Source organism: Variovorax soli NBRC 106424 (assembly GCF_001591385.1).
Lineage (GTDB): Bacteria > Pseudomonadota > Gammaproteobacteria > Burkholderiales > Burkholderiaceae_C > Variovorax > Variovorax soli.
Map to the genome: position 1 here is coordinate 53,315 of NZ_BCUU01000006.1, position 41,579 is coordinate 94,893.

The following is a 41,579-nucleotide window of genomic DNA, read 5'->3' on the forward strand; positions in this document are numbered from 1 at the left end:
CTGCTGGCCGTGGGCTGCGCGCTGGTGCTGTCGGCCGGCATGCTGCTGCTGCGCCGCCAGCTGGGCGGCATCTACTCCGACAACCCGCAGGTGATCGCCGTGGCCTCGGTGCTGCTGGTGGCCACCGCGCTCTATCACCTGTCGGACGCGGTGCAGACGCTGTGCGTCTTCGTGCTGCGCTGCTACCGCATCACGGTGGCGCCGCTCGTCATCTATTGCACGCTGCTCTGGGGCGTGGGCCTGGGCTGCAGCTACGCGCTGGCCTACCACGGCCTCGGGCCCTGGGCGCCCATGCAGTCGCCGCTGGCCTTCTGGCTCATGTCGGCGCTGGCCTTGCTGCTGACCGCCGTGCTGTTTTCCGCCTTGCTGTGGCGCACGCTGCGGCGCTACGGCCAGCAGCCGCTGCTCAGGCCCGCGCTTTGACGGCGGCTGCCTGGCGCACGCGCGTCACCGGCAGCATCAGCGCAAATCGCGACCCCTTGCCCACCGTGCTCTCGATGCGCAGTTCGCCGCCATGCCGCTGGGCAATGTGCTTGACGATGGCCAGGCCCAGGCCCGTGCCGCCCGTTTCGCGCGAACGGCTGCGGTCGACACGGTAGAAGCGCTCGGTCAGGCGCGGAATGTGTTCGGCCGCCACGCCCGGTCCGGTGTCGCGCACCGAATACTCGCCCCGGCCGTCGGGCAGCAGGCGCCAGGTCACCGCGATCTCGCCACCGCCCGGCGTGTAGCGCACGGCATTGCTCAGCAGGTTGGACATGGCGCTTTGCAGTTCCACCGGCGCGCCGGAAAGCTCCGAATCCGCCTCCTGTGAAAAAGACAGCTTGTGGCCTTGCTGCGAAAGCTGCTTGGACAAGGCGCGCGCCTCCTCCTCGCAGTGCGCCAGCAGCGCCCGCACCGGCGTCCACTGGCTGGTGGGCGGCGCGGCATTGCCTTCCAGCCGCGACAGGGTCAGCAGGTCGTTGACCAGCGTTTCCATGCGCTGCGACTGCTGCGCCATCAGGCGCAGGTAGCGGGCGCGCTCCTCGGCATCGAGCGGCAGGCTCTGCAGCGTTTCCACGAAGCCCGCCAGCACGGTCAGCGGCGTGCGGATCTCGTGCGAGACGTTGGCCACGAAATCGCGGCGCATGGTCTCGGCCTGTTCCAGGGCCGTGATGTCACGCGTGAGCAGCATGCGCCGGTTGCCGGCATAGGGATGCACCTGCATCGACAGCCGGATGGGGTGGCCGCGGTGCCCGGCCGGCTGCGCGGGCGCATCGATGACGACGTCGCGGCTGTAGTTCCACGAGGCCAGGTACGCGACGAAGGCCGGGTCGCGCACCAAGTTGGCCAGGTGCTGCAGCAGGTCGCGCTGGGCGTCGATGCCGAACTGCGCCGCCGCCGTCTGGTTGCACCACTCGATGCGGCCCTGCTCGTCGATCAGCACCACGCCGTTGGGCGAGGCCTGGATGGCCGCCAGGAATTCCTGCAGCCGGTCGTCCGATTGGCGGATCTGCCTGTCGCGCTCGCGCAGCACCTTGCGGATGCGCTCGGCCAGCTCGCCCCACACGCCGTGGCCGCGCGAAGGCAGTGCCGACACGTCGCGCCGCATCACATCGAGCAGGCGCTTGGCCCGGATGGCGTCTAGCACCAGCCAAAGGGCCGCGCCCGCCCAGGCCCCCGCCCAGACGAGAGACTGGCCAAGGACGGCATAGGCCAGCACGGCGCCGGCCAGGGAGAAGGCAAGGAAGGTGGCAACGCGGAAAGGCATTGCAGGAATTATCAGAGCGGCGGTCGGCCCGCACACGCGCCGGGCATGCGTGCGGGGAAAAAGGAAGGCAGTCGCCTCAGACGGTGGCCTGTGCGGTCAGCCGGTAGCCGGCGCCGCGCACCGTCTCGATCATGGACGAGGCGGCGCCCAGCGATTCGCGCAGGCGCTTGACGTGCACGTCCACCGTGCGCTCCTCGATGTAGACGTGGTCGCCCCACACCTTGTCGAGCAACTGGGCGCGGCTGTGCACCCGCTCGGCATGGCGCATGAGGTGCGCCAGCAGCTTGAATTCGGTGGGGCCGACCTTCAGCGGCGTCCCTTGCCATGTCACGCGGTGCGTGGCGGCGTCGAGCGCCAGCTCGCCGATTTCCACCCGCTCGGTGGTGGTCTCGGGCGCACGGCGGCGCAGCACCGCGCGGATGCGCGCCAGCATCTCCTGCGTCGAGAAGGGCTTGGTGATGTAGTCGTCGGCGCCGGCATCCAGTCCGGCGATCTTGTCCGGCTCGTCGCCGCGCGCGGTGAGCATCAGGATCGGGATGGCCTTGGTGCGCGCCTCCTTGCGCCACTGGCGCGCCAGCACCAGGCCGCTCTGGCCGGGCAGCATCCAGTCCAGCAGGATGAGGTCGGGCACCAGCGTTTCGATCTCGCGCTGGGCGGCCTCGCCGTCCTCGGCCCAGATCGGGTCGAAGCCGTTGTGGCGCAGGTTGACCGCGATCAGCTCGGCGATCGAGGATTCGTCTTCGACGATCAGGACTCTGGGCTTTTTCATCGCGGAGCGTGGGGGATATTTTTCATTGCACTGCCGATTCCACTTCTGTGATGGAAGTGTGCCGCACGTCGGCGCCCTTGACGATATAGATGATGAATTCGGCGATGTTCTTCGCGTGGTCGCCGATGCGCTCGATGGCCTTGGCCAGGAACAGCAGGTCCAGGCTGGCCGAGATGGTGCGCGGGTCTTCCATCATGTAGGTGACCAGCTTGCGCACGAAGCCGTCGAACTCGGCATCGATCAGGTCGTCGTCCTTCAGGATCGACACGGCGGCCGCCACGTCGAGCCGGGCAAAGGCATCCAGCGCCTTGCGCAGCAGGCCCGAGGCCAGATCGGCCGCCACGCGCAGCTCGGTGGAAGGCAGCGCGCGCGCCGCGCCGCTCTCGATGATCGACTTGACCATGCGCGCCATCTTGTTGGCCTCGTCGCCCACGCGCTCGAGGTTGGCGGTGGTCTTGGAGATCGCGATGAGCAGGCGCAGGTCGCGCGCGGTGGGCTGGCGCCGGGCGATGATGGACGACAGCTCGCGGTCGATCTCGATCTCCAGCGCGTTCACCCGGTTCTCGGTCTCGATCACGCGGTCGGCCGCGTCGGAGTCGAACTGCGCCAGCGAATAGATGGCCTGATGGATCTGCGACTCGACCATGCCGCCGAGCTCCATCACGCGCGAGGACACGCCGTTGAGCTCGCTGTCGAACTGGCTGGAAAGGTGCTTTTCAGTCATTGGACCTCCTTGATTCAACCGAAGCGACCGGTGATGTAGTCTTCAGTCTCTTTTCGCTTGGGCTTGAAGAACATCTGCTCGGTGGCGCCGAACTCGATCAGGTCGCCCAGGTACATGTAGGCGGTGTAGTCGCTACAGCGGGCCGCCTGCTGCATGTTGTGCGTGACGATGACCACGGTGTATTCGTTCTTCAGCTCGGCGATCAGTTCCTCGATCTTCGCGGTGGAGATCGGGTCCAGCGCCGAGCAGGGCTCGTCCAGCAGCAGCACTTCGGGCTTGATGGCGATGCCGCGCGCAATGCACAGGCGCTGCTGCTGGCCGCCCGAGAGGCCCGAGCCGCTTTGCTGCAGCTTGTCGCGCACTTCGGTCCACAGGGCCGCCTTCTTCAGCGCCCACTCCACACGGTCGTCCATCTCGGAGGCCGAGAGGTTCTCGAACAGCTTCACGCCGAAGGCGATGTTGTCGTAGATCGACATCGGGAACGGCGTGGGCTTCTGGAACACCATGCCGACCTTGGCGCGGATCAGCGCCACGTCCTGCTTGGAGGTGAGCAGGTCCTCGCCGTCCAGCGCGATCGTGCCCTCGGCACGCTGCTCCGGGTACAGCTCGAACATGCGGTTGAAGGTGCGCAGCAGCGTCGACTTGCCGCAGCCCGACGGGCCGATGAAGGCCGTGACCTTGTGCTCGGGAATTTCCAGGTTGATGTTCTTCAGCGCATGGAACTTGCCGTAGTAGAAGTTCAGGTCCTTGACCGAAATCTTGGCGCGCTCGGGCGCTTGCACTTGGGTGGCAGGCATGGTCTTTTCTCTTTGTCAGTGTTTGGAGCGCGTCACCACGCGCGCCAGGATGTTCAGGGCCAGCACCGCGACCGTGATCAGGAACACGCCGGCCCAGGCCAGCTGCTGCCAGTTCTCGTACGGGCTCATGGCGAACTTGAAGATGGTCACCGGCAGGCTCGCCATCGGCTGCGTCACGTCGGACGTCCAGAACTGGTTGTTCAGCGCGGTGAAGAGCAGCGGCGCGGTTTCGCCCGAGATGCGGGCCACGGCCAGCAGCACGCCGGTCACGACGCCGGCGCGGGCCGCGCGCAGCGTGATGCTGCTGATGACCTTCCACTTGGGCGTGCCCAGCGCATAGGCCGCTTCGCGCAGGCCCGGCGGAATCAGCTGCAGCATGTTCTCGGTGGTGCGGATCACCACCGGGATCACGATCAGCGCCAGCGCCACCGCGCCGGCAATGCCCGAGAAGCTCTTGAAGCGCGCCACGATCACCGCGTAGACGAACAGGCCGATCACGATGGACGGCGCCGACAGCAGGATGTCGTTGACGAAGCGCGTCACCCGCGAGAGCCAGCCCTTGGGGTTGTACTCGGCCAGGTAGATGCCGGCCATCACGCCGATGGGCGTGCCCACGAAAGTGGCGATGGCCACCATCACCAGCGAGCCGAAGATGGCATTGAGGATGCCGCCCGCCTCGTTGGGCGGCGGCGTCATCTGCGTGAAGGTGGCGATGGCCAGGCCGCCCAGGCCCAGGCGCAGCGTTTCCCACAGGATCCAGATCAGCCAGAACACGCCGAAGGCCATGGCCGCCAGCGACAGGGTCAGGGCCACCTGGTTCACCCGCTTGCGGCTCGCAAAGCGCGCCGCGCGGACTTCGGCCAGTTGCTTCTGGGCCAGCAGGCGTTGTGCGGTGGACATCGTCATGCCTTGGCCCCTTCGCTTTTCTGCATGCGCTGCAGCAGCAGCTTGGACAGCGACAGCACGACAAAGGTGATGAAGAACAGCACCAGGCCCAGGTACATCAGCGCCGCCTGGTGCAGGCCGGCGCCCGCTTCGGCGAACTCGTTGGCCAGGGCCGAGGTAATGCTGTTGGCCGCCTCGAACACCGAGAGCGAGTTGAGCTGGTTCATGTTGCCGATCACGAAGGTGACGGCCATCGTTTCGCCCAGTGCGCGGCCCAGGCCCAGCATGATGCCGCCGATGACGCCGGCCTTGGTGTAGGGCAGCACCACCTTGCTGACCACCTCCCAGGTGGTGGAGCCCAGACCGTAGGCCGACTCCTTCAAGAGCGCGGGCGTCACCTCGAACACGTCGCGCATCACCGAGGCGATGAAGGGAATGATCATGATGGCCAGGATGATCCCGGCCGAGAGAATGCCGATGCCCACCGGCGGGCCCGACACCAGCGCGCCCAGGTAGGGCACGCCCGCCAGCAGCTTCTGCAGGGGCTGCTGCACGTAGGTCGACAGGATCGGGCCGAACACCAGCAGGCCCCACATGCCGTACACGATGGACGGCACCGCGGCCAGCAGCTCGATGGCCGTGCCCAGCGGGCGCTTGAGCCAGGCGGGCGAGAGTTCGGTCAGGAACAGCGCAATGCCGAAGCTCACCGGCACCGCAATGACCAGCGCGATGGCCGAGGTGGCCAGCGTGCCGTAGATCATCACCAGGCCGCCGAAGTCCTCCTGCACCGGGTCCCACACGCTGCGCGTGAGAAAGCCCAGGCCGTATTTCTCGATGGCGGGCCAGGCGCCCATGACGAGCGAGACCAGGATGCCGATCAAAAGCGCCAGGGTCAGCAAGGCCGCCGACTTGGCCGCCAGGCCGAACAGGCGGTCCGCCAGCGGGCCGGACCGGGGCACCTTGGCCGGCGGCGGTTCGGCTCTGGAAACACGAGCGCGCTCGGCCGCGAGATCGAGCGCACCCGCCGGTGCGGGGAATGTGGATGACACGTCGTGCTCCCTGGCCGGCGCGCCTTCAAGCGTGGTGCTCATGAGCGGCCGGCCTGGTGGTTGGGCTTACTTGTACGAAACGGCCTTGCCGGCGGTGTCCTTCACCTCGAGCCATTCTTCGGTGATGGCGGTCTTCACCGAGGCGGGCATGGGCACGTAGTCCAGTTCGTCGGCCGTCTTGTCGCCGTTCTTGTAGGCCCAGTCGAAGAACTTGAGCACGCTGGCGGCCTGGGCCGGCTTGTCCTGCGCCTTCTGCATCAGGATGAAGGTGGCGCCGGTGATGGGCCACGAATCCTTGCCCGGCTGGTTGGTCAGCACCTGGTAGAAGGTCTTGCTCCACTCGGCACCGGCGGCTGCCGCCTTGAAGGCCGAGTCGTCGGGCGAGACGAAGTTGCCCGCGGCGTTCTGCATCTGGGCGTAGGTCATCTTGTTCTGCTTGACGTAGGCGTACTCGACGTAGCCGATGGAGTTGGGCAGGCGGTTCACGAAAGCGGCCACGCCTTCGTTGCCCTTGCCGCCCGCGCCGGTCGGCCAGTTCACGGCCGTGCCCTCGCCCACCTTGGTCTTCCACTCGGCATTGACCTTGGACAGGTAGTTGGTGAACAGGAAGCTGGTGCCCGAGCCGTCGGCGCGGCGAACCGGGGCAATGGCGGCGTCCGGCAGATTCAGCGAACCGTTCAGGGCCTTGATGGCCGGGTCGTTCCACTTGGTGATCTTGCCCAGGTAGATGTCGCCCAGCACGGCGCCGCTGAGCTTGAGCTCGCCGGCCTTGATACCCTGGATGTTGACCACCGGGATCACGCCACCGATCACGGTCGGGAACTGCACCAGGCCCTTGGCCTTGAGGTCCTCGTCCTTCAGGGGCATGTCGGAGGCGCCGAAGTCCACCGTCTTGGCTTCGATCTGCTTGAGGCCGGCACCCGAGCCGACCGACTGGTAGTTGATCTTCACGCCGGTGGCCTTGTTGTAGTCGGCCGCCCACTTGGCGTACAGCGGCGCCGGGAAGCTGGCGCCGGCGCCAGTCACGTCCTGGGCGAAGACAGGCATCTGGGCAAAAGCCACGGCGAACAGGCCAGTGGCGGCGAAGGCGGAGATCTTTTTCATGAAAGGCTTCCTTGTAGGGAGGTAAGTCGAACCCTCTTTCCGAGGGTTGGACCGGACTCTAGGAAGCTTGTGTGACACTCATATGACACCCCCTGCCAGAGGGGAAATCGTGTGGCCGTCACGTCTGGTTTCATGACGTGTCACGCAGCCGTCACAAGGCGGCCAGGACCCAGCGGCTACCATCGGATCCCGCTTTTTCTTCTTCCTCGAACGTCCCGGCGCTCACACCCCATGCAAAACGGCACCCGCCTGGCTGCGGTCGATCTCGGCTCCAACAGCTTCCGCCTCGAAATCGGCCAGGTCGACCACGGCCAGATCCACCGCACCGAATACCTCAAGGAAACGGTGCGCCAGGGCAACGGCCTGGACAGCGCCCGCAACCTCACCCCCGAGGCCATGCAGCGCGGATGGGACGCCCTGGCCCGCTTCGGCGAGCGCCTGTCCGGTTTCAAGGGCTCGCAGGTGCGCGCTGTCGCCACCCAGACACTGCGCGAGGCCCGCAACCGCGACGAATTCCTGCTGCGGGCCCGCACCGTGCTGGGTTTCGGCATCGACGTGATCTCCGGCCACGAAGAGGCGCGGCTGATCTACCAGGGCGTGTCGCACATGCTGCCGCACACCGACGAGTCCGACCGCGAGCGCCGGCTGGTGATCGACATCGGCGGGCGCTCCACCGAAATGATCCTGGGCCGCGCCCTGGAGGCCGACACCATGGAGTCGTACCGGGTGGGCAGCGTGGCCTGGTCGATGAAGCACTTCGAGGGCGGCCAGTTCACGCACCAGGCCTTCCGCGCCGCCGAAATCGCGGCCAAGGCGGTGCTGGACGACGCCCTCACCCGCTACGCGCGCCACAGCTGGGACGTGGCCTACGGCGCCTCCGGCACCATCGGCGCGGTGGGCGACATGCTGGAGCTGGCGGGCGGCGCGCCCGGCCTGGTCACCCGCGAGGGCCTGGACTGGCTGGTCGAGAAGCTGGTGAAGGCCGGCAGCACCGACAAGATCAAGCTCGACGGCCTGCGCGAAGACCGCAAGCCCGTCATCGGCGGCGGCCTCGCGGTGCTGCGCGCCGTGTTCGACCTGCTGGACATCCACGAGATGCGCATCGCCCAGGGTGCGCTGCGCCACGGCGTGCTGTACGAGCTGCTGCAGCGCGACAACACCGTGGCCGACATGCGCTCGGCCACCGTGGTGCGGCTGTCGGCCCGCTTCAATGCCGATGCGGCCCAGGCGGCGCGCGTGGCCGAATGCGCATCGGAGCTGTTCGTGCAGATGGTGCCCGCCGCACGCGGCGGCAACACCACCACCCGCGAAGGCCGTGCCCTGCGCAAGCTGGGCTGGGCCGCACAGCTGCACGAGGTGGGCACGCAGATCTCGCACAGCGAATACCACAAGCACGGCGCCTACATCCTGGACAACGCCGATGCGCCAGGCTTCGACGTGGAGGAAATGCACATCCTCAGCCAGCTGGTGCTGGGCCACCACGGCAAGCTGCGCAAGGTGGAGGCCGCGCTGGCCGAGCCCGTGTTCGCCACCCAGCTGCTGGCCCTGCGCCTGGCCGTGCTGCTGTGCCACGCCCGGCGCGACCCCGACACGCAGCCGCTGCGCGTTGCCATCGCCGGGCCGCGCGAGTTCAGCGTGAATTGCAAGCCGAGCTGGGCCGAGCTGTACCCGCAGTCGGCGCACCTGCTGCGCGAGGAGGTTCTCGCGTGGCAGAAGGCGGGGTGGCGGGTAAGGCTGTCGGGGTGCTAGACCATCTCAGGCGACTGCACCGTCACCACGACGGTCTGCGTGTCGCCGTCACGCTCGCGGGTGCGGATCCACCACACCGCGCCCTTGCGCACCACGCAGCTGTCCTGCTGCATGCCCAGCAGCAGCGAGATCGACTGGCCCAGCGATGGCTGGTGCCCCACCAGCAGCACCACCGACTTGCCCTGCGGCCAGCCGGCCGCCGACAGCAGCGCGTCGGGCGTGGTGTCGGGCGCCAGCTCGGGGCGCATCTTGTACTTGCGGCCCAGCGCCAGCACCGTCTGCTCGCAGCGCCGCGCCGGGCTGCAGATGATGCGTGTGCCCTCGGGCAGCTGGCGGTCCAGCCAGTTGGCCATGCGCTTGGCCTGCTTCTCGCCGCGCGGGGTGAGCGAGCGGGCCATGTCGTCGCAGCCTTCGGTCCAGTCCTCGGCCTCGGCGTGGCGCCAGAAAATCAGGTCCATGGCTTCTTGTCTACTTTCAGTCTCTGGAAGCCACGCGGCGCAGGCCGCGTGACGCGTAGCGGCCCATCAGCGCCGTCTGGGCGCCGTGGGCTTCGATGGTTCTCGACGGTCCTTCGTTGTCGGCATGCGTGTCGCGCAGCACCCGCTGGTAGCGGCCGTCGGCCTCCAGCTCCCAGGCGTCGCGCCCGTCGTGCAGGTAGGCCACCAGGCATTCGTCGATCAGCCGCTGGCGCAGGATCGGGTCCGTCACCGGCCAGGCCACCTCCACCCGCCGCAGCATGTTGCGGTTCATCCAGTCGGCACTCGACAGGTAGAGCGTCTCGTCCTCGCCGTTTCGGAAATAGAACACGCGCGAGTGCTCCAGAAAGCGCCCGATGACCGAGCGCACCCGGATGTTGTCGGTGTGCCCCGGCACCTGCGCCGACAGGGTGCAGGCACCGCGCACGATCAGGTCGATGCGCACGCCCTTCTGCCCCGCGCGGATCAGCGCCGCGATGAGCTGCTCGTCGGTCAGCGCGTTCATCTTGGCGACGATGCGGGTCGACGCGCCGCCGGCCGCGGCCGCGCCGAGCGCATCGATCTGCGCGATCAGGTTGCGATGCAGGTCGAAGGGTGCCACCCACATGCGGTTGAGCTTGGGCAGCTTCACCTGGCTGGCCAGGTGCACGAACACCGCCTCCATGTCGGCCGTGAGCAGCGGGTCGGCCGTGAGGTGGCTGATGTCGGTGTACAGGCGCGCCGTCTTCGGGTTGTAGTTGCCGGTAGAGAGGTGGCCGTAGCGCACCAGGCGCTTGCCCTCGCGCCGCGTCACCAGCAGCATTTTGGCGTGCGTCTTCAGCCCCACCACGCCGTAGAGCACCTGGGCGCCGATGGACTCGAGCATCTCGGCCCAGTTGATGTTGGCCTCTTCGTCGAAGCGGGCCTTGAGCTCCACCACCGCCGTCACTTCCTTGCCACGGCGCACGGCTTCGCGCAGCAGCTCCATCAGCTCGGAATCGGTGCCGGTGCGGTAGATGGTCTGCTTGATGGCCAGCACCTGCGGGTCGTGCACCGCCTCGCGCAGGAAGGCCAGCACGCCGTCGAAGCTCTCGAAGGGCTGGTGGATGAGCACGTCGCCGCGCTGCAGCCGCTCGAAGAAGGACTGGCCCGTGGACAGCGTGATCGGGTAGGACGGCTGGTAGGGCGGAAAGAACAGCTTGGGCTCGCTCAGCAGGTCCACCATCTGCGTCAGGCGCGCCAGGTTCACCGGCCCGTGCACGCGGTACAGCGCCTGCGGCGGCAGGTTGAACTGGGCGAGCAGGAAGCTCGACAGGCTCTCCGCGCAGCTGGCCGACACCTCCAGCCGCACGGCCTGGCCGTAGTGGCGGTGCTCCAGCCCCTGGCGCAGCGCGGTGCGCAGGTTCTTCACGTCTTCCTCGTCGACCGCCAGGTCGGAGTGGCGCGTGACGCGGAACTGCGAGAACTCGCCCACCTCGCGCCCCGGGAACATGCTCTGCAGGTGCGCCCGCACGATGGACGAGAGCGCCACGAACAGCGTCTTGCCGCCCGACACCTTGGCCGGCAGCCGCACGATGCGCGGCACCACCCGCGGCAGCTTGACGATGGCGATGGGGTTGTCGCGCCCGAAGGCATCCACCCCGCCCAGTCGCACGATGAAGTTGAGCGACTTGTTGGCCACCGCCGGGAAGGGGTGGGCCGGGTCCAGCCCCACCGGGATCAGCAGCGGGCGCACCTCGCGCTCGAAATAGTCGTGCACCCATTTGCGCTGGGCCGGGTTGCGCTCGCCGTGCGAAATGATCTGGATGCCTTCGGCGGCGAAGGCCGGCATCAGCGCATTGTTGTAAAGCGCGTACTGCCGCCCCACCAGGTCATGGACGGCGGCGGCCAGCCTCTCGAAGGATTCGACGCTGTAGTTGCCCTTCTGGTCGCCCGCGCCGAAGGCAATCAGATGGGGCGCGGCCCGCACCTCGAAGAACTCGTCGAGGTTGGACGACACGATGCACAGGTAGCGCAGGCGTTCGGCCAGCGGCACGTCGGGCCGCTGCGCCCAGTCGAGCACTCGCTCGTTGAACGCAAGGATGCTGTGGTCCCGGTCGAGGAGCACGGAAACGGGCTCGGCCGCGGTGGCCGGCCCGATCGAGGAGTCGGTGGGGATGAGCATGGATTCTTGGACTTGAAGCCTCTCCTGGGCTCCAGGCAGCATGGACATGACAGTTTCCCGGCTCAATATGACAGTTCCGTGACTATCGCGTGTCCATTGTGACGCTAACCCAGGAAGTGCCGCCGATAGCGCGAAGGCAGGTCTTCCAGGCGCATCAGCATGGGCAGGTCGGCCGTGTTGAAGTCCGGGTCCCAGGCCGGCGCGCCCAGCACCTTGGCCCCCAGGCGCAGGTAGCCGCGGATGAGCGCCGGCGGCTCGACCGCCAGGCTGCCGTCCAGCCGCTCCACCGGCAGCGGCAGGCGCGGCTGCACCTGGTAGCGGATCGGCGCCAGGTGCGTTGCCGACAATTGGCGCCAGATGCTGGCGGCCGCGTCGCCGCTGGTCACGCCCTGGTGCCACATGGGAATGCTGGCGCAGCCGATCATGGTGTCCAGCCGGTTGCGGTGCATGAAGCCCGCCAGCGCGCCCCACAGCGCCAGGATGACACCCCCGTGACGATGCCCCGGATGCACGCAGCTGCGGCCCAGTTCGACCATGCGCTCGCGCAAATCGCGCAGGCGGGTCAGGTCGAACTCCGTATCGCTGTAGGTGCTGCCCACGCGGCGTGCCTGGGCCGGCGTGAGCACCCGGTAGGTGCCGATGACTTCACGCGTGGCTTCGTCGCGCACCAGCAGGTGCTCGCAGAAGTCGTCGAACAGGTCGATGTCGTGGCCGGCCACGGGCGTGGAAAGGCGTGCACCCATTTCGCCGGCAAAGACCTCGTAGCGCAGTCGCTGGGCGGCGCGGACCTCGTCCTGGTGGCGCGCCCAGCCGACCTGGATGCCGGCGGCATCCACCGCGGGCCGCGCCGGTGAAGGGCCGCGCAGGGCCGGGGTCGACAAAGGCAGTGTCGGTGTGGGCAGGTCTCTCATGTTGAGGCCGCAGTCTCGGGGCGCGAGATGTACCCCGCATGTCAGTGGCGTGGCATTTGCATGACGCGCACGGCCGGCCCGGCTTGGGCGTTTAATGCGCACTTCCCTTCCCGTCCGCATTCCTATTTGCTGGAGAGCCCATGGCCAATGAGCCGATCGACATGGAAACGCGCCGCCACCAGATGTTCCCGGCGCTCACGCCGCAGGAGGTGGACCGCATCCGCCGCTTCGGCGGCACCCGGCGCTATGCGCGCGGCGAGTGCCTGTTCACCGCCGGCGAGCCGGGGCCCGGCATGTTCGTGGTGCTCTCGGGCCATGTGTCCGTGACCCAGCGCGACGGCCTGGGCCATGTGGTGCCGGTGGTGCGGCAAGGCCCGGGCGAATTCATGGCCGAGGTGGGCCAGCTCTCCGGCCGCCCTGCCCTGGTCGACGGCCATGCCGACGAGGACGTGGAGGTGCTGCTGATTCCGCCCGACCAGCTGCGCGCCATGATCATTGCCGAGGCCGACCTGGGCGAGCGCGTGGTGCGCGCGCTCATCCTGCGGCGGGTGGCGCTGATCGAATCCGGCGCCAGCGGCCCGGTGCTGATCGGCCCGCCCGGCGACGCCGACATCCTGCGCCTGCAGACCTTCCTCAGCCGCAACGGCCACCCCTACCACCTGGTCGATGCGCACACCGACGCCGATGCCGCCGCGCTGCTGGAGCAGTACGGCCAGTGCCAGGTGCTGGCGGTGTGCCCCAACGGCTCGGTGCTCATCAACCCGTCGGAAGACGCGCTGGCGCGCTGCCTGGGCATGCTCGACAGCGGCGAGCGCGACGACCTGTTCGACGTGCTGGTGGTGGGCGCCGGGCCGGCGGGCCTGTCGACCGCCGTGTATGCCGCCTCCGAAGGGCTGCGCGTCATCGTGGTGGACTGCCGCTCCTTCGGCGGCCAGGCCGGCGCCAGCGCGCGCATCGAGAACTACCTGGGCTTTCCCACCGGCATCTCGGGCGGGGCGCTGGCCGGCCGGGCTTTCGTGCAGGCGCGGAAGTTCGGCGCCGAGATGCTCATTCCGGCCGAGGTGACCTGCATGGACTGCGCGGGCGCGCACGACGGCGAACCGCTGACGGTGACGCTGGCCGACGGCCGGCGCCTGCGCTCGCGCACCGTGGTCATCGCCACCGGCGCGCGCTACAAGCGACCGGCCGTGCCGCGCCTGCCCGAGTTCGAAGGGCGCGGCATCTGGTTCTGGGCGTCGGCGCTGGAGGCGCGCTTTTGCGCCAACCAGGAAATCGCGCTGGTGGGCGGCGGCAATTCGGCCGGCCAGGCCGCCGTCTTCCTGTCGCAGCACGCGGCCAAGGTCAATGTGCTGGTGCGGGGGCCCTCGCTGGCGGCCAGCATGTCGCGCTATCTCATCGACCGGCTGGACGCCACGCCCAACATCGAGCTGCATCCGCACACCGAGCTGGTGCGCCTGCACGGCGAGCCGGACCGCGGGCTGGAGGGCGCCACCTGGTTCAACCGCCAGCTGGCGGCGGAGCACGACTGCTCGGCGCACAACATCTTCCTGTTCGTGGGCGCGGAGCCCGAGACCCGGTGGCTGGCCGGCTGCGGCGTGGCGGTGGATTCGCACGGCTTCGTGCTGACCGGAACCGCCGCCGCGGCAGCGCCTGCCATGCACACGCCCACCACGCTGGAGACCAGCATACCGGGCGTGTTCGCCGTGGGCGATGTCCGCTCCGGCTCAGTCAAGCGGGTGGGCGGCGCCATTGGCGAAGGGGCGGCAGCGGTGGCTTCCATCCACCAGCGGCTGGCCGGAAGGCAGGCGGTCGCGTAGCGTATTTCCAATGGGGCCGGCGGCGCCAGGGTCTTGCCGGCCGTGGCTATGCTGCGCAGCCCGGCAACATCAACCCACTCTGTTGGAAGAACGACCCATGCCCGACTCCAAGACCATCGACGTCTATTCCTGGCCCACGCCCAACGGCCACAAGGTTCACATCATGCTGGAGGAATGCGGCCTGCCGTACCGCGTCCATCCGGTCAACATCGGCAAGGGCGACCAGTTCGCGCCGGAGTTCCTGGCCATCAGCCCCAACAACAAGATCCCGGCCATCGTCGACCCAGAGGGGCCGGACGGCAAGCCGATCTCGCTGTTCGAGTCGGGCGCCATCCTGGTGTACCTGGCTGGCAAGACAGGCCAGTTCTTGCCCAAAGGCGATCGCGAGCGCTACGACGTGCTGCAGTGGCTCATGTTCCAGATGGGCGGCGTGGGCCCCATGCTGGGCCAGGCGCACCACTTCCGCATGTACGCGCCCGAGAAGATTCCCTACGCCGTCGACCGCTACACCAACGAAGCAAAGCGCCTGTACGGCGTGATCGACAAGCAGCTGGCCAAGCAGCGCTACATCGCCGGCAAGGACTACAGCATTGCCGACATCGCCATCTTCCCGTGGCTGCGCAGCTGGCAGAACCAGGGCATCGTGCTGGAGGACTATCCGCACCTGAAGAAGTGGTTCGACGCCATTGCCGAGCGCCCGGCCGTGCAGCGCGGCGTGAAGGTGCTGGCCGAGCTGCGCAAGCCCATCACCGACGACAAGTCGCGCGAGATCCTGTTCGGCAAGACGCAGTACGAGCGGCGCTGACGCCCGCGGAAAAACCGGGTGCGCGCTGCGGCTACAATGCACGCCTTGTCGGAACGTAGCGCAGCCTGGTAGCGCATCTGCTTTGGGAGCAGAGGGTCGCGAGTTCGAATCCCGCCGTTCCGACCATCAAAAAACGCAGCAAGCCCGCCTGGGAAACCAGGCGGGCTTTTCTGTTGCCGGCCCGCCGCTTCAACCCGCCGCATCGGACCGGCGCGCGAAGTACAAGCCCGTGAAGCACGGGAACGAGCGCTCCGGGCGTCCTGGAATGTGCAGGGCACGCTCGTACACGTCCCATTTGTCCTCCAGCACGTAGCCGCGTTCTTCAATGGCCCGGATGAAAGCGCCCGTGTTGTACACATGCATCGGAGAAAACGCCCCCTCGCCCAGGTTCTGCGTGGTGACGAAATGCTCGCCGCCGTAGAGCGGAAGCTTGTTCAGCAACAGGTGCTCGGGCAGCGTTTCGCACAGATCGAGCAGCCGGGCGGGGTGGGCATCCTCGACATACTGGATGGCACCGGCGCAGTTCCAGACATCGTGGCCGCCGGTGCGGACGGCCGCCTCCAGGTCCGAGGTGAACATCAGTGCCGGCGCGCCGTGCTGCCTGGCCAGGCCCCGTCCGATGGCAGCGATCTCAGGCACCTCCACCACGTGCCACGCCAGCGATTCCGGCATGTCCAGATACCGGCGGTACGCGAAATAGTGGACGCCCACCGAACCGCCGATGTCCAGCACCCGCGCCGCGCCACGGGCGAATGCCCGTTCGAGCCATCGCATGATCGGGTAGTCGTATTCGAAGACCCGCGTCATGCGGACCTGCACATGTTCGAGCGCCAGCGCCCCCAGGTTGAATCCCGGCCCCCGCGGCAAGTGGCTGCGCGCCTGCGCAAAGCTGGCATACACGCCGAAATAGGCTGCACCGCTTTGCGGATCGAGAAACTGCCTTTCCTCCCATCTCGTCCTGGATGGTCGGAGCAGGGGCCAGTCGGCGATGCGACGGGCCGCGCGGAGGGCACCGTACATGGACATTTCGCAGCCACCAGCGGGTGATGCCGGTAGGACTGCGAATCCGCGCGTCAGTTCACACGTCTACGCTGCGTGCATTGCGTGCAGCTTCTGCATGCCGCCCAGCCAGCGGTCGTAGTCCGCCGCCTTGGCCTGGAAATATTGCAGCACCTGCGGGTGCGGCAGCACCAAAAACTTCTCGCTTTGCATGGTCGCCACCACCTCGGCCGCCACCTGCTCGGCGCTCAGGATGCCGTCGTGCCCGGCCGAGCCGCCGTCGCCGGTCACCATGCCGGTCTGCACCGACTGCGGGCACAGGCACGACACGCGCAGGCCGCGCCGGCCGTAGGCGATGCGCAGCCATTCGGCAAAGGCCACGGCCGCGTGCTTGGTCACGCCGTAAGGCGCCGTTTCCACGATGTTCAGCAGGCCGGCGGCCGAGGCGGTGACCAGGAAGTAGCCCTCGCCCCGCGCCACCATGTCGGGCACCACCGCGCGCGCGGCCCACACATGGGCCATGCCGTGGACCTGCCACATCTTGTCCCACAGGGCGTCGTCCAGTTCGAAGCCGCCGGGACGCCCCAGGATGCCGGCATTGGAGATGTAGATGTCGACCTGCCCGAAGCGCTCGCGCGCGGCGGCCACCAGCGCCTGGATGTCGGCCTCCACGCTCACGTCGCAGCGCACGGCCAGGGCCTGCGCGCCGATCTCTGCGGCCACCGCCTGGGCGCCTGCCAGGTCGAGGTCCGCCACCACTACGCCGCGTGCGCCATCTTGCGCAAAGCGCATTGCCACCGCGCGGCCGATGCCGCTGGCAGCGCCCGTGACCACCGCCACCTTGTTCCGGATTTCCATGCCGAGCTTCCTGTTTGTGTGTCTCTGAGGGTTTTGAATCGAGCGAGCCGGCAGTATCGAACGCCAGCGCAGCCGGCGCCGCCGCTTAGGCGACAGCCAGTCGCGGCGCTCAGGGCATGGCCTGGAGCAGCGACAGGGTGAGCGGATCGCCCCGCCCGCCGTAGAACTTGTCCAGCGCCTGGCCGAACAAGGGCGCATCGGGCACCACCGCCTGGAAGAGCGTCATGCACGAGCGGAACTTGAGGTCGTCCGGCGAAGAAAACACCTGCAGCGCCGTGCGTCCCTGCACCGCCAGCACCAGCGACGTGCACTGCGCCAGCCGCGCGCCCAGCAGCGGGTGCTGCCAGTACGCCAGCGCCTCGGCGCGCGAACCGATTCCGTAGAACTGCGCGGTGCTGCTGCGCCCCAGTTCGGCCAGTTGCGGAAACACGAACCACATCCAGTGGCTGCGCTTCTGGCCGTCCGCCAGCTCGGCGCACACCTGGGCGTAGACCGGCGCCTGCGCCTGGACGAAGCGTTCGAGCCGGTAGGGGTCGTCATGTGGCGCTGTGGCCATGGGGCGCTTCTTTCGCGTGGCAAAATCAGGGGCTGTCTGCCCGTAGCTCAGTTGGATAGAGCACCTGCCTTCTAAGCAGGTTGTCGGGAGTTCGATCCTCTCCGGGCAGGCCAATGTTCATCCTGGCTTTGGTGATAGTGGCTGCAAACATCTACGCCAAGGCACTGCCAGTGGTCCAGATCGCGACCCATTAGGCTCCCGCGCAGGCGCCTCTACAACCCAGGCAGTAGCTCTCCAAGTTCCAGCGCGTGACTCAAATCGAGTTGCAAGGCTTTGCATCGCCTCATTCGACCATGCCCGCTTGAAGGTGCCCCACGCCACTTGATGCTGGGGACCACAATCCTGAGCCGCCAGCCACGCAGATGGCCCGGTGTTTGTGCCGCGCCCGCTCCCTACGCACGTCCTGATCGAAGCGCCTGCGCCGATTTAGACGAGCCCACCCCAAACTCGACCGCTTTTGCAAACAGCTATACACATCAACGGACTCACCAATTCGCGGGAGGTCATGAGTCATCGGGTCAGCTAGATTTGTGTCAATGATCGTGCTTCACGACGTTGACGTCATCGATTTAGGTTTTGTCTATTCGCCGATCTCATGAGCAACAACGACCAGACCAACTTTCAACCAGTCAAAGTTCCGTTCTTCGGCGCTCGGCGCATGGCAGCTGAGCAGTCCATCAAGATCCAGGAATTGCGCAACGAATTACGCGAAGCCACGAATAGTCTTGAGCGGCTCGGCGCCTACTCGGTTTTAGAATTGGAAGAGCGGGCCAAGGACCTTGAGAAGGAGATGGCTCGCCAGCGGGAGGCGTTGGCCCGCGAACGCGAGGCGGCCAAGGAGGCGCTTGTCCTCCTGTTACGGAGACAGGAGGAACTGCGCCACGCCATCGTTGTCACGGAAGAGGTTGCGATGCTCCAAGAGGTAGGCATTTACGAGTATCGCCATCCTCTGACCGATGCTGTGTCTTTTCGCCTCGCGTTGGATGTGGTGCAGGCGACGATCAAGGAAATGACCAAAAAGGATGGCGGAGCCATCCAAGCTACTACCAACTGGACGGTCAACGGCTCTGTTGCCGAGGGCAAGGCGATGGTGCGCGATTTTTCCAAGCTGATGCTTCGCGCCTTCAACGCCGAGGCTGACAACCTCGTACGCTCACTCAAGCCGTACAAACTCGATGCCGCCATCGAGCGGCTGCGCAAGGTGGCCTCGACGATTGAACGTTTGGGTCGCAGCATGGACATACAGATTTCAGCGCAGTATTTGCGGGTGCGCATTGATGAGTTGTCCCTGACCGCCGATTTCCTTCAAAAGCAGGCCGAGGAGAAGGAAGCAGAGCGCGCTGAGCGCGAGCGCCTCAAGGAGGAGCGAAAAGCTCAGCAAGAGTTGGAGCGCGAACGTGAACGCCTTGAGAAGGAGCGCACCCACTACGCTAACGCCCTCGCCGCACTTGAGGCCAAAGGGGACGTGGAGGCTGTTGCGCGCATGCGCGATCAACTCGCCGACGTAGCCCGGGCGCTGTCGGACGTTGACTATCGAGCAGCGAATATTCGTGCAGGCTATGTCTATGTGATTTCCAACATCGGTTCATTTGGCGAATCCATGGTGAAAGTCGGCATGACGCGCCGGCTCGATCCGAGGGACCGCATACGAGAGTTGAGCGATGCTTCAGTGCCATTCAATTTCGATGTGCATGCACTCTTCTTCTCCAAGGACGCTGTAGGCATCGAAGGTCAGATGCATGCGCGTTTGGGAGAGCGACGAGTCAACGCTGTCAACCGCCGCCGTGAGTTCTTCCATGCGACGCCGCTGGAAGCCAAGATGCACCTAAGCGCACTCGCTGGCGAGCTGTTGGAGTTCGAGGACATTCCCGAAGCTCTGGAGTACCGCCAAAGCTTGTCCCAGGTTCACAAGCCCAAGGAATTTGGCAACCTCGCAGGTGTTGGCCCAGCAGTCCAGTGACATGTGTGTGGTGAGTTGCTGAGGCAAACTGATTCGATTCCACGCTTCTTCGCTACTTTTGCTGACCTAGAAGCTCGCCCCCCCTGGTCAACGAGAGCGATTCGCAAGGCCTGCGCCACGCGCTGACTTCCTCGCCCGCTAAAAGACCGCGAAACTCGCGCGATCGGCCGCCAAGCAGGCCGTCTCGTCGCGAGACTAACGCACAAACAACAGGTCGCGCGTCTCCAGATAGATGGCCCTTCGCGGGTCCTCCTTGAAGCGGCGCACGACGTGCTCCTCCAGCACCGGGAAGTTCAGCTCGCAGGCCAGCAGCAGGCTTTCGGGGCCGCCGCTCGCGCCCAGCACGTCGCGAAGCGCGTCTTCCGAGACCTCTGCCAGCACGCGCGGTCCATCCATTCCGTCCGGATAGACCGCAAAGCGCACGGTGCCCCTGTCATAGCAATGGATGGCTTCGCATTTCATCGGTGTTGTCTCCTGCGCATTGACGGCAAGCGGCGTGCCTGTGCGGCGCCGTCACGTGGGTGCGCTCGGGCATATCGCTTGCCCCGGCAAGCGTGTCCAACCCAGAAAGCCGGAGCCGCCCGCCATGACCACCAGGGAACCACTGCTGCGAATTGCCTTGATCAGCGAGCACGCTTCGCCGCTCGCCAAACCCGGCGGCGTCGATGCCGGCGGCCAGAACGTCTACGTGGCGCAGGTGGCCTGCGCGCTGGCGGCCCTCGGCCATCACGTGGACGTGTACACGCGCTGCGACAGCATCCGGCTGTCGGCCTGCGCCTTCCTGCGCTCGCGCGTGCGCGTCATGCATGTGGATGCCGGGCCCGCCTGCTTCGTGCCCAAGGAACAGCTGCTCTCGCACATGCCGGCGTTTGCGCGAGGCATGCGCAATGCGATGGAGCATGCGGGCCGCTACGACATCGTCCACGCCAACTTCTTCATGTCCGGATGGGTCGGCATGGCGCTGCAGCGCGCCTGCGCGCTGCCGCTGGCCGTCACCTTCCATGCACTGGGCCTGGTGCGCCAGCAGCACCAGGGAAGCGCCGATGGGTTTCCGCAGGCGCGCATCGGCATCGAGCGGCGCCTGGTGCACCGGGCGCAGCGGGTGATTGCCGAATGCCCGCAGGAGCGCGAGGACTTGCTGCGGCTCTACGGCGCAGACGCCGCGCGCATCAGCACCGTGCCCTGCGGCGTGGACCTGGCGCAGTTCGGCCCGCGCAACCGCGTGGCGGCGCGGCGCCGCCTGGGCTTGCCGCAGGACGAATTCATCGTCCTGCAGCTGGGGCGGCTGGTGCCGCGCAAGGGCGTGGAGCATGTGGTGCGCGCCATGGCGCTGCTCGATGCACGCATGCCCGCGCGCCTGCTGGTGGTGGGCGGCGAATCGCGCCAGCCCGACGACGCGCGCACGCCCGAGCTGGGCCGGCTGCGCGCCATCGCGCAGCAATGCGGCGCGGCGCAGCGCGTGGTGTTCGTGGGCCAGCGCGACCGCCAGGAGCTGGCCGACTACTACGCCGCGGCCGACGTCTTCGCCACCACGCCGGCCTACGAGCCCTTCGGCATCACGCCGCTGGAGGCCATGGCCTGCGGCACGCCGGTGGTGGGCAGCGCCGTGGGCGGCATCCAGCACACGGTGGTGGATGGCGTGACCGGGTTCCTCGTGCCCCCGGCCGATCCGGCGGCGCTGGCCGAGCGCTTCGCGCGGCTGCATGCCAACGCGGCGCTGGGCGAAGCCATGGGGCGTGCCGGCATGGCGCGCGTGCGTTCGCTCTTCACCTGGGACCAGGTGGCGCAGGGGCTGGTCAAGGCCTACCGTGAAGCCATCGCATCGTCGTGCGAGCAGCACGCCGGCGCCAGGCCGCAACTGCAGCGCACCGCACGCACGCTGTCGCTGGGCGCCGTGGCGTGACGGCCATTCAGGCGCCCTGGGCCGGCGTGCGCAAGCTGCTCGCGGTACGGCTCGACAGCCTCGGCGACGTGCTGATGACCACTCCCGCGCTGGCCGCCCTGAGGGAGGGCCTGCCCACGGCGCAGCTGCACCTGCTGACCTCGCCGGCCGGCGCCGCGCTGGCGCCGCACCTGCCCCTGGTGGACGACGTGCTGGCGTGGGAGGCGCCATGGGTCGCGCCGCGAACGGCGGCGCTGCCGGCCGAGCCGCTCGGCCATGCCGAACTGGCGCTGGTGCAGCAGCTGGCCGCGGCCGGCTACCAGGCGGCGGTGATCTTCACCGTGTGCACCCAGAGTGCGCTGCCGGCCGCCCTGCTCTGCCGCCAGGCCGGCATTCCCCTGCGCCTGGCCCATTGCCGCGAGAACCCGTACGGGCTGCTGAGCCATTGGGTGCGGGACGATGACCGCCCCGGCGACGGCATGCGCCACGAAGTGCGCCGCCAGCTCGACCTGGTGGCCTCGGCAGGTTTTGCCGCAACTGCAACCGCAAGCGCCGCGCCCTTGCGCCTGGCGCTGCACGAGGCCGACCGCCATGCCGTGCGCCAGCGCCTCGCGGCTGCCGGCTTGCCGGCGCAGCAGCCCTACTTCGTGGTCCACCCGGGCGCCGCAGCGGCATCGCGCCGCTACCCGCCGGAAAGTTTTGCCGCCGCGGCGCGCGCCCTGGCCGCGGACACCGGCCATGCCGCCGTCTTGGCCGGCAGCGCGGACGATGCCCCTCAGCTCGATGCATTGCACCAGGCCATGGCAGGCGCCGCACTGCGAATGGACCCGCTGCCACTGGGCCAGCTCGCGGCGCTCATCGAAGGCGCCTGCGTCCTCCTGTGCAACAACAGCGCGCCGGCACACATTGCCGCGGCGGTCGGCGCGCCGGTGGTCGTGCTGTATGCGCTGACCAACCCGCAGCACACGCCCTGGGCGGCGCGCAGCCGGGTCCTGAGCCACCCGGTACCCTGCAGCGGCTGCCTGAAAAGCGTCTGCCCCGAGGGCCACCACGCCTGCCTGCGCGGCGTGCCGCCCCAGGGCGTGGCAGCTGCCGCCCGGGCCCTGATGCACGGAGCGCAAGCCAGGTGAGCAATCCTGCGCCGATCCTCCAGGAGCCCGTTCGGCGCATCGGCGTGCTGCGCGCGCTGATGCTGGGCGACATGCTATGCGCCCTGCCCACGCTGCGGGCGCTGCATGCGCGCTGGCCGCAGGCCGAGCTGGTGCTCATCGGCCTGCCGTGGGCCGCCGAATGGGCGTCGCGCCAGGCCTTCGTTCATCGCTTCATCGCCTTGCCCGGCTGGCCGGGCCTGCCCGAGCAGGCCGTCCGCACCGAACGGCTGCCGCAATTTCTGCAGCACATGCAGCACGAGCACTTCGACCTGCTGGTGCAGCTGCACGGCAGCGGCGACGTGGTCAACCCGCTGGTGGGCGCCTGCGGCGCGCGTGCCACCGCCGGATTCGCGGAACCGGGCAGCTACTGCGCGGACCCGCCACTGCACCGGCCCTGGCCCCGGCAGGGCCACGAGATCCTGCGCCTGCTGGCGCTGACGGACCACCTGGGCATCGCCCGCCAGGGCCTGCACCTCGAGTGGCCGATCCACGCATCGGACCGCAGCCGCCTCGCTGCGCTCGTGCCCCCAGCGCGCCCCCTGGCCTGCCTGCATCCAGGCGCCCGGTTCGCATCGCGGCGCTGGCCGGCGCGGCACTTCGCGGCCGTGGGCGACCGGCTCGCGGGCGAAGGCTTTCAGGTGGTGCTGAGCGGCAGCGCCGCCGAGGCGCCGCTGGCGGCGGAAGTGGCGGGCCACATGCGCCACCCGGCCATCGACCTCACGGGCCGCACCGACCTGTGGACCCTGGGCGCGCTGGTGGAGGCCGCGGCCGTCGTCGTGACCAACGACACCGGCATGTCGCATGTGGCCGTCGCCATCGGCACGCCCAGCGTCGTGATCAGTTGCGGATCCGACGCGGCGCGATGGGCCCCGCTGGACGCGAGGCGCCACCCCTGCTTCTGGCACGACCTGCCGTGCCGGCCGTGCATGCACGAGCACTGTCCGCTGCCGCGCCACGAATGCGCGCAGGCCGTGCTGCCGCAAAGCGTTGCCGCCGCAGCGCTTGCGCAAGCCGCATGGACTGCCTTGCCTGCTTCGCCGTCGCCACCCTTGCCGCAAGCTTTGCCGCATGACCCGGCGGCAGCCGCGTTCATCCAGCCTCGATGACCATCCTGGCCCGCAACGCCTGCAACTGCTCGCGCGTGTGCCGCGCCAGCTCGTAATGCTTGAGCACCACCTGGCGGATCGAATCCGGCAATGAACCGCTCAGCACGCCGCGATAGCGCATCAGCGTCACTTCCTCGACCCGCTCGCACGCGTCCAGCAACACACCGTCACCATTGACCCCCAGCGTGCTGCGAATCGCCATCCAGCTGCGATGCGCCGCACCCAGCACCGAGCCCCGGTGCTCGGGCCTGCCGCCGAGGTCGCGCAGGATGCCTTCCAGCTCCGCGGCCTCCTCTCGGCAGGCCTGCGCGCGATAGGCGAAGAGCTCGCGCAGCTCCACGGTCTGCGCATGCCGGGCACAGTCGCTGTACTCGCCTTCGCCGTCCACGCACGCTTGCACCAGCAGCCGGAGCGCATTGATTGTTTCGTCCTCTTGCATCTTGGGTTTCTCCAGTCAATGAGCCCCTCACGAATGCAATCCACGTGGCAAGCGCAGTGCCGGTCGTCCGCTGCAACCGGGCATGCGGATTGCCTGTATAGATCGAATGGAAGCCATGCAGCTGAACCAAGACGTTTCACAATGTGTAGCCGTCTGCCATGCCTGTGCGGCTGCCTGCAATGCGTGCGCGGCTGCCTGCCTGGCGGCGCCCGACGTGGAGGCCATGCGTGCCTGCGTGGCCATCACCATCGACTGCGCCCAGCTGTGCGAGCTCACGGCCGGTATGCTGGCCCGCTCGAGCGCTGTCGCGGGCGTGACCTGCCTGGCCTGCAGCAGCGCCTGCACCACCTGCGCGCAGGAGTGCGTGCGCCATTCGAATGCGCACTGCCAGCAATGCGCCGCGGTGTGCAGGAAGTGCGCCCAGCTGTGTGCACAGATGGCCAGCTGAGCCGGCGCGGCACCCTCTTCACCCTTGCGGCCACAGCGTGTCATCGACCAGGGCGCACAGCGCGTGGCCGATGAAGATGTGCGCCTCCTGGATGCGCGCCGTGATCTCCCCCGGCACCCGGATCGCCAGCCGGCTGGCCTCGGCCACCGGGCCGCCCTGGCTTCCGGTGAGCGCAATGGAGCAGATGCCCAGCTCGTTGGCGGCGGCCACGGCCCGCAGCACGTTGGGCGAGCGGCCCGATGTCGAGATGGCCACCAGGCAGTCGCCGCGGCGCCCGATGCCCCGCACCTGGCGCGCGAAGACCTCTGCGAAGCCGTAGTCGTTGCCGATGCAGGTCAAGGCCGAGGTGTCGACGCTCAGCGCCAGCGCAGCCATGGGCGGACGCTCGCGCTGGAAGCGGCCGGTGAGTTCGGCCGCGATGTGCTGGCTGTCCGCCGCCGAGCCGCCGTTGCCGCACAACATGAGCTTGCCGCCGGCGCGCAGGCTCTGCGCGACCAGGTGGGCGGCATGCTCCACCACCGGCGCCAGGCTGCCCAGGCGATCGAACAGGCTTCGGTGCTCGTCCAGCGCCTGCAGGAAGGCCGTGTGTGCACGGCTGCCGGAACCGGTACGGCGAATCAGCAGCTCATCAGGCATGCATGGCCTCCTCCAGTTCGGCGCGGCTGAGCGACGCAGTGCCCGACTTGCCCACCACCACGCCGGCCGCCGCGGCGGCCCAGCCCATGGCTTCTTCCACGCTGTTGCCCTCCAGCATCCGGTAGGCCAGCGTCGCCAGAACCGTGTCGCCCGCGCCGCTGACGTCGTACACCTCGCGCACCAGCGCCGGAAGGTGGCGCACCCGCTCGGGCGAGAAAAGGCTCATGCCTTCCTCCCCGCGCGTGACCAGCAGGTGGTCCACCTGCAGGCGCTTGCGCAGCTGGCCGGCCTTGGCGCACATGCCCTGCTCGCTGGCAAAGCCGCCGCAGCAGCGCGTGAACTCGCTCAGGTTGGGCTTGAGCACGGTGGCGCCGGCGTAGCGCTGCCAGTTGGGGCCCTTCGGGTCCACCAGCACCGGCAGCCCCCGCTCGCGCGCGCGCTGCACCAGCGGGCGGCATTCGTGCAGTGCGCCCTTGGCATAGTCGGACAGCACCAGCATGTCGTGCCGCGGCAGCAGCGCCTCGAAGTGCTCCATCAGCAGCGTGAGCAGCCAGGGTGGCGGCAGCTCCTCGATGTCGGCGCGCAGCAGCTGCTGCCGGCGGCTCGTGAAGCGGATCTTGCGGGTGGTGCGGTAGCCCTCGGCGGCCACGCAGGCCACGGCCACGCCGTGCTGCGCCATCAGCCCGCCCAGGCGCACGGCCGCGTCGTCCACACCCAGCGGCGCCAGCAGCGTGACGCTGGCACCCAGGGCCGCAAGATTGACGGCAACATTGGCCGCACCGCCGGCGGCAAAACGCTCGCCGGTCAGCCGCAGCACCGGCACCGGCGCTTCGGGCGAGATGCGGTCCACCGCACCGTCCCAGTAGTGGTCGAGCATCGCATCGCCGACAACGAGAACACGTGAATTCATGGCCGCTGCAGGGGCAATCAGCAGACCCGCCCCCGCGCTGGCTGCAGGAACGTGGCTTGCCGACTCCCTCGTGCGAGAGGCGGCACGGCCGCCCGCATCTTTTTCTCCCATTGTTGTTGAAAGGATTCGAGACATGGCGCAGCGAGACCAACGGCACAGACATGAAGGCGGCGGATACGGCGGGGGCGGGGGCGGGGGCGGACGCTCCCACCCGCACGGCCAGGCCTACCGGCACGGGGACGATGCGCGCTACGGCGCCTGGGGACCGCAAGACGATGAGGACAGCCCCTACTACGCCGGCCGCGGCGACGAAGGCCGCCGGACCGGACCCGACGAATGGGCCGAACGCGGCTATGGCGGCCAGCGCGGCGGCGGCTACGAAGGGGGCCGCAGCGGCCTGCGGACGGGTCACTTCGGCGCCGGCGGGAGCTACGCAGGCAGCGGCCAGGGCGGCTATGGCAGCAACGCCGGACCGCACGCCAGCCCGGGCGGCGGCGGGCACGGCAGCTGGGGGGACGACGAAGGCCTGGGCGAAGGCGAATACACGGAGCGCGGCTACCAGGGCCGCCAGGGCGGCTCGGACTGGTACAGCCGGGGTGGCCGCGGCGCCTATGGCAGCAGCAGGCCCGGCGGCTTTGCCGGCGGCACGGGCTACGGCGGCAGCTACGGCGAGGACCCGCGCAACTGGGGCGCCCGCGATCAGGGCGGCAGTGATTACGGCGGCAGCGGCAGCGTCCGGCGCGGCTTCGGATCGGGCAGCCGCGAACACCAGCACCACCACGACCCCGACTACCAGCAATGGCGCGATGAACAGATGAGGTCGCTCGACGAAGACTACCGGTCGTGGCGCGAAGAACGCTATCGCAAGTTCTCCGACGAGTTCGATGCCTGGCGCAAGAACCGGCCCAGCCAGTCCGCGGGCGGCCAAGGCCAGGGCGAAGGCACCGGCTCGAGCTCGAGTTCGACTTCCTCGTCCGGCTCGGGGGCCAGCGCCGATTCCGGCACCGGCACGAGCACCGGCGGCAGCACGACCTTCGGCACCGGCGCGGGTGCGGGCTCGAACCTCGGTTCCAGCAAGAAGAGCTGAACGACAAAGAGCCGCAGCGGACCCGATCGGCATGCGGTGCCCGCCTTCTTCGCGCGGGCCCGCTCAGCCGCACACTTCGCGCACCAGCCGCTCCCAGTCGTGCGTGAAGCGCTCGATGTTGAAGCGCTCCAGCGCCGTCTTCCTGCCGGCCTCGCCCAGCTGGCGCGCGGTGGCCTTGTGGTCCAGCAGGTGGCGCATGCCGTCGATCAGGCGCTCGGGCCGGGTATCGATCAGGCCGTTCTCGCCGTCGCGGATCACCGTCGACAGCTCGGTGGTGGCCAGGCCCACCACCGGCGCGCCAATCATCATCGCCTCGATGATCGCCAGGCCCAGGCTGGTGTAGCGCGCCGGGTGGAAGAAGAAGCGGTGCGCCGCCATGCAGGCTGGCAGCTGGTCCTGCGGCACCTCGCCGGCGCCGCCCAGCGCCAGGCTGTTCATGCCCACCAGCTCCATGGGCACCGCGGCCGCGGCTTGTTGGTACAGGTCCAGCCCCACGCGCCGCCCGCGCGTGCCGATGTCATTGATCACCACCAGCCCGCGCGCAATGTCCCCGTGGTACCAGGACTGGGTCACCAGCTTCACCCCGTGCTCGATCACCCGCACCGGACAGCGGCCGCTGTCCCACATGAGCGCGTTGAACGGCGTCACGTGCACCAGCACGCACGACGGATCGTCCACCCAGTGGCGGCATTCGGTGGGATGCGTGAGCGGCGGATCGTGCTCGATGTAGATGCACGGCAGCCGCTGCTGCGCCGGGCTCAGTAGCTCATGCCGCTCCGCCTCCCATGCGCTGCGCGACTGGTAGAGCACCAGGTCGAATTCCATGTCGCGGATGTCCTCCACCCGCGCCTCGTGCACGTTCCAGCCCCAGGGCAGCACGCCGCTGCGGCCGCTGTGGCCGGGCGAGCGTTCCTCGTCGGTCACCAGGTAGAGCTCGTGCCGCATCTGGCTCAGGTAGTACAGGTAGTTGCCGTGCACATGCCAGGTCAGGATGCGGCGCGGCCGGTGGAAGATGCCGGTCATAGGAACCACACCCTGAAGCGCCAGGCACCGCGCAGGCGCCAGTACACCGAGAGGAAAGGAATCGCCGCCGAGGTGGCGAGCATCTCGCCCACATGGCGCCACGAGCGGTCGGCGCCGCGCAGGCGCCGCCAGGCAAAGCGCAGGACCAGGGCGGCCGCCGTGCCCAGCGCCGCCAGCATGGGGCCCGGCGTGGCCAGCAGCGCCAGCGGCAGCGCCGCCACCGTCATCAGCACGATGGCATAGAAGTCCCACGGCACCGTGGGCAGGATCATCTGGCGGTACAGCACCGGGTGCTTCTTGTAGAGCAGCGCCTCGAAGAAGGCATTGCGCTGCTGCCGCAGGCTCACGCCCCACGGTTCCGGCCGCACCGGATGCAGCACGGCGGCGCGCGGCGCGCGGCCCACCGGGCCGGCCAGGGTGAGCAGGCGGAAATGCAGGTCCGAGTCCTCGCGCCAGGCGCGGCGAAAGCGGTCGTCGAAGCCGTTGATGCGCATCAGCGCGCCGCGGCGCACGAAGGCATTGGCCGTCACGAAGTCGGCCCGCTCCAGGCCGCGCGTCATGCGCTCGTGGTCGGTGGGCGGCTGGCCGGGCCGCAGCGGCGGCACCACCACCCTGCCGGCGGCGGCGACCCAGTCGGGGTGGGCGGCGAGCGCGCGCCAGCCCTCCATCAGCCAATCGGATCGAGGCACCGTGTCGTCATCGGTGAAGGCAATGATGGGCGCACGCGCAAAGCGCCAGCCGGCGTTGCGCGCAAAGGCCGGCCCCCAGTGCTCGCGCGGGCTCATGTAGCGCAGCGGCAGGCGGCTGCGCTGCGCCAGTTCGGCCACCAGCTGCCGGGTGGCGTCGCCCTGGCCGTCGTCCACCACGATCACCTCGAAGGCCTCGGGCGCCAGGTCCTGCGCCAACAGCGCCGTCAGGCAGCGGCGCAGCAGCGCCGGGCGGCCGCAGGTCGGCACCACCACGCTCATCAGCGGCAGCGCCGGCTGTTCGCCGTGCGGCTGGCCCGCTGCTCGGGATGCAGGCCGCAGGGCCGCGCCGTCGGCGGACACCAGCCTCATGGCCTCTGCTCCTTCTTCTCCAGCAGGAAGCTGCCGATCACCAGCGCGTCCAGCGGCGTGCCGTGAAAAGCCTCGAGGGCTGCGCGCGGCGTGCAGACGATGGGCTCGCCGCGAACGTTGAAGGAGGTATTGATCAGCACCGGCACGCCCGTGGCCTTGCCGAATTCGCACAGCAGCGAATGAAAAAGCGGCATGCTGGCCTGCGCCACGGTCTGCACCCGCGCACTGCCGTCCACATGGCAGGCCGCCGGAATGCGCTGGCGCTGGTGCGCCAGGGCCTGGTAGACGAAGAGCATGAAGGGCGATTGCCCGCCGTTGGCCTGCGCCGGGCTGAACCAGTCGGCCAGCAGTTCCTGCGGCAGCACCGGCGCCACCGGCCGGAAGTCCTCGCGGTCCTTGAGTTCGTTCAGCCGCACCTGCATCGCGGCCTGCAGCGGCGAGGCCAGGATGGACCGCGCGCCCAGCGCGCGCGGCCCGAACTCCATCGCACCCTGGAACCAGCCGACGATGGCATCGCGCTGCAGCAGCGCGGCCGTCTCGCCGGCCACGTCGTCCAGCCGCCGGTAGGGCAGCTTGGCCCAGCGCAGCAGCTCTTCGATTTCCGCGTCGTCGAAGGCGGGCCCCAGGTAGGCGTGCGACATGTGCCAGGTGCGCGGGCCGAGCGCGATGCGATGCACGCCGGGTATCGGCGCCTGGCCCTCACCGCCTGCGGCACTTCTTTCGGCAGGACTGACGGCAACCCGGGCCGCGGCCGATGGCCGGCGCGCCCGCGCATCCACCCACAAGGCGGCGCCCAGGGCGGTGCCCGCGTCGCCCGCCGCCGGCTGCACCCACACCTCGTCGAACACGCCGGCATCGCGCAGGCGCGAGTTCATCAGGCAGTTCAGCGCCACGCCGCCGGCCATGCCCAGGTAGCGCTCGCCGCTCACGCGCCGCAGCCAGCGCGCCAGTTCCAGCACCGTCTCTTCCAGCACGTCCTGCAGCGAGGCGGCCAGGTCCAGGTGGTGCTCCTGCAGCGCCGCACCGGGCTCGCGCGGCGGGCCGAACACCTCGGCGGCATCGAAGGGCTCGATTCGGAACTGCCCGTCCTGCCCCACCCGCACCAGTTCATGCAGGCGCTGGCGGTAGCGGGGCATGCCCATGGCGGCCAGCGCCATCACCTTGTATTCGTCGCTGGAGTGCAAAAAGCCCAGGTGCGCGGTGAGCCGCTCATACAGCAGGCCCAGCGAATGCGGCACGTGCACCTCGCCCAGCGGCTCGTAGTGCTGTCCGGCATGGCGGCCGTAGCAGGTGCTAGCCCGTTCGCCACGCCCGTCCAGCGTCATCACGGCGCAGTGCTCCCAGGGCGCGGCCAGGAACGCGCTGGCCTGGTGGCACAGGTGGTGCGGCACGTAGTGCCACCGGTACGGGGCCGCAGAAGCATCCGGCAGCTTCAGCCGCTTGTGCAGCTTCAGCGGCGCACCGTCGGTCAACTGGCGCGGCGCGTTCAGCACATAGGCGGCAAACAGCGGGTCCCACGGGTTGTCCCAGTCGCCGGGGCCTTGTGCCGCCGGGTCGAGCGGCAGCGGGATGCGCGCCGCTTCCCACGCCTCGTCCTGCGGCAGGCGATCGCCGATGAACAGGCTGGGCTGGAAGCTGTAGGCCACGTGGTCCACCTGCGCCAGCGTGAGCCCGGCTTGCGCCAGGCAGAAGTCGATCGCGTGGAAAGGCAGCTCCCAGGCCGTGAAAGGCACGGGTCGCTTGCCGTGCTTCACGCGGGTGAAGCGTTCTTCCTCGGCGGCGGCAATGGTTCGTCCGTCGGCGACGAGCGCGGCGGCGGAATCGTGAAAGGCGGCGTTCACGCCCAGAGTGATCATGGCGGGCTGTCTGTGTTTGGTAGGGCCAAGGCGGCGATGCGGCTCTCTGGTCGGCAAACCATGTGCCCACGCAGCGGCGGAACGGGCCGGGCCGGGCACGCCGCATGCCCGCGCAGGGCTCCAGCCACATAGCCGCCGGCCATGCCGGCCAGGACCCATGCCAGCCGAAAGCTCCCGGCCCCTCCTGCCCGAATTGCGCCCGGCCCTGTTCATCGACAAGGACGGCACGCTGGTGGAGAACGTGCCCTACAACGTCGATCCGGCCCGGCTGAAGTTCATGCCCGGCGCGCTGGAAGCGCTGCGGCACATCGCGCGCTGGGACTTCGCGCTCGTGCTGGTGACCAACCAGAGCGGCCTGGCGCGCGGCTACTTCGGCCGCGCCCAGCTCGACGCATTGCTGCGGACGCTGGCGCAGCGCCTGTGGGACGAGGCCGGCATCCGCCTGCAGGACGTGCAGGTCTGCCCGCACGCACCCGGCGCCGGCGGGCGCCCCGCCTGCCTGTGCCGCAAGCCGGCGCCGGGCATGCTGCTGCGCGCGGCGCGGCTGCATGGCCTGGACCTGCTGCGCTCGTGGATGGTGGGCGACACACTCGACGACGTGGAGGCCGCCCACCGCTGCGGCTGCCGGGCGGTGCTGCTGGACACGGGCGGCGAAACCTTATGGCGGCACGGCCCCCTGCGCACGCCCGAGGCCATGCTGCCCGACTGGGGATCGTTTCGCGAGTACCTCGAGCAGCAGCACGCCCACGCCATTGCCTGCCCGGGCATTCGCTAGCCGGGCGCGCCGCGCCTTGCGCACAGGAACGCAAGTTGCCCGCTGCGCACGAGCGCCCCGACAGCGCACAGCCCTCCCCTACCCGTCTGACAACGAAGTCGCACCCACATGTCCGGCCACTACGAAGCATCACTGCACAGGATCGAAAGCCTGGCCCGGCCGCTGGTCTTCACCAACGGCGTCTTCGACCTGCTCCACGCCGGCCACGTCCACTGCCTGGAAGAGGCCCGCAAGCTGGGCGAAGGCCTGGTGGTGGGCGTCAACAGCGACGCCTCGGCGCGGCGCGCCAACAAGGGGCCGGGCCGTCCTTTCAACAGCGAGCAGCACCGCTGCTGCGTGCTGGCCGCCCTGCGCTGCGTCGATGCGGTGTTCATGTTCGACGAGAACCTGCCCCTGGGGCTGCTGCAGCTGGTGCGGCCGGACATCTACGTCAAGGGCAACGACTACCAGCTCACCGCGCTGGCCGAGGCCCGCGTCATGGCGGCCTGGGGCGGGCGCACGGTGCTCATCCCGCGACACGACGGCCTGTCCAGCAGCCGGCTGGTCGACCGCATCCTGGGGGCGCATGCGGACCGGCTGTGGCCGGCCTGAAGCGCACAGCGCGAATTCGCCGCAAGGCGCGGAACCAATTGCGGCAAAACTTGCAGCCACCGCGCCTTTCCCGCCGGGCAGCGGCAACGGCCGGGGCGCCGCTGCGCCTTCGTGCACGGGCCGTTCAGGGCCCTGCGCGCACCTGCGGCACGCATATTGCGTTTCGTCCCTTCCAGACCCTCGCAAAAGGAGCATCGGAAGTGACGGCCACCTTGTCCCTGGGCACCGCGCAGCGGCAGACGCAAACGATCTCGCCCCGGCTGCAGCAGGCGGTGCGCCTTTTGCAGATGTCCTCGCTCGAGTTCTCGGCCATGGTGGAAGACCAGTTGGGCCAGAACCCCTTTTTGGAAGAGGACCCCGACGCCGAGGCGAGATCGGCCCCCGCGCAAGCCGAGACCACACCCGTCGAAGACCGCGAACTCTGGCGCATGGAGCGCTCCGGCGCATCCCAGCGCGCCGACGACAGCCAGGTCAGCGCCATGGAACTGATGCCCGAGCGCAGTTCGCTGCAGGACCACCTGCATGGGCAGATCAGCGTCATGAACCTGAGCGAGCGCGACCGCGTGCTGGCCGCCATCGTGATCGAGGCGCTCGACCCGGACGGCTACCTGCGCATCGCCCTGGACGAACTGGCCGTCTTCGACGGGCTGCTGCCCGCGCCCGAGCCGGTGGAACTGCGCATCGCCCTCAAGCGCGTGCAGGCGCTGGACCCGCCCGGCGTGGGCGCACGCAGCGTCTGCGAATGCCTGCAGCTGCAGCTTCCGGCCATCGAATGCCCCGAGACACGCGCGCTGGCCACAGCCATCGTGCAGGAGCACCTGTCGCTGCTGGCCCAGCGCAACATCGCGGCGCTGGCGCGCGCGCTGCATGCCGACCCCTTCCGGGTCGACGCGGCATGCAAGCGCCTTCGCATGCTGGACCCGCGGCCGGGCTGGCGCTTCGAATCGTCGCTGCCGCCCTACGTGGTGCCCGACGTGCTCACCCAGCGCATCCGGGGGCAATGGCGCGCGACGCTCAATCCGGCGGTGATGCCGCGGGTGCGCTTCAACCAGGTCTACGCCGACCTGTTCCGGCGCCATCGCAACCGGGCCGACGCCGAGATGGCCAGCAGCCTGCAGGAAGCGCGCTGGACGGTGCGCAACGTGGAGCAGCGCTTTTCCACCATCCTCGACGTGGCCGATGCCATCGTGCGGCGGCAGCAGCACTTCCTGGAGTTCGGCGCCATGGCGATGAAGCCGATGGGCCTGCGCGAGATCGCGCAGGAGCTGGGCGTGCACGAATCCACCGTCTCGCGGGTGACGAGCAACAAGTACATCGCCACGCCGGCCGGCGTGTTCGAGCTCAAGTACTTCTTCTCGCGCGCGCTGGTCAGCCGCAGCGGCAGCGCCTGCTCGGGCACGGCCATCCGCGGCCTGGTCAAGGAAATGATCGACGCCGAGCCCAGCGGCCAGCCGCTGTCGGACGCCGAGATCGCACGGCGCCTGTCGGCCCAGGGGCTGACCGTGGCGCGCCGCACCGTCACCAAGTACCGCCAGGCCCTGCACATCGATGCCATCGAGCGCAGGCGCGCGGGTTGATCCACCAGGAGATGCACTTTGCCGACGCCCATCCAGACCACGAGTTCGACCTTCGCGCCGCCGCTGACCCGGCCCCTGCCGCACGGGCCCATCAACATCGGCGACGAACTGCCGCCCTCGCAGTCGATGACCAGCGAGGAGCTGCGCATGCTGGCCGCCCAGTGGCGCGCCATCCAGGAGCCGGACGACGTGATGCGCGCGCAGCGGATCGCCCGTGCGCTGGAGTGGCTCGCCGACTACCGCGAACCGATTCCGAAGAGCCGCCTGGGCGAGTTGGGCGACCGGATCTCGGGCTGGATGGGGCTGTAGCGCGCGGCGGCGCTCAGGCGTCGTCGCCCTTGCCGTTGCCGTTGCCGTTGCTCAGGTAGGTCTCGATGACATCCCGCAGGCGCGGCATGTCGACCGGCTTGGTCATGTGCAGGTCGAAGCCGGCCTCCATCGAGGCGCGCACGTCCTGCTCGTGCCCCCAGCCGGTGATGGCGACCAGCAGCATGTTCTTGCCCCAGGCGTGGGCCCGGATGCGCCGGGCCACCTCGTGGCCGCTGAGCTCGGGCATGCCGATGTCCACCAGCATCACCTGCGGCCGGTGGGATTCGGCCAGCGCCAGCGCGCTCGCCCCGTCGTCCGCCTTGACGGTGTTGAAGCCTTGCAGCACCAGCCACTGGGCCACGGCCCAGGCCGCATCCTGGTTGTCGTCCGCCAGCAGGATCAAGGCGCCCGAGGCGCGCTGCGCCGGCATGGGCGCCTGCGCGCCCGCCGACTTGTCCAGCGGCACCTGGCGCAGTGCCGGCATGCCGAAGCTGAAGCGGCTGCCCTGGCCGGGGCCGGCCGAATCGGCGCGGATCCAGCCGTCGTGCATCTGCAGGATGCTGCGCGACAGCGCCAGGCCGATGCCCAGCCCGCCGCCCGACCGCTCCCTGGCGTCCTGGCCCTGTGTGAACATGTCGAACAGCTGCTCGATCTCCTCGCGCTTCATGCCGATGCCGTTGTCGCTCACCTCCACCACCGCTTCGCCGTCGCGCTGCATGGCCTCCAGCGTGATGGCCCCGCTCCTGGGCGTGTACTTGGCGGCGTTGGCCAGCAGGTTGCTCACCACCTGCACCAGGCGGTTGGGGTCGGCGTCGATCTCGATGTCCAGCGCAGGCAGGCGCACTTCCAGCGTGTGGCCCGAGGCCTCGATGATGGGCCGGGTGGACTGGATCGCGCCTTCGATGATGCCGATCAGGCTGGTCGGGCGCTTCTGCAGCGACAGGCGGCCCAGCCGCAGGCGCGAGATGTCGAGCATGTCGTCCAGCAGCGCCGAAATCGCGGCCGTCTGGCGGCGGATCACCTCGGCGGCCTCGCCGTTCACGCTGGCGCCATCCACGTCCAGCACCTGCGCCGCTGCGGCAATGGAGGCCAGCGGGTTGCGCAGCTCGTGCGACAGCACGGCCAGGAAGCGGTCCTTGGCGGCGTCAGCCGCCTCCAGCGCATCGCGCGCCTCGCGCTGGTCTTCCAGGGCATGGGTGAGCTCGACCTGGCTCTGCTGCAAGGCCTCCTGCGCGTTGCGCGCGGCGCTCTGGTCGCGCAGGATCTTCACGAAGCCCTGCGCATGGCCCTGCGCGTCGCGCATCAGCATCATGGCGCCGCTGGCCCAGAAGCGGCTGCCGTCCTTGCGCTGGTGGAAGCGGTCGTCCGAGGCGCGGCCCTGCTCCAGGGAACGCTCCGCTTCGCGTTCGGGAATGCCGGCAGCGCGGTCTTCCTCGGTGAAGATCATGTCGGCCGGATGGCCCAGCACCTCGGCCTCGGCATAGCCCAGCAGCGCCTGCGCACCGTTGTTCCAGACCGTGATGTTGCGCTCCAGGTCGGTGGAGAAGATCGCGAACTCGCGCGCGTTCTCCAGGATCATCTTCAGCTGCTCGCGGCTGTCGCGCAGCGCATCCTCGATGCGCTTGGTGTTGCTGATGTCGCGCACGATGGCCGTGCCCGCAATGGTCTCACCCGCTTCGTCGCGAATGGCCGACACCGTGACCGACACATGGATCTCGTCACCGTCCTTGCGCCGCCGCACGGTCTCGTAGTTCTCGACCGGCCGCGACACGAGCAGCCTGGAGACGAGCAGGTCCTGCTCCTTGGTGTCCGGGCCGTGCAGCATCGACAGCGGCTGGCCGATGGCCTCCTCGGCCGTGTAGCCGAACATGCGCTCGGCGCCGCCGTTCCAGCTGAGGATGGCGTTGTCCAGCGAAAAACTGATGATGGCGTCGTTCGACGCCGTAACCACCGCCGACAGCCACAGCCGCACTTCCTCGGCCTGCTTGCGCTCGGTGATGTTGACGAAGGACAGCACCACCCCGGCGATGCGGTCCTCGATGGTGCGGTAGGGCAGCAGGCGCGCCAGGTGCCAGCTGCCGTCGGCCTGCCCCACCTCGCGCTCGATGGGCACCAGGCGGTCGAGCACGCGCTGCGCGTCGGCGCCCATCTCCGGATAGTGCAGCTGGGTGGTGAGGTCGGTCAGCGGCCGGCCCACGTCGGTGGGAATGAGGTTGAACAGCTGCACCGCCGAGGGCGTGTAGCGGGTGATGCGCAGCTCGCGGTCGAGGAACACGGTGGCGATGGCCGTCGCGTCCATGAGGTTGTGCATGTCGCTGTTGGCATGGCCCAGCTCGTCGACCTTGCTCTTGAGCTCGTGGTTGACGGTGGTGAGCTCCTCGTTGATGGACTGCAGCTCCTCCCGGCTGGTCTCCAGCTCCTCGGTGGCCGAGCGCAGCTCCTCGTTCATGGCCTGCAGCTCCTCGTTGCTGGCCTTGAGTTCCTCGGTGGAAGCCTCGTACTGCTCGACGGTGTCGCGCAGGTGGGCCTTCAGGCGCTCGAGCTCGCGGTCGAGCTGGCGGGCCACGGGGTCGGACTCGGCGCGCATGGCCGGGCTGTTGGCGGCGTCGCCGTCGGGCGACTGGGTCTGGATGACCACCAGGTACATGTCGGTGCCGATCTCGTTGACCGGCGTCACGCGCATCGAGACCATGGCCTGCTCCCCGTGGAGCTCGACCGGCACCGGCGGCACGTCGGCCGGCGCCTTGCTCTGCCCGGCCTGGTAGAGCGCGGCGCGCAGCTCGATGCGCAGGCTCGGGTTCACCGCGCGCAGCAGGTTGCGGCTGGGCTCGCCGCCGCCGTACTGCAGGAACCGGCCGGCGCTGGCCGAGATGTGCACCACCTCGTATTCGCTGTCGACCAGGATGGACGGCGGCGCCAGGTGCTCCAGCAGGCGCAGGTGGACCTCGCCCCAGGACGACTGCCTGCCTTCCACCGGCCGGCCGCTGCGCGACTGCGCGGAGGCCGGGCCCGCAAAGGCGGAGCCGGCGATGACGGGGCCGCTGCGCGCGGTCTGCTGGGCCTCCAGCGCAAGCGCCAGCGTGCCGGGCCCCGAGGGCACCGGCAGCCCCACGCGCGGCGTGGGCCGGTAGCCGTAGATGCGGTGCTTCTTGTCCAGCACGTTGAACAGCTGGCTGCCGTCGTCCACCGACTCGGACGAGCCGAGGAACAGGCGCCCCGAGGGCTGCAGCGCGAAATGGAAGATCTCGAAGACCCGCGCCTGCGCCTCCACGTTGAGGTAGATGAGCAGGTTGCGGCAGCTGATCAGGTCCAGCCGCGAGAAGGGCGAATCCTTGAGCACGTCGTGCGTGGCAAACAGCACCATCTCGCGCAGTTCGCGCCGCACCCGGTAGCCCGCGTGCTCCTTCATGAAGAAGCGGCGCAGCCGCTCTTCCGACACGTCGGCCTCGATGGCCATGGGGTAGAGGCCGTCGCGCGCGGTCTGGATGGCGTCTTCGTCCAGGTCGGTGGCAAAGATCTGGATCAGCGGCGGCGCATCCAGCGTGCGCGCCTGCTCGCTCAGCAGCATCGCGATGGAATAGGCCTCTTCGCCCGTGGCGCAGGCCGACACCCACACACGCACCGCGTCGTTGGGCCCCTTGTTGGCGAACACGCCCGGAATGTGGCGCTCCAGCGCCGCAAAGCATTCGGCATCGCGGAAGAAGTTGGTGACGCTGATCAGCAGGTCCTGCAGCAGCGCGCCGGCCTCGCCGGGCCGGGTGCGCAGGCAATTCAGGTAGTCGTGCAGGTTCTCCACGCCATTGACCTGCATGCGCCGGCCGATGCGCCGCAGGATGGTGGCGCGCTTGTAGTAGGCGAAGTCGCGGCCGGTGCGCGTGCGCAGGAAGGTGAGCACGTCGCGCAGCGCCGCCTCGTCGTTGCCGCCCTGCGTGCCGGTGCCCGCGCCGCGGCCTGCGGCCCGGCGGGGCTCCTTCTCGGGCGGCAGGCGCAGGTTGTGCTCGAGCTGGAAGTACTCGCTCAGCCGCGGCCCGATGTCTTCCACCGGCAGCACCCAGTCCACCATGCCGGTGGCAATGGCGGCGCGCGGCGCGGCGCCCTGCGCGGTCTGGGCCGGGTCCTGGGCCACGGTCAGGCCGCCGCGCTCCTTGATGCGCTTGATGCCCACCATGCCGTCGCTTTCCCAGCCGCCCAGCACCACGCCCGCGGCATGCTGGCCATGGCTGTCGGCCAGGGTGCGGAAGAACTGGTCGATGAGCAGGATGCCGCCGTTCTCGGGCGCCGGGAAGCCCGGTTGCAGGTGCCCGTCGAGTGCACGCACGCCACGGCCGGCGGCCGCCATGTACACATGGTTGCGGCGGATGCGATGCGCCGTGTCGGACAGCAGCACCACCGGCAGCGCGGTGCTGTCCTTCAGTTGCTGGATGGAAGCGGCCTCGTCCTCGGTCGGAATGTCGAGCACCGCGACGAAAGCCAGGCCCGAGTGCTCGGGCACGCGCGACAGCAGCGTGCGCAGCGAGTCGATCGAACCCGAAGCACCGCCAAAGGCCACCACAGGCACTCCACCGTCGAGCTGGAGACCCTGGGCAGGTTGTTGTTTTGATTCCTGCCGGCCTTCGCCTTCTCGATCGCCCATCGTTTCTCCAATCGCGGTACAGCGCTGGAATTATGCGCCGCCACCCTCGCCCCTTCCCTCGATGATTCTTCTGAGCGAAAGGGCTTGTTCGCGTGCCTCGTCGGCCCTGCGCTCGCCCACCTGCGCCTCGTTCAGGCGGCCGCTGGCGCGCGAGACGAGTGCCAGCCGGCGAAGGAGCATTTCCTTCTCCTGCAGCGCGCGCACGCCGCTGCGCAGCACCTGCTCGGTTGCTTCGCCCTGCTGGCTGCTCAAGGTCTGCGCGGAGAACGCATGGCCGATGTGGCACCGAAAGCGCGGCGGACTGGAGTCGTTGATCTCGAACAGCGCCCCGCCGCGATCGGGGCATGTGAGTTCGGCCGGCGATCCGATTTCCTGGACATGCGACATGACGTTGACTCCCTCGTTGATGCGAACCTCGTGCCACAGGCGGCGCGGGGGCTTGTGCGCCGCGCCGGCCGGGCGTGCCCTTCTCACCAGCGCCGCCAGCGTGGACCCCATGTCCTCGATGGAGACGCAGGCGTCCGGGTCCACCGCCGCCATGGCCGCCCGCGGCATGTCGGGCTGCGCGGCCGTGTCCGGATCCTGGACCACCGCCATGCCGCCGCATTCCTTGACGGCCTGCAGCCCGGCGGCGCCGTCGTCGAGCTGGCCCGTGAGAATCACCCCGATGGCCCGCGGCCCCCAGTTCAGCGCGGCGGAGCGGAACAAGGGGTCGATGGCGGGCCTGGCGTGGTTCTCCTTGGGGCCCCGCGTCAGCCGCAACTGCCTGGCCTCCAGCAGGAGGTGATGGTCGGGGGGCGCCACGTAAATGGTGCCGGCCACCGGCGGCTCGCCGTCCTGCGCATGAACCACGTTCCACTGGCAGCGCATGCGCAGCAGCTCGGGCAGCAGGCTCGGGTGGGCGCCCACATGCAGCACGATCAGCACGGCGGCGTCCAGGTCGGCGGGCAGGTCCTGCGTCAGCTGCAGCAAGGCAGGCACACCGCCTGCCGAGGTGCCGATGACGATGACGCGCGACGGCGGGCGCTTGCTCATGCAGGTGCGGGGGCAAGCGGTGTTCCCGTTGGTTCCATGCGGACATGCCCCCGCCGGGCCGATCAGCGTTCAAGATGCAACTTGCACTGGAGCCCAAGCACATGACACCTTCTCAACCCGCGCCAGCCGGCAGCGGCACCCACGACGGCAGCACGGGCAAGGCGCTCTCGCTTCGACTGCGAACGCTCGAACATGCCATGCGTACGCCCGTGGGCACGCTGGCGGCCTCGCTGGAGCTGCTCAATGCGGCCCGGGACCCGCAAAGCGTGGACGGCGCCGTCCAGACCATGTCGCGCCAGGTGCGCCTGCTGACCTCGCAGCTCGAGCAGCTGCACGACATCGGCAGGGACCTGGCCGCCGCCGAGACGGGCCCGCCCTGACCCGATGCCGGACGAGGAGCACGCCTGCGCCGGGATGTCGTCCGTCGTCACCGGTAACGATTCCCTTATTGTCGATTTGCAGCAGAAAGTTCAACATCGGCCGCTCCTTCGCCAGGAGAATCCCATTTGATTCACGTGCTCATCGTCGACGACGACATCGACTCCGCCGAGACGCTGCGCGCGCTGGTCAGCAACGAGCAGACCAGCGTCTCCACGGCGCACAGCCTGCTGGCGGCGAGAAAACAGCTGGCGCTGCAGCAACCGGACATCGTCCTGCTCGACCTGATGCTGCCCGACGGCAGCGGGCTGGCGCTGTTCGACACGCCCCAGCTGCTCGAGCGCAGCGAAGTGATCCTGGTCACCGGGCATGCCAGCCTGGAAACGTCGATCCAGGCCTTGCGCCTGGGCGCGGCCGACTACCTGATCAAGCCCATCAACCCCTCGCACCTGCAGCGGGTCCTTGCGCGCGCCATGAAGCCCGCCGCCATCCAGGCGGAGGTGGCCAACCTGCGCACCGGCGTGGCCAGGCACGGCAACTTCGGGCACCTGTGGGGCCGAAGCCCCTCCATGCTGGCGGTGTACGAGCAGATCTCCCGGGTGGCCGCCACCAGCGTGTCGGTATTCATCACGGGTGAAAGCGGCACCGGCAAGGAGCTGGTGGCGCACACGGTGCATGAGCTCAGCCGCCGGCGCAAGCAGCCCTTCCTGGCGGTCAACTGCGGGGCCATCTCGCCCCAGCTCTTCGAAAGCGAGATCTTCGGCCACGAAAAGGGCAGCTTCACCGGCGCCGAGCGGCAGCACAGCGGCTTCTTCGAGCGCGCCAGCGGCGGCACGCTCTTCCTGGACGAAATCACCGAGATGCCGCTGGAGCTGCAGGTCAAGCTGCTGCGCGTGCTCGAGACGGGCCGCTTCAGCCGCGTGGGCTCCACCGCGAGCATCGATTCCGACGTGCGGGTCATCGCCGCGTCGAACCGCCCGCTGACGCAGGCGGTGGCCAGCGGGCGCCTGCGCGAAGACCTTCTGTACCGGCTGAACGTGTTCCCCATCGAGCTGCCGCCGCTGCGCGAGCGCCTGGAAGACGTGCCGCTCTTGGCGCAGCACTTCCTCAGCGCCATCTCGCAAAGCGAAGGCAGCGCCAAGCGCTTCTCGCCGGAGGCGCTCAAGCAGCTGTGCCGGCACCGCTGGCCCGGCAACGTGCGCGAACTGCGCAATGCGGTGCAGCGCGCCTTCGTCATGGCGCCGGGCGAATGGATCGATGAGCACTGGCTGCCCGCGCCGCTGGCCGGCACCGCGCCTTCGGCGCCGGCGCTGCAGCCCGCGAGCCTCGAGCGCAG

General features: G+C 68.9%; 38 protein-coding genes and 2 tRNA genes (1 of these 40 cut by a window edge). 18 read left to right on the forward strand and 22 right to left on the reverse strand.

The window, feature by feature from the left end; genetic code table 11:
- Nucleotides 1-423, forward strand: the 3' end of a protein-coding gene (locus VSO01S_RS03505; RefSeq protein ID WP_245684094.1) for an MATE family efflux transporter. It extends 963 nt beyond the left edge of the window; 423 of the gene's 1,386 nt are visible here — the last part of the coding sequence; its start codon lies beyond the left edge, outside the window; it ends in the stop codon at nucleotides 421-423.
- On the opposite strand, the gene phoR is transcribed toward VSO01S_RS03505, so the two are convergent.
- The 7 genes from phoR to pstS all read right to left on the reverse strand — a co-directional run bounded on the left by phoR (nucleotide 407) and on the right by pstS (nucleotide 7,075).
- Nucleotides 407-1,747, reverse strand: a complete 1,341-nt coding sequence (gene phoR / locus VSO01S_RS03510) for a phosphate regulon sensor histidine kinase PhoR (RefSeq protein WP_068640409.1) — start codon at nucleotides 1,745-1,747, stop codon at nucleotides 407-409. The genes VSO01S_RS03505 and phoR overlap by 17 nt on opposite strands.
- A 76-nt stretch (nucleotides 1,748-1,823) precedes the next feature.
- Nucleotides 1,824-2,516 (reverse strand): phosphate regulon transcriptional regulator PhoB, encoded by a 693-nt coding sequence (phoB, locus tag VSO01S_RS03515; RefSeq protein ID WP_068640410.1) that lies wholly within the window; start codon nucleotides 2,514-2,516, stop codon nucleotides 1,824-1,826.
- A gap of 22 nt (nucleotides 2,517-2,538) precedes the next feature.
- On the reverse strand, nucleotides 2,539-3,240 hold the full coding sequence (phoU, locus tag VSO01S_RS03520; RefSeq protein ID WP_068640411.1) for a phosphate signaling complex protein PhoU: 702 nt from the start codon (nucleotides 3,238-3,240) through the stop codon (nucleotides 2,539-2,541).
- 14 nt (nucleotides 3,241-3,254) lie between these two features.
- The gene (gene pstB, locus VSO01S_RS03525; protein ID WP_068640412.1) at nucleotides 3,255-4,037 is read right to left on the reverse strand and encodes a phosphate ABC transporter ATP-binding protein PstB; all 783 of its coding nucleotides are present in this window, start codon (nucleotides 4,035-4,037) and stop codon (nucleotides 3,255-3,257) included.
- Between the two features lie 15 nt (nucleotides 4,038-4,052).
- Nucleotides 4,053-4,937 (reverse strand): phosphate ABC transporter permease PstA, encoded by an 885-nt coding sequence (gene pstA / locus VSO01S_RS03530; RefSeq protein ID WP_084241660.1) that lies wholly within the window; start codon nucleotides 4,935-4,937, stop codon nucleotides 4,053-4,055.
- Nucleotides 4,938-4,939: 2 nt separating this feature from the next.
- The gene (gene pstC, locus VSO01S_RS03535; RefSeq protein WP_068640413.1) at nucleotides 4,940-6,013 is read right to left on the reverse strand and encodes a phosphate ABC transporter permease PstC; all 1,074 of its coding nucleotides are present in this window, start codon (nucleotides 6,011-6,013) and stop codon (nucleotides 4,940-4,942) included.
- Between the two features lie 24 nt (nucleotides 6,014-6,037).
- Nucleotides 6,038-7,075 carry a phosphate ABC transporter substrate-binding protein PstS gene (gene pstS / locus VSO01S_RS03540; protein WP_068640414.1) on the reverse strand — a complete coding sequence of 346 codons (1,038 nt, stop codon included), beginning with the start codon at nucleotides 7,073-7,075 and terminating at the stop codon, nucleotides 6,038-6,040.
- Between the two features lie 231 nt (nucleotides 7,076-7,306).
- Between pstS and VSO01S_RS03545 the strand changes: the two genes are divergently transcribed.
- Entirely contained in the window at nucleotides 7,307-8,824 is a 1,518-nt protein-coding gene (locus VSO01S_RS03545) for a Ppx/GppA phosphatase family protein (protein WP_068640415.1), read from the forward strand.
- On the opposite strand, the gene VSO01S_RS03550 is transcribed toward VSO01S_RS03545, so the two are convergent.
- The 3 genes from VSO01S_RS03550 to VSO01S_RS03560 form a co-directional block, all read right to left on the reverse strand.
- On the reverse strand, nucleotides 8,821-9,282 hold the full coding sequence (locus VSO01S_RS03550; RefSeq protein WP_068640416.1) for a SixA phosphatase family protein: 462 nt from the start codon (nucleotides 9,280-9,282) through the stop codon (nucleotides 8,821-8,823). The genes VSO01S_RS03545 and VSO01S_RS03550 overlap by 4 nt on opposite strands.
- Nucleotides 9,283-9,298: 16 nt before the next feature.
- Nucleotides 9,299-11,443 (reverse strand): polyphosphate kinase 1, encoded by a 2,145-nt coding sequence (ppk1, locus tag VSO01S_RS03555; RefSeq protein WP_068640417.1) that lies wholly within the window; start codon nucleotides 11,441-11,443, stop codon nucleotides 9,299-9,301.
- 104 nt (nucleotides 11,444-11,547) lie between these two features.
- On the reverse strand, nucleotides 11,548-12,354 hold the full coding sequence (locus VSO01S_RS03560; protein WP_068640418.1) for a GNAT family N-acetyltransferase: 807 nt from the start codon (nucleotides 12,352-12,354) through the stop codon (nucleotides 11,548-11,550).
- A gap of 140 nt (nucleotides 12,355-12,494) precedes the next feature.
- On the opposite strand from VSO01S_RS03560, the gene VSO01S_RS03565 reads away from it, so the two are divergent.
- The 3 genes from VSO01S_RS03565 (at nucleotide 12,495) to VSO01S_RS03575 (ending at nucleotide 15,102) form a co-directional block, all read left to right on the forward strand.
- Nucleotides 12,495-14,171: an FAD-dependent oxidoreductase gene (locus VSO01S_RS03565; RefSeq protein ID WP_068640419.1), complete on the forward strand. Its 1,677-nt coding sequence runs from the start codon at nucleotides 12,495-12,497 to the stop codon at nucleotides 14,169-14,171.
- Nucleotides 14,172-14,268: 97 nt separating this feature from the next.
- A complete protein-coding gene (locus tag VSO01S_RS03570) occupies nucleotides 14,269-14,976 on the forward strand; it encodes a glutathione binding-like protein (protein WP_068640420.1) in 708 nt (235 codons plus the stop codon).
- A gap of 49 nt (nucleotides 14,977-15,025) precedes the next feature.
- Nucleotides 15,026-15,102: transfer RNA gene (locus VSO01S_RS03575), tRNA-Pro, on the forward strand.
- A 63-nt stretch (nucleotides 15,103-15,165) separates the two neighbouring features.
- Here VSO01S_RS03575 and VSO01S_RS03580 read toward each other — a convergent pair.
- The 3 genes from VSO01S_RS03580 to VSO01S_RS03590 all read right to left on the reverse strand — a co-directional run bounded on the left by VSO01S_RS03580 (nucleotide 15,166) and on the right by VSO01S_RS03590 (nucleotide 17,389).
- Nucleotides 15,166-16,002: a methyltransferase, TIGR04325 family gene (locus VSO01S_RS03580; protein ID WP_084241661.1), complete on the reverse strand. Its 837-nt coding sequence runs from the start codon at nucleotides 16,000-16,002 to the stop codon at nucleotides 15,166-15,168.
- Nucleotides 16,003-16,062: 60 nt separating this feature from the next.
- Complete coding sequence (locus VSO01S_RS03585; RefSeq protein ID WP_068640422.1) at nucleotides 16,063-16,833, reverse strand: SDR family oxidoreductase; 771 nt, start codon at nucleotides 16,831-16,833, stop codon at nucleotides 16,063-16,065.
- Between the two features lie 109 nt (nucleotides 16,834-16,942).
- Nucleotides 16,943-17,389: a DUF1810 domain-containing protein gene (locus VSO01S_RS03590; protein ID WP_068640423.1), complete on the reverse strand. Its 447-nt coding sequence runs from the start codon at nucleotides 17,387-17,389 to the stop codon at nucleotides 16,943-16,945.
- 36 nt (nucleotides 17,390-17,425) lie between these two features.
- Here VSO01S_RS03590 and VSO01S_RS03595 point away from each other — a divergent pair.
- Together VSO01S_RS03595 and VSO01S_RS03600 are read left to right on the forward strand one after the other, a co-directional pair.
- Nucleotides 17,426-17,502: transfer RNA gene (locus VSO01S_RS03595), tRNA-Arg, on the forward strand.
- A gap of 482 nt (nucleotides 17,503-17,984) precedes the next feature.
- Nucleotides 17,985-19,349, forward strand: a complete 1,365-nt coding sequence (locus tag VSO01S_RS03600; RefSeq protein ID WP_218002315.1) for an SNIPE associated domain-containing protein — start codon at nucleotides 17,985-17,987, stop codon at nucleotides 19,347-19,349.
- A gap of 195 nt (nucleotides 19,350-19,544) precedes the next feature.
- Here the strand turns inward: VSO01S_RS03600 and VSO01S_RS03605 are convergent, their stop codons facing one another.
- A complete protein-coding gene (locus tag VSO01S_RS03605) occupies nucleotides 19,545-19,811 on the reverse strand; it encodes a hypothetical protein (RefSeq protein ID WP_068640425.1) in 267 nt (88 codons plus the stop codon).
- 124 nt (nucleotides 19,812-19,935) lie between these two features.
- Here VSO01S_RS03605 and VSO01S_RS03610 point away from each other — a divergent pair, with 124 nt between their 5' ends.
- The 3 genes from VSO01S_RS03610 to VSO01S_RS03620 are packed head-to-tail and all read left to right on the forward strand — an operon-like array spanning nucleotide 19,936 to nucleotide 23,488.
- Entirely contained in the window at nucleotides 19,936-21,252 is a 1,317-nt protein-coding gene (locus VSO01S_RS03610) for a glycosyltransferase family 4 protein (protein WP_245684095.1), read from the forward strand.
- Complete coding sequence (locus VSO01S_RS03615; RefSeq protein WP_068640426.1) at nucleotides 21,249-22,361, forward strand: glycosyltransferase family 9 protein; 1,113 nt, start codon at nucleotides 21,249-21,251, stop codon at nucleotides 22,359-22,361. The genes VSO01S_RS03610 and VSO01S_RS03615 overlap by 4 nt, the downstream gene beginning before the upstream one ends.
- On the forward strand, nucleotides 22,358-23,488 hold the full coding sequence (locus VSO01S_RS03620; RefSeq protein ID WP_068640427.1) for a glycosyltransferase family 9 protein: 1,131 nt from the start codon (nucleotides 22,358-22,360) through the stop codon (nucleotides 23,486-23,488). The genes VSO01S_RS03615 and VSO01S_RS03620 overlap by 4 nt, the downstream gene beginning before the upstream one ends.
- Here VSO01S_RS03620 and VSO01S_RS03625 read toward each other — a convergent pair.
- Nucleotides 23,472-23,927 carry a ferritin-like domain-containing protein gene (locus VSO01S_RS03625; protein ID WP_068640428.1) on the reverse strand — a complete coding sequence of 152 codons (456 nt, stop codon included), beginning with the start codon at nucleotides 23,925-23,927 and terminating at the stop codon, nucleotides 23,472-23,474. The genes VSO01S_RS03620 and VSO01S_RS03625 overlap by 17 nt on opposite strands.
- Nucleotides 23,928-24,042: 115 nt before the next feature.
- Here VSO01S_RS03625 and VSO01S_RS03630 point away from each other — a divergent pair, with 115 nt between their 5' ends.
- Nucleotides 24,043-24,375, forward strand: a complete 333-nt coding sequence (locus VSO01S_RS03630) for a four-helix bundle copper-binding protein (RefSeq protein ID WP_068640449.1) — start codon at nucleotides 24,043-24,045, stop codon at nucleotides 24,373-24,375.
- 18 nt (nucleotides 24,376-24,393) lie between these two features.
- On the opposite strand, the gene VSO01S_RS03635 is transcribed toward VSO01S_RS03630, so the two are convergent.
- Together VSO01S_RS03635 and VSO01S_RS03640 are read right to left on the reverse strand one after the other, a co-directional pair.
- Entirely contained in the window at nucleotides 24,394-25,011 is a 618-nt protein-coding gene (locus VSO01S_RS03635) for a D-sedoheptulose-7-phosphate isomerase (protein ID WP_084241662.1), read from the reverse strand.
- Nucleotides 25,004-25,921 carry a bifunctional heptose 7-phosphate kinase/heptose 1-phosphate adenyltransferase gene (locus VSO01S_RS03640; protein WP_084241663.1) on the reverse strand — a complete coding sequence of 306 codons (918 nt, stop codon included), beginning with the start codon at nucleotides 25,919-25,921 and terminating at the stop codon, nucleotides 25,004-25,006. Before VSO01S_RS03640 ends, VSO01S_RS03635 begins: the two co-directional genes overlap by 8 nt.
- 133 nt (nucleotides 25,922-26,054) lie before the next feature.
- Between VSO01S_RS03640 and VSO01S_RS03645 the strand changes: the two genes are divergently transcribed.
- Nucleotides 26,055-27,008, forward strand: coding sequence for a hypothetical protein (locus VSO01S_RS03645; protein ID WP_068640430.1), 954 nt, complete (start codon nucleotides 26,055-26,057; stop codon nucleotides 27,006-27,008).
- Nucleotides 27,009-27,071: 63 nt separating this feature from the next.
- Here the strand turns inward: VSO01S_RS03645 and VSO01S_RS03650 are convergent, their stop codons facing one another.
- The 3 genes from VSO01S_RS03650 to VSO01S_RS03660 all read right to left on the reverse strand — a co-directional run bounded on the left by VSO01S_RS03650 (nucleotide 27,072) and on the right by VSO01S_RS03660 (nucleotide 30,945).
- Nucleotides 27,072-28,031, reverse strand: a complete 960-nt coding sequence (locus tag VSO01S_RS03650; RefSeq protein WP_068640431.1) for a glycosyltransferase family 4 protein — start codon at nucleotides 28,029-28,031, stop codon at nucleotides 27,072-27,074.
- Complete coding sequence (locus VSO01S_RS03655; RefSeq protein WP_068640451.1) at nucleotides 28,028-28,999, reverse strand: glycosyltransferase family 2 protein; 972 nt, start codon at nucleotides 28,997-28,999, stop codon at nucleotides 28,028-28,030. The genes VSO01S_RS03650 and VSO01S_RS03655 overlap by 4 nt, the downstream gene beginning before the upstream one ends.
- 86 nt (nucleotides 29,000-29,085) lie before the next feature.
- Complete coding sequence (locus tag VSO01S_RS03660) at nucleotides 29,086-30,945, reverse strand: carbamoyltransferase family protein (RefSeq protein WP_068640432.1); 1,860 nt, start codon at nucleotides 30,943-30,945, stop codon at nucleotides 29,086-29,088.
- Nucleotides 30,946-31,102: 157 nt separating this feature from the next.
- Here VSO01S_RS03660 and VSO01S_RS03665 point away from each other — a divergent pair, with 157 nt between their 5' ends.
- The 4 genes from VSO01S_RS03665 (at nucleotide 31,103) to VSO01S_RS03680 (ending at nucleotide 34,197) form a co-directional block, all read left to right on the forward strand.
- Complete coding sequence (locus VSO01S_RS03665; protein WP_161944417.1) at nucleotides 31,103-31,720, forward strand: D-glycero-alpha-D-manno-heptose-1,7-bisphosphate 7-phosphatase; 618 nt, start codon at nucleotides 31,103-31,105, stop codon at nucleotides 31,718-31,720.
- A gap of 108 nt (nucleotides 31,721-31,828) precedes the next feature.
- Nucleotides 31,829-32,311 carry an adenylyltransferase/cytidyltransferase family protein gene (locus tag VSO01S_RS03670; RefSeq protein WP_068640434.1) on the forward strand — a complete coding sequence of 161 codons (483 nt, stop codon included), beginning with the start codon at nucleotides 31,829-31,831 and terminating at the stop codon, nucleotides 32,309-32,311.
- A 200-nt stretch (nucleotides 32,312-32,511) separates the two neighbouring features.
- Nucleotides 32,512-33,888: an RNA polymerase factor sigma-54 gene (gene rpoN, locus VSO01S_RS03675; protein ID WP_245684096.1), complete on the forward strand. Its 1,377-nt coding sequence runs from the start codon at nucleotides 32,512-32,514 to the stop codon at nucleotides 33,886-33,888.
- Nucleotides 33,889-33,906: 18 nt separating this feature from the next.
- On the forward strand, nucleotides 33,907-34,197 hold the full coding sequence (locus VSO01S_RS03680) for a hypothetical protein (protein ID WP_068640435.1): 291 nt from the start codon (nucleotides 33,907-33,909) through the stop codon (nucleotides 34,195-34,197).
- A gap of 13 nt (nucleotides 34,198-34,210) precedes the next feature.
- Here the strand turns inward: VSO01S_RS03680 and VSO01S_RS03685 are convergent, their stop codons facing one another.
- Both VSO01S_RS03685 and VSO01S_RS03690 read right to left on the reverse strand, forming a co-directional pair.
- Nucleotides 34,211-38,830: a PAS domain S-box protein gene (locus tag VSO01S_RS03685; protein WP_068640436.1), complete on the reverse strand. Its 4,620-nt coding sequence runs from the start codon at nucleotides 38,828-38,830 to the stop codon at nucleotides 34,211-34,213.
- A 30-nt stretch (nucleotides 38,831-38,860) separates the two neighbouring features.
- Nucleotides 38,861-39,865, reverse strand: a complete 1,005-nt coding sequence (locus tag VSO01S_RS03690) for a chemotaxis protein CheB (protein WP_068640437.1) — start codon at nucleotides 39,863-39,865, stop codon at nucleotides 38,861-38,863.
- 101 nt (nucleotides 39,866-39,966) lie between these two features.
- Here VSO01S_RS03690 and VSO01S_RS03695 point away from each other — a divergent pair, with 101 nt between their 5' ends.
- Nucleotides 39,967-40,245, forward strand: coding sequence for a hypothetical protein (locus tag VSO01S_RS03695; protein ID WP_153305127.1), 279 nt, complete (start codon nucleotides 39,967-39,969; stop codon nucleotides 40,243-40,245).
- Nucleotides 40,246-40,371: 126 nt separating this feature from the next.
- The coding region (locus tag VSO01S_RS03700; protein WP_068640439.1) for a sigma-54-dependent transcriptional regulator at nucleotides 40,372-41,579 on the forward strand (1,208 nt) is incomplete at its 3' end.

Excerpts from the sequence above, each read along its gene's own strand:
- VSO01S_RS03685 (WP_068640436.1), bottom strand. The coding sequence starts at position 38,830 with ATGGGCGATCGAGAAGGCGAAGGCCGGCAGGAATCAAAACAACAACCT.
- VSO01S_RS03605 (WP_068640425.1), bottom strand. The coding sequence starts at position 19,811 with ATGAAATGCGAAGCCATCCATTGCTATGACAGGGGCACCGTGCGCTTT.
- VSO01S_RS03665 (WP_161944417.1), top strand. The coding sequence starts at position 31,103 with ATGCCAGCCGAAAGCTCCCGGCCCCTCCTGCCCGAATTGCGCCCGGCC.
- pstS (WP_068640414.1), bottom strand. The coding sequence starts at position 7,075 with ATGAAAAAGATCTCCGCCTTCGCCGCCACTGGCCTGTTCGCCGTGGCT.
- ppk1 (WP_068640417.1), bottom strand. The coding sequence starts at position 11,443 with ATGCTCATCCCCACCGACTCCTCGATCGGGCCGGCCACCGCGGCCGAG.
- VSO01S_RS03640 (WP_084241663.1), bottom strand. The coding sequence starts at position 25,921 with ATGAATTCACGTGTTCTCGTTGTCGGCGATGCGATGCTCGACCACTAC.
- VSO01S_RS03650 (WP_068640431.1), bottom strand. The coding sequence starts at position 28,031 with ATGACCGGCATCTTCCACCGGCCGCGCCGCATCCTGACCTGGCATGTG.
- VSO01S_RS03610 (WP_245684095.1), top strand. The coding sequence starts at position 19,936 with ATGACCACCAGGGAACCACTGCTGCGAATTGCCTTGATCAGCGAGCAC.
- VSO01S_RS03630 (WP_068640449.1), top strand. The coding sequence starts at position 24,043 with ATGCAGCTGAACCAAGACGTTTCACAATGTGTAGCCGTCTGCCATGCC.
- pstC (WP_068640413.1), bottom strand. The coding sequence starts at position 6,013 with ATGAGCACCACGCTTGAAGGCGCGCCGGCCAGGGAGCACGACGTGTCA.
- VSO01S_RS03545 (WP_068640415.1), top strand. The coding sequence starts at position 7,307 with ATGCAAAACGGCACCCGCCTGGCTGCGGTCGATCTCGGCTCCAACAGC.
- pstB (WP_068640412.1), bottom strand. The coding sequence starts at position 4,037 with ATGCCTGCCACCCAAGTGCAAGCGCCCGAGCGCGCCAAGATTTCGGTC.
- phoR (WP_068640409.1), bottom strand. The coding sequence starts at position 1,747 with ATGCCTTTCCGCGTTGCCACCTTCCTTGCCTTCTCCCTGGCCGGCGCC.
- phoB (WP_068640410.1), bottom strand. The coding sequence starts at position 2,516 with ATGAAAAAGCCCAGAGTCCTGATCGTCGAAGACGAATCCTCGATCGCC.
- VSO01S_RS03565 (WP_068640419.1), top strand. The coding sequence starts at position 12,495 with ATGGCCAATGAGCCGATCGACATGGAAACGCGCCGCCACCAGATGTTC.
- VSO01S_RS03625 (WP_068640428.1), bottom strand. The coding sequence starts at position 23,927 with ATGCAAGAGGACGAAACAATCAATGCGCTCCGGCTGCTGGTGCAAGCG.
- VSO01S_RS03645 (WP_068640430.1), top strand. The coding sequence starts at position 26,055 with ATGGCGCAGCGAGACCAACGGCACAGACATGAAGGCGGCGGATACGGC.
- phoU (WP_068640411.1), bottom strand. The coding sequence starts at position 3,240 with ATGACTGAAAAGCACCTTTCCAGCCAGTTCGACAGCGAGCTCAACGGC.
- VSO01S_RS03590 (WP_068640423.1), bottom strand. The coding sequence starts at position 17,389 with ATGGCCACAGCGCCACATGACGACCCCTACCGGCTCGAACGCTTCGTC.
- VSO01S_RS03550 (WP_068640416.1), bottom strand. The coding sequence starts at position 9,282 with ATGGACCTGATTTTCTGGCGCCACGCCGAGGCCGAGGACTGGACCGAA.
- VSO01S_RS03585 (WP_068640422.1), bottom strand. The coding sequence starts at position 16,833 with ATGGAAATCCGGAACAAGGTGGCGGTGGTCACGGGCGCTGCCAGCGGC.
- VSO01S_RS03670 (WP_068640434.1), top strand. The coding sequence starts at position 31,829 with ATGTCCGGCCACTACGAAGCATCACTGCACAGGATCGAAAGCCTGGCC.
- VSO01S_RS03635 (WP_084241662.1), bottom strand. The coding sequence starts at position 25,011 with ATGCCTGATGAGCTGCTGATTCGCCGTACCGGTTCCGGCAGCCGTGCA.
- VSO01S_RS03580 (WP_084241661.1), bottom strand. The coding sequence starts at position 16,002 with ATGTCCATGTACGGTGCCCTCCGCGCGGCCCGTCGCATCGCCGACTGG.
- VSO01S_RS03695 (WP_153305127.1), top strand. The coding sequence starts at position 39,967 with ATGACACCTTCTCAACCCGCGCCAGCCGGCAGCGGCACCCACGACGGC.
- VSO01S_RS03660 (WP_068640432.1), bottom strand. The coding sequence starts at position 30,945 with ATGATCACTCTGGGCGTGAACGCCGCCTTTCACGATTCCGCCGCCGCG.
- pstA (WP_084241660.1), bottom strand. The coding sequence starts at position 4,937 with ATGTCCACCGCACAACGCCTGCTGGCCCAGAAGCAACTGGCCGAAGTC.
- VSO01S_RS03600 (WP_218002315.1), top strand. The coding sequence starts at position 17,985 with ATGAGCAACAACGACCAGACCAACTTTCAACCAGTCAAAGTTCCGTTC.
- VSO01S_RS03570 (WP_068640420.1), top strand. The coding sequence starts at position 14,269 with ATGCCCGACTCCAAGACCATCGACGTCTATTCCTGGCCCACGCCCAAC.
- VSO01S_RS03690 (WP_068640437.1), bottom strand. The coding sequence starts at position 39,865 with ATGAGCAAGCGCCCGCCGTCGCGCGTCATCGTCATCGGCACCTCGGCA.
- VSO01S_RS03655 (WP_068640451.1), bottom strand. The coding sequence starts at position 28,999 with ATGAGCGTGGTGGTGCCGACCTGCGGCCGCCCGGCGCTGCTGCGCCGC.
- VSO01S_RS03560 (WP_068640418.1), bottom strand. The coding sequence starts at position 12,354 with ATGAGAGACCTGCCCACACCGACACTGCCTTTGTCGACCCCGGCCCTG.